General features: G+C 36.5%; 56 protein-coding genes (2 of these 56 running past the window's edge). 37 read left to right on the forward strand and 19 right to left on the reverse strand.

Going from position 1 to position 57,671, the window contains the following annotated elements; genetic code table 11:
• From HND50_06720 to trxB, 6 genes are all read left to right on the forward strand, one after another.
• On the forward strand, positions 1-1,402 hold the final stretch of the coding sequence (locus HND50_06720) for a TonB-dependent receptor (protein NOG44904.1). It extends 1,796 nt beyond the left edge of the window; only the last 1,402 of its 3,198 coding nucleotides appear in the window; its start codon lies off the left edge, out of view; it ends in the stop codon at positions 1,400-1,402.
• A gap of 139 nt (positions 1,403-1,541) precedes the next feature.
• Complete coding sequence (locus HND50_06725) at positions 1,542-2,954, forward strand: DASS family sodium-coupled anion symporter (protein ID NOG44905.1); 1,413 nt, start codon at positions 1,542-1,544, stop codon at positions 2,952-2,954.
• Complete coding sequence (locus HND50_06730) at positions 2,951-4,294, forward strand: cyclic nucleotide-binding domain-containing protein (protein NOG44906.1); 1,344 nt, start codon at positions 2,951-2,953, stop codon at positions 4,292-4,294. Before HND50_06725 ends, HND50_06730 begins: the two co-directional genes overlap by 4 nt.
• A 1-nt stretch (position 4,295) precedes the next feature.
• Positions 4,296-4,778, forward strand: coding sequence for a response regulator (locus HND50_06735; GenBank protein ID NOG44907.1), 483 nt, complete (start codon positions 4,296-4,298; stop codon positions 4,776-4,778).
• Positions 4,779-5,021: 243 nt separating this feature from the next.
• A complete protein-coding gene (locus HND50_06740; protein NOG44908.1) occupies positions 5,022-5,363 on the forward strand; it encodes a thioredoxin in 342 nt (113 codons plus the stop codon).
• Between the two features lie 62 nt (positions 5,364-5,425).
• Complete coding sequence (gene trxB / locus HND50_06745) at positions 5,426-6,346, forward strand: thioredoxin-disulfide reductase (GenBank protein NOG44909.1); 921 nt, start codon at positions 5,426-5,428, stop codon at positions 6,344-6,346.
• Positions 6,347-6,395: 49 nt separating this feature from the next.
• Here the strand turns inward: trxB and HND50_06750 are convergent, their stop codons facing one another.
• The 8 genes from HND50_06750 to queG all read right to left on the reverse strand — a co-directional run bounded on the left by HND50_06750 (position 6,396) and on the right by queG (position 14,652).
• The gene (locus HND50_06750) at positions 6,396-7,361 is read right to left on the reverse strand and encodes an aldo/keto reductase (GenBank protein NOG44910.1); all 966 of its coding nucleotides are present in this window, start codon (positions 7,359-7,361) and stop codon (positions 6,396-6,398) included.
• 8 nt (positions 7,362-7,369) lie between these two features.
• Positions 7,370-7,903, reverse strand: a complete 534-nt coding sequence (locus tag HND50_06755) for a hypothetical protein (GenBank protein NOG44911.1) — start codon at positions 7,901-7,903, stop codon at positions 7,370-7,372.
• A gap of 57 nt (positions 7,904-7,960) precedes the next feature.
• Complete coding sequence (gene thrC / locus HND50_06760) at positions 7,961-9,271, reverse strand: threonine synthase (GenBank protein ID NOG44912.1); 1,311 nt, start codon at positions 9,269-9,271, stop codon at positions 7,961-7,963.
• A gap of 215 nt (positions 9,272-9,486) precedes the next feature.
• Positions 9,487-9,951, reverse strand: coding sequence for an IS200/IS605 family transposase (tnpA, locus tag HND50_06765; protein NOG44913.1), 465 nt, complete (start codon positions 9,949-9,951; stop codon positions 9,487-9,489).
• Between the two features lie 57 nt (positions 9,952-10,008).
• The gene (locus tag HND50_06770; protein ID NOG44914.1) at positions 10,009-10,938 is read right to left on the reverse strand and encodes a homoserine kinase; all 930 of its coding nucleotides are present in this window, start codon (positions 10,936-10,938) and stop codon (positions 10,009-10,011) included.
• Positions 10,935-13,367: a bifunctional aspartate kinase/homoserine dehydrogenase I gene (thrA, locus tag HND50_06775; GenBank protein NOG44915.1), complete on the reverse strand. Its 2,433-nt coding sequence runs from the start codon at positions 13,365-13,367 to the stop codon at positions 10,935-10,937. Before thrA ends, HND50_06770 begins: the two co-directional genes overlap by 4 nt.
• 72 nt (positions 13,368-13,439) lie before the next feature.
• Complete coding sequence (locus HND50_06780) at positions 13,440-13,631, reverse strand: hypothetical protein (protein NOG44916.1); 192 nt, start codon at positions 13,629-13,631, stop codon at positions 13,440-13,442.
• Between the two features lie 88 nt (positions 13,632-13,719).
• Positions 13,720-14,652: a tRNA epoxyqueuosine(34) reductase QueG gene (gene queG, locus HND50_06785; GenBank protein ID NOG44917.1), complete on the reverse strand. Its 933-nt coding sequence runs from the start codon at positions 14,650-14,652 to the stop codon at positions 13,720-13,722.
• 218 nt (positions 14,653-14,870) lie between these two features.
• Between queG and napA the strand changes: the two genes are divergently transcribed.
• The 8 genes from napA (at position 14,871) to pepF (ending at position 23,893) form a co-directional block, all read left to right on the forward strand.
• Positions 14,871-17,645, forward strand: coding sequence for a nitrate reductase catalytic subunit NapA (gene napA, locus HND50_06790; protein NOG44918.1), 2,775 nt, complete (start codon positions 14,871-14,873; stop codon positions 17,643-17,645).
• Positions 17,646-17,743: 98 nt separating this feature from the next.
• Positions 17,744-18,550 (forward strand): ferredoxin-type protein NapG, encoded by an 807-nt coding sequence (gene napG / locus HND50_06795; protein NOG44919.1) that lies wholly within the window; start codon positions 17,744-17,746, stop codon positions 18,548-18,550.
• The gene (napH, locus tag HND50_06800) at positions 18,543-19,340 is read left to right on the forward strand and encodes a quinol dehydrogenase ferredoxin subunit NapH (protein NOG44920.1); all 798 of its coding nucleotides are present in this window, start codon (positions 18,543-18,545) and stop codon (positions 19,338-19,340) included. The genes napG and napH overlap by 8 nt, the downstream gene beginning before the upstream one ends.
• Positions 19,341-19,430: 90 nt before the next feature.
• The gene (locus HND50_06805) at positions 19,431-19,994 is read left to right on the forward strand and encodes a nitrate reductase (GenBank protein NOG44921.1); all 564 of its coding nucleotides are present in this window, start codon (positions 19,431-19,433) and stop codon (positions 19,992-19,994) included.
• 50 nt (positions 19,995-20,044) lie between these two features.
• Positions 20,045-20,542, forward strand: a complete 498-nt coding sequence (locus tag HND50_06810) for a 4Fe-4S binding protein (GenBank protein ID NOG44922.1) — start codon at positions 20,045-20,047, stop codon at positions 20,540-20,542.
• Positions 20,543-20,548: 6 nt separating this feature from the next.
• Complete coding sequence (locus tag HND50_06815; protein ID NOG44923.1) at positions 20,549-21,535, forward strand: hypothetical protein; 987 nt, start codon at positions 20,549-20,551, stop codon at positions 21,533-21,535.
• On the forward strand, positions 21,532-21,783 hold the full coding sequence (locus HND50_06820) for a chaperone NapD (GenBank protein ID NOG44924.1): 252 nt from the start codon (positions 21,532-21,534) through the stop codon (positions 21,781-21,783). The genes HND50_06815 and HND50_06820 overlap by 4 nt, the downstream gene beginning before the upstream one ends.
• A 316-nt stretch (positions 21,784-22,099) precedes the next feature.
• A complete protein-coding gene (gene pepF, locus HND50_06825) occupies positions 22,100-23,893 on the forward strand; it encodes an oligoendopeptidase F (GenBank protein NOG44925.1) in 1,794 nt (597 codons plus the stop codon).
• 84 nt (positions 23,894-23,977) lie between these two features.
• On the opposite strand, the gene HND50_06830 is transcribed toward pepF, so the two are convergent.
• Together HND50_06830 and HND50_06835 are read right to left on the reverse strand one after the other, a co-directional pair.
• Positions 23,978-25,084 carry a hypothetical protein gene (locus HND50_06830; protein NOG44926.1) on the reverse strand — a complete coding sequence of 369 codons (1,107 nt, stop codon included), beginning with the start codon at positions 25,082-25,084 and terminating at the stop codon, positions 23,978-23,980.
• Between the two features lie 133 nt (positions 25,085-25,217).
• Positions 25,218-26,225 carry a heme A synthase gene (locus tag HND50_06835; protein ID NOG44927.1) on the reverse strand — a complete coding sequence of 336 codons (1,008 nt, stop codon included), beginning with the start codon at positions 26,223-26,225 and terminating at the stop codon, positions 25,218-25,220.
• A 160-nt stretch (positions 26,226-26,385) separates the two neighbouring features.
• Here HND50_06835 and HND50_06840 point away from each other — a divergent pair, with 160 nt between their 5' ends.
• Both HND50_06840 and arsB read left to right on the forward strand, forming a co-directional pair.
• Complete coding sequence (locus HND50_06840; protein NOG44928.1) at positions 26,386-26,814, forward strand: arsenate reductase ArsC; 429 nt, start codon at positions 26,386-26,388, stop codon at positions 26,812-26,814.
• A gap of 135 nt (positions 26,815-26,949) precedes the next feature.
• A complete protein-coding gene (arsB, locus tag HND50_06845) occupies positions 26,950-28,035 on the forward strand; it encodes an ACR3 family arsenite efflux transporter (protein NOG44929.1) in 1,086 nt (361 codons plus the stop codon).
• A gap of 142 nt (positions 28,036-28,177) precedes the next feature.
• Here the strand turns inward: arsB and folE are convergent, their stop codons facing one another.
• The 3 genes from folE to HND50_06860 form a co-directional block, all read right to left on the reverse strand.
• On the reverse strand, positions 28,178-28,738 hold the full coding sequence (folE, locus tag HND50_06850; GenBank protein NOG44930.1) for a GTP cyclohydrolase I FolE: 561 nt from the start codon (positions 28,736-28,738) through the stop codon (positions 28,178-28,180).
• Between the two features lie 5 nt (positions 28,739-28,743).
• Positions 28,744-29,160 carry a 6-carboxytetrahydropterin synthase gene (locus tag HND50_06855; GenBank protein ID NOG44931.1) on the reverse strand — a complete coding sequence of 139 codons (417 nt, stop codon included), beginning with the start codon at positions 29,158-29,160 and terminating at the stop codon, positions 28,744-28,746.
• Positions 29,161-29,267: 107 nt separating this feature from the next.
• Entirely contained in the window at positions 29,268-29,681 is a 414-nt protein-coding gene (locus tag HND50_06860; protein NOG44932.1) for a 6-carboxytetrahydropterin synthase, read from the reverse strand.
• Between the two features lie 147 nt (positions 29,682-29,828).
• On the opposite strand from HND50_06860, the gene HND50_06865 reads away from it, so the two are divergent.
• The 8 genes from HND50_06865 to HND50_06900 all read left to right on the forward strand — a co-directional run bounded on the left by HND50_06865 (position 29,829) and on the right by HND50_06900 (position 35,722).
• Positions 29,829-30,374: an RNA polymerase sigma factor gene (locus tag HND50_06865; protein ID NOG44933.1), complete on the forward strand. Its 546-nt coding sequence runs from the start codon at positions 29,829-29,831 to the stop codon at positions 30,372-30,374.
• Between the two features lie 144 nt (positions 30,375-30,518).
• Positions 30,519-31,043 (forward strand): hypothetical protein, encoded by a 525-nt coding sequence (locus HND50_06870; protein NOG44934.1) that lies wholly within the window; start codon positions 30,519-30,521, stop codon positions 31,041-31,043.
• Positions 31,040-32,653 (forward strand): hypothetical protein, encoded by a 1,614-nt coding sequence (locus tag HND50_06875; GenBank protein NOG44935.1) that lies wholly within the window; start codon positions 31,040-31,042, stop codon positions 32,651-32,653. The genes HND50_06870 and HND50_06875 overlap by 4 nt, the downstream gene beginning before the upstream one ends.
• A 94-nt stretch (positions 32,654-32,747) precedes the next feature.
• Positions 32,748-33,137 carry a DUF2784 domain-containing protein gene (locus tag HND50_06880; GenBank protein NOG44936.1) on the forward strand — a complete coding sequence of 130 codons (390 nt, stop codon included), beginning with the start codon at positions 32,748-32,750 and terminating at the stop codon, positions 33,135-33,137.
• A gap of 84 nt (positions 33,138-33,221) precedes the next feature.
• Complete coding sequence (locus tag HND50_06885; GenBank protein ID NOG44937.1) at positions 33,222-33,959, forward strand: ROK family protein; 738 nt, start codon at positions 33,222-33,224, stop codon at positions 33,957-33,959.
• A 42-nt stretch (positions 33,960-34,001) separates the two neighbouring features.
• Positions 34,002-34,667, forward strand: coding sequence for a hypothetical protein (locus HND50_06890; protein ID NOG44938.1), 666 nt, complete (start codon positions 34,002-34,004; stop codon positions 34,665-34,667).
• On the forward strand, positions 34,668-35,288 hold the full coding sequence (locus HND50_06895) for a DNA-3-methyladenine glycosylase 2 family protein (protein NOG44939.1): 621 nt from the start codon (positions 34,668-34,670) through the stop codon (positions 35,286-35,288).
• 107 nt (positions 35,289-35,395) lie between these two features.
• A complete protein-coding gene (locus HND50_06900; protein NOG44940.1) occupies positions 35,396-35,722 on the forward strand; it encodes a hypothetical protein in 327 nt (108 codons plus the stop codon).
• Here the strand turns inward: HND50_06900 and HND50_06905 are convergent.
• Positions 35,712-36,347: a hypothetical protein gene (locus HND50_06905; protein ID NOG44941.1), complete on the reverse strand. Its 636-nt coding sequence runs from the start codon at positions 36,345-36,347 to the stop codon at positions 35,712-35,714. The genes HND50_06900 and HND50_06905 overlap by 11 nt on opposite strands.
• 16 nt (positions 36,348-36,363) lie before the next feature.
• The gene (locus tag HND50_06910) at positions 36,364-38,142 is read right to left on the reverse strand and encodes a pentapeptide repeat-containing protein (GenBank protein NOG44942.1); all 1,779 of its coding nucleotides are present in this window, start codon (positions 38,140-38,142) and stop codon (positions 36,364-36,366) included.
• Between the two features lie 358 nt (positions 38,143-38,500).
• On the opposite strand from HND50_06910, the gene HND50_06915 reads away from it, so the two are divergent.
• The gene (locus tag HND50_06915; GenBank protein ID NOG44943.1) at positions 38,501-39,928 is read left to right on the forward strand and encodes an aldehyde dehydrogenase family protein; all 1,428 of its coding nucleotides are present in this window, start codon (positions 38,501-38,503) and stop codon (positions 39,926-39,928) included.
• A gap of 44 nt (positions 39,929-39,972) precedes the next feature.
• Here the strand turns inward: HND50_06915 and HND50_06920 are convergent, their stop codons facing one another.
• Entirely contained in the window at positions 39,973-40,452 is a 480-nt protein-coding gene (locus HND50_06920) for a DNA starvation/stationary phase protection protein (GenBank protein ID NOG44944.1), read from the reverse strand.
• Between the two features lie 102 nt (positions 40,453-40,554).
• Here HND50_06920 and HND50_06925 point away from each other — a divergent pair, with 102 nt between their 5' ends.
• The 6 genes from HND50_06925 (at position 40,555) to HND50_06950 (ending at position 46,032) form a co-directional block, all read left to right on the forward strand.
• Positions 40,555-41,490, forward strand: coding sequence for a LysR family transcriptional regulator (locus tag HND50_06925; protein NOG44945.1), 936 nt, complete (start codon positions 40,555-40,557; stop codon positions 41,488-41,490).
• Between the two features lie 11 nt (positions 41,491-41,501).
• Positions 41,502-42,464 carry a peptidase gene (locus tag HND50_06930; GenBank protein NOG44946.1) on the forward strand — a complete coding sequence of 321 codons (963 nt, stop codon included), beginning with the start codon at positions 41,502-41,504 and terminating at the stop codon, positions 42,462-42,464.
• Between the two features lie 200 nt (positions 42,465-42,664).
• On the forward strand, positions 42,665-44,545 hold the full coding sequence (locus tag HND50_06935; protein NOG44947.1) for a metallophosphoesterase family protein: 1,881 nt from the start codon (positions 42,665-42,667) through the stop codon (positions 44,543-44,545).
• A complete protein-coding gene (locus HND50_06940) occupies positions 44,542-44,919 on the forward strand; it encodes a hypothetical protein (GenBank protein NOG44948.1) in 378 nt (125 codons plus the stop codon). Before HND50_06935 ends, HND50_06940 begins: the two co-directional genes overlap by 4 nt.
• Before the next feature lie 39 nt (positions 44,920-44,958).
• A complete protein-coding gene (locus HND50_06945) occupies positions 44,959-45,366 on the forward strand; it encodes a SufE family protein (GenBank protein NOG44949.1) in 408 nt (135 codons plus the stop codon).
• Positions 45,367-45,597: 231 nt separating this feature from the next.
• Positions 45,598-46,032, forward strand: coding sequence for an Hsp20/alpha crystallin family protein (locus tag HND50_06950; GenBank protein ID NOG44950.1), 435 nt, complete (start codon positions 45,598-45,600; stop codon positions 46,030-46,032).
• A 61-nt stretch (positions 46,033-46,093) separates the two neighbouring features.
• Here HND50_06950 and HND50_06955 read toward each other — a convergent pair whose 3' ends face one another.
• A complete protein-coding gene (locus HND50_06955) occupies positions 46,094-47,869 on the reverse strand; it encodes an ABC transporter ATP-binding protein (protein NOG44951.1) in 1,776 nt (591 codons plus the stop codon).
• 22 nt (positions 47,870-47,891) lie between these two features.
• Positions 47,892-49,016 carry a cysteine desulfurase gene (locus HND50_06960; protein ID NOG44952.1) on the reverse strand — a complete coding sequence of 375 codons (1,125 nt, stop codon included), beginning with the start codon at positions 49,014-49,016 and terminating at the stop codon, positions 47,892-47,894.
• A gap of 319 nt (positions 49,017-49,335) precedes the next feature.
• On the opposite strand from HND50_06960, the gene HND50_06965 reads away from it, so the two are divergent.
• Together HND50_06965 and HND50_06970 are read left to right on the forward strand one after the other, a co-directional pair.
• Positions 49,336-50,151 (forward strand): hypothetical protein, encoded by an 816-nt coding sequence (locus HND50_06965; GenBank protein ID NOG44953.1) that lies wholly within the window; start codon positions 49,336-49,338, stop codon positions 50,149-50,151.
• Entirely contained in the window at positions 50,141-51,328 is a 1,188-nt protein-coding gene (locus tag HND50_06970; GenBank protein ID NOG44954.1) for a peptidoglycan DD-metalloendopeptidase family protein, read from the forward strand. The genes HND50_06965 and HND50_06970 overlap by 11 nt, the downstream gene beginning before the upstream one ends.
• Positions 51,329-51,363: 35 nt before the next feature.
• Here HND50_06970 and HND50_06975 read toward each other — a convergent pair whose 3' ends face one another.
• Positions 51,364-53,523: a PBP1A family penicillin-binding protein gene (locus tag HND50_06975; protein NOG44955.1), complete on the reverse strand. Its 2,160-nt coding sequence runs from the start codon at positions 53,521-53,523 to the stop codon at positions 51,364-51,366.
• A 192-nt stretch (positions 53,524-53,715) separates the two neighbouring features.
• Between HND50_06975 and HND50_06980 the strand changes: the two genes are divergently transcribed.
• The 4 genes in view from HND50_06980 to HND50_06995 are tightly spaced (at most 45 nt apart) and all read left to right on the forward strand, a layout consistent with a single transcriptional unit that may run on beyond the window.
• Positions 53,716-55,395 (forward strand): tetratricopeptide repeat protein, encoded by a 1,680-nt coding sequence (locus HND50_06980; GenBank protein NOG44956.1) that lies wholly within the window; start codon positions 53,716-53,718, stop codon positions 55,393-55,395.
• 1 nt (position 55,396) lies between these two features.
• Entirely contained in the window at positions 55,397-56,173 is a 777-nt protein-coding gene (locus tag HND50_06985; GenBank protein ID NOG44957.1) for a DUF4292 domain-containing protein, read from the forward strand.
• 45 nt (positions 56,174-56,218) lie between these two features.
• On the forward strand, positions 56,219-57,145 hold the full coding sequence (locus tag HND50_06990; GenBank protein ID NOG44958.1) for a glycosyltransferase family 2 protein: 927 nt from the start codon (positions 56,219-56,221) through the stop codon (positions 57,143-57,145).
• A 27-nt stretch (positions 57,146-57,172) separates the two neighbouring features.
• Positions 57,173-57,671, forward strand: the 5' end (the start) of a protein-coding gene (locus HND50_06995; GenBank protein ID NOG44959.1) for a glycosyltransferase. It continues 545 nt past the right edge of the window; only the first 499 of its 1,044 coding nucleotides appear in the window; its start codon is at positions 57,173-57,175; its stop codon lies off the right edge, out of view.

Raw genomic sequence — 57,671 nt, forward strand, 5'->3', positions numbered from 1 at the left:
TTACTTTACTGAACCGGCAAACAATGCTGAGATTTTAGCAGAAACTTTTAATGATGAAAATGGCAACGATGTAAAATTTGACGTAAGCAAACTGCCTGATACTTCGCCATTATGGTCACCACGTCTTGGATTTAACTGGGATGTTAATAGCGACAGGACTTTTCAATTACGTGGCGGAACTGGTGTTTTTACAGGTCGCCTACGGTTTGTTTGGATAAGTAATCAAATTTCAAATGCAGCGATAGCCCCGTTTTACACGTTTCAAATAAACTCCACCGTTGATGATTTTAAGTGGCCTCAAACGTGGAGAACAAATCTTGCTATTGACAAGGAACTTCCTTTTGGGATTATTGGAACATTGGAAGGTATTTTCTCCAAAGATATAAATGCTGTAGTTCATCGTAATTATAATATGGCACCTCCAACCGGAAAAGCTGTTGGAGCAGATAACCGTGAAATTTTTGCGAGTACCGATTCGACTGCCGAGAATAAATTGAATGGATTTTTCACCGGTGGGCCACTTGGGGTAAGTTTCTTAGACGCTGGGGCTATTATTTTGGATAATACTGATGAAGGTTATCAGTACAGTATAACCGGCCAGCTTCAGAAAAAGTTCGGTATGGATTTAACCACAAGCATAGCTTATACTTTTTCTGAAGCAAAAGATATTACAAGTAGTCCTGGTGAAATCGCTGCTGACGCTTTTCAATTGAATCAAATTGTTGGCAACCCAAATAAACCTGAGTTAGCATTTTCGGATTTTGGATTACGTCATAGATTTGTTGGAACAGCTTCTTATAAGAAACAATGGAATGATTTCCTTGGAACATCAGTGTCATTATTTTTCGAAGCGGCCCAGGGTGATCGCTTTTCTTATGTTTATGCCGGCGACATGAACCTTGATGGAATACCTCAAAATAATGACTTAATGTACGTTCCACAAAATTCATCCGAAATTAATCTGGTTCCAGTTGATGCATCTGATACTCGCACCGAAGCTGAAATATGGAGTCAGTTAAATAACTATATTAAACAAGATGATTACTTGAGTGAGAGGCGCGGAAAATATGCAGAGCGTAATGGTGCTTTAGGGGAATGGTTCTCTGAAATTGATATTCGTTTATTGCAGGATTTTAATTTTGACATGGGTCAAGATAAACACACATTTCAGTTAAGCCTCGATATCTTAAATTTAGGAAATCTAATAAATCCTGATTGGGGTGTACGAAGATTTCCAATCAATAAAGCTCCGCTTACATTTGTTGGATACAATAGTGATGGTGAACCTGAATTTAGTTTTCCTCTAAAAGATGGGAAACCTCTTTCTGAGACCTTTACAGATAACACAAGTCTTATATCGCGTTGGCGAATTCAGGTTGGTGTAAGGTACCTATTTAATTAGTCTTTTCACTTCAGCCCTCCCGGAAAATTCGGGAGGGTTTTTTTCAAAATTTTCATATAAAAATTGTTTTCCTTATTTTTCTTTCTGTAAATTCCCTGATAAAATATTTCAGCAAAACTAAATTTATGCAGGCCCTAAAATGAAACACGGAAAACTTATTATTTCCATAGTAATTCCCATTCTAATATTACTAATCCCAACAGAGTTTATTCCAATAAAAGATTTAAGCATCGTTGAGCATCGAGTAATTGCAATTTTTGCTTTGGCTACATTATTCTGGGTGTTGGAACCAATCCCCATTTTTGCAACTTCAATGTTGATCATCACCCTGGAACTTTTAATGATTTCTACCAACAGCTTATCATTCTTACGATCTACACCAGATGCTGAAGGGTTTGGGATCCTGATTAATTATAAAGCTATTATGGGAACTCTGGCATCACCCATTATTGTACTTTTTTTGGGTGGTTTTTTCCTGGCAATGGCAGCCACAAAATATCGGTTGGATGTAAACCTGGCCCGGGTTCTCCTTAAGCCTTTTGGTACAAATCCCCGCTTCGTGCTTATGGGTTTGATGATAGTAACAGCACTTTTTTCCATGTTTATGAGTAATACTGCAACAACGGCAATGATGCTGGCAATTCTTGCTCCGGTACTGGCTCTCTTCTCAAAAGACGATCCTGCAAAAGTAGCATTTTTATTGGGAATTCCTTTTGCAGCAAACATTGGTGGTATTGGAACACCAATCGGGACGCCACCTAATGCAGTTGCCATGAAATACCTGGTTGGTGATGCCGCAATTTCATTTAGCTCATGGATGTCATTTGCTTTGCCTTATGCGATTGTAATGTTGGTTATTGTCTGGTTTTTGCTGCTGTTTCTTTTTAAGCCAAAAAGTGAACGAATTGAATTAAAAATAAAAAGCAAGTTCATGCGCAGCCCTAAAGCTATAACGGTGTATATTACTTTTGCCGGAACAATTCTACTGTGGATTTTAAGCGATTTGCATGGCCTCAAATCATATGTTGTGGCCATGATTCCTGTTTCTGTTTTTCTTGTTTCCGGAATTTTAAATGCCGAAGATATTAAACGTTTAAGCTGGGATGTGCTTTGGTTAATTGCCGGCGGTATTGCACTTGGTATGGCCATGGAAAAAACGGGTTTATCTGCTCACTTGATTGAATCAATTCCGTTTGCACAATTTGATCCATTATTTATTATATTTATCGCCACAACCATTGCAGCATTGATGGCAACATTTATGTCCAACACTGCAACGGCAAACCTTGTGCTTCCTGTTATGGCAGCACTTGGCGCCAACCTGGATTCATTAACAGCACTTGGCGGAAGTAAAATGTTAATAGTCGCTGTGACAATTTCCTGCTCAATTGCAATGTCTTTGCCGGTTAGTACGCCTCCAAATGCGATGGCCTATGCCAGTGGACAAATTAAAAGCAATCAAATGATGCGATCCGGAATAATAATTGGATTAATTGCTATGGCATTTCTTTATGTTTTATTAACTATTTTAAAAATGGTCAATTTTCTATGATCCCCAATGTTCAAAGTGAAGATGCAAAATGGGTTGTGGAAACGTACTTCTCCAATCCTGAGCGAAAAATTAGTATAAAAAAAGGGGAAGTTCTCCTAAAAGAAGATCAGATTAATAACCGGCTATTTCTTGTTCTTGATGGGAAATTTTCCGGCAGTGTAACTGATGACAAGGGCAATCAACAAGAGGCGTTTCGTACATTCCCCGGGAAATATATTGGACTTCATTCTTTTTTTTCAGGGTCATTTACAAGCATCGCAACCGTACGGGCAATGTCTGATTCTGAAGTAGTTTTTATGGAAAGACACGATCCGGTTGTACCATACAAAGGCCGCTTAACTTTAGAAGAACAGTTTATGCCAATCGTGGTTTTTGGATTGGTTAACCGTCAGCAAAGTGAATTAAACCTTTTTAAAGAAAAAGAAGCTACATATAAAAAACTGATTGAACATGAAAAACAGGCCTCTTTGGGTAAAATGGCTGCAGGAATTGCACATGAATTAAACAACGCGGTTGCAGTTTTATTCAGCAGCGCAAATTGGTTGATTGAAAAAATTGCCCATACATGGCAAGATCAAAAAGAGACCGCTATTTTTGAAGCAGGGCTTTTAAGCGGCCGACATTTAAGCAGCCGGGAAAAGCGTGAACTGCAAAAAATGTGGCAAAGTAAACATAGTTTATCATCAACCGCAGCAAAAGCCCTTGCACAGACTGGATTGCCGGAACAAACCCTGTTACGATTGAATAACAATCTTGAGAAAAGTTCTGAGCGACTGAATATGCTTTGGGAAATCGGGGCCTCATTAAATGATATGCGTACGGCCTCACAACACGCCAAACACGTTGTGAAATCTGTTAAACTATTGGGCGCCAAAAGCACCGATCGGGAAAGACTGAATATTAATGAAAGTATAGAGAATGCCCTGGCTCTTTTAAGTACAAAAGTGAAAACAGTTAATCTGGAAGCTGATCTTGGACAGCTACCAGTTTTTAGTGCCAACATGGGCGAAATGGTGCAGGTATGGTTAAATCTGACAAAGAATGCTATTGAAGCGTTAAATAGTGCAAAATCTGCAGACCCGAAAATTAATGTTAAAAGTTACGGTGACACAAAAAAAATATATGTTGAAATAAGTGATAACGGACCGGGTATTCCTTCAGAATTACAAAAAGCCATTTTCGAACCAGACGTAACTACCAAAAAAACCGGCATGTCATTTGGCCTGGGGTTGGGGTTAGCCATTGTTAAAAGAATTGTTTCTTCATATAATGGAAAAGTAAAGTTAACCAGTTCAGAATCCGGAAGCACATTTAAAATAAGTTTACCATTGGAGCATTAAAATGGAAAAAGTAAATATTATCTGTATCGATGATCAGCGTGAAGTTTTGGCTGCAGTTCAAAAGGATTTAGTAATGTTTGAGCCAATGGCAGAAATTATTGAATGCGAATCTTCGGAAGAAGCAGAAGAAGTTCTGGAAGATTTATACGCTGAAGAAAAACCCGTAGCAATGATCATCTCAGATCATATTATGCCGGATGAAAACGGCGTTGAGTTTCTTGCCCGCATGCAAAAAGACGATCGATTTAAAAAAGTCTCCTCAATTTTATTAACCGGCCTTGCCACACACCAGGATACAATTGAAGCCATCAATCGTGCACGAATAAGTCATTATATTGAAAAACCATGGAAAGCCGAAGATCTGCAAAATAAGATTAAAGCACTCCTGACACATTTTATTTTGGCCAGTGGACGTGATTATACAGATTACCAGGAATTTATGGATCAGGATGTAATTATTCAGGAAATGCGCAACAGAGTTTAAGAATCATAATTGATAATTTTAAAATCAATTAATTGCCAACCAAATTTTTGAAAAACCTGTGAAATTTATGGATCAAATCTCAATGAAATTATTTTGAATTTTGGCCTGAGTTAAATAATTCCTTTTAGCGTCAATTTATTTTTATTCCCTCCCTTTAATTAAAATTATTTGTAACCCCCTTTTAACGAGAATCATCTTAAACAGTATCTAAATTATTTATCACAATTTTAAAAGGAGTTACAAATGTTACAGACAGACTTAACGCACATTGAATCGGAAGAAGCTTTTAAAGCAACATTGGAAGAAAATGAAAATGTAATGATTTGCTGCGGACGGATGGGACCGATGTGTATTCCGGTTTACGAAGTTATGGAAGAAATTGAAGGCGACTATAAACATGTGAAATTTGCTGATATGGCTTTTGATTCACCCTACTCACATGTAATCCGCTCACTGCCGGAGTGCACAACTTTTAACGGTTTGCCTTTTACAGTCTATTTTAAAAATGGCAAAGTTGTAAAAGCAACAAGCAGCATACAAGATATGGATCAGGTTACGTCAATTTTAGATGAGAACTTTAAATAGCAATAAATATCGATGCCATCGCTAAAAGTGATGGTATCGTTTTTAAATAATATGGAAATAAAATGAAAACAGATTATGATGTAATTGTGATTGGAGCCGGACCTGCTGGACTGACAGCCGGAATGTATCTTTCCCGTGCAAAAATGAACACACTTATTTTAAACCAGGGTGCAGTAGGCGGACAAACGGTTTTGACCCACAAAGTGGCAAACTATCCCGGCATTGAAAGCATTAATGGTTTTCAGCTTGCCCGAACAATGAAAGCCCAGGCTAAGAGTTTTGGATGCACTATAAAATCGAACATTAAGATTACAAATTTGCGACTTGAAGGCCCAATAAAAAAAGTTGAAACCAATAATAAAAACAGCTATTCGGCAAAAGCCGTGATTTTAGCAACCGGTGGACGATCCCGATCTTTAGGTGTTGCAGGTGAGGAGGATTATAAAGGTCAGGGAATTTCCTATTGTGCCACCTGCGATGGCGACTTTTTTCAGGATAAAGAAATTATTGTTGTGGGTGGTGGAAACTCAGCGCTGGAAGAAGCTGTCTCGCTGACAAAATATGCCAGCAAAGTAACTGTGGTTCACCAGTTCGATCATTTTCAGGCTTTTGAACATGCAGTTAAGGAAGCCAAAAACAATCCTAAAATTGATTTTATTATGGAATCAACCATTGTTGAATTTTCCGGAGATGACCAGCTAACTGGTGTAAAAATAAAAAACCTTAAAACTGGTAAAATTTCTTACAAACAAATTGACGGGGTTTTTATTCTGATTGGATATGTTCCCAATACGGAGCTTTTTGAAAATATAATCTCAACAAATGAAAGAAATGAGATTATTGTAAATCAGGATCTTGAAACAAATATAGAAGGGGTTTATTCTGCGGGTGATGCCAATGCTAAAAAGTACAGGCAAATAACAACCGCTGTGGCAGATGGGACTATTGCTGCTTTAAATGTTATGGAATATTTACACGATTAGATTTTAAAACCGATGCCGTCACTTTGAGTGATGGCATCGATGAATCATTTTAATAAAAACTCCTCACCCAACGGTGTTCTTTAAGTTTCTCCATCAATCCAGCAGATAAAGAACCACTAGCAACACTTTTTACATTGGCCAATAAATTGCGTTCTTTACGCATTCCCGGAATAACAGTCGTCACAGCTTCAAAACCAATAATATAGCGTAATGCCGCTTCAGCAATATTATCACACTCTCCGGAAATATCTTCCTGAATTTTTTGAACCCGGTCCCAGACTTGTTGTTTGCGGTCTCCGCGGAAATAGTGGTTACGCCAATCCTTTTCGGGAAAAACAGTATCCGGTTTTATATTTCCCGTTAAGCTTCCTTCATCAAAAGGAACTCGCGCTAATATGCTGATATTATTCTCAAGGCAAAATGAAAAAAGTTCATCTGTGGGAGACTGATCGAAAATATTAAAAATAACCTGGAAAGAATCAATCATACCCGTTTGACCAGCTTTAATGCCATTGGCAGGCTGGTGGTCATTTATCGAAATTCCAAAATATCGCACCTTGCCCTGCTCTTTCAATTTAAAGATTGCCTCTTTCCATTCATCCTGATCAGCCCATGCATCATTCCAAACATGAAACTGTTGCAGATCGATATAATCACGATTAAAATGACGCAGGCTTTTTTCTGTCATTTCAATAATGTGATCTTTGGGGAATGCGTCTTTTAATTTGGTTTTATTTTTTGCCGGCCATTGCATGTTTTTTGGCGGTACTTTGGAGGTTAGAAACAGGTTACTTCCATGTTCTTTCTCAACCTCACCCAATAGTTTTTCACTATGGCCATCGCCATAAACATACGCCGAGTCAAAAAGATTTACACCGGATTCAATAGCTTTGTGCAGCGTCTTTTTTGATTCATTATCATCTTCGCCGCGCCACATTCCCCCGCCAATTCCCCAGGCGCCATAACCAAGCAGGGATACAGTTTCATCTGATTTTGAAAATTTTTTTAAAGTCATAATATCTCTTAGTATTGTGTACTTAATTCATTTTTTGTATTGTTTTTACTTGCTATACTTTCAAAAGGAACAAACGAAATATCTTCTACAGGTAAAGGCCGCCCATTTATTTTAAACCCTTTTGGCAGCAAAATTAGCTCCTCATCGCCTGGCATTTGCCTTGCTTCACGTAAAATGATAGGATTATATTTTGCCTCATATTCTATCCAAAAAGAGCGTTTACTTTTAGGCATTATCAAAATTGGTTTTTGTGTTTTGATTTTATAATCGAAAGTCCCCGAAATAATTAGCATTTTGCTACGGTCAGCTTCAATCTCATACTTACTGCCATTAACAATATGAACGTTAATCATTGTTTGAACTGTATCTTTTCCAACCCAATCATAATTGGCAAAAAAGGAAATATTCACACCTGGCGAGCGGGTATTTATTGTGTATTCGTGAGCGTTGTTTTCCTGGTTAATAATTTTATATGTTAAAACAGGTTGGCAGCTAAAAAACAGAGCCGCTATTAGTATGGAAAATAGAATATTCTTTTTCATAGTTAGTCCCTTTTAATTGAGAATGCTGAGGTAGATGCACTTTACATTCGCATAGTTCTAAACTACTTTAGATAGCAAATATTCCTTAAAATCACTATAGTTGCGGGAAATACTTATACTTGTTTTTTTTCGCTCCATAAAACTTTTTAGTCGATCCGGGATTTCAATTTCTGCTGAGATAACGTCATCCACCACATCTTTAAATTTTGCAGGATGAGCTGTTTCAAAAACTATTCCTGCAGGATTGGATTCCTGCTCGCTTAAGTATTTCTGCATTCCCAGGTAACCAACCGCCCCATGTGGATCGAGTAAATAATTTGTTGAATTGAATATTTCTCGTATAGCAACTTTGGTTTGACTATCTGAAAAAGAATAAGAAGAAATATGATTTCTTATTTGATCTATGTCATTATTAAACAGATCAAATATGCGACCAAGGTTACTGGGGTTACCAACATCCATTGCATTGGAGATTGTTTTTACCGAAGGCTTTGCTTCAAATTTTCCATCTGCCAAATATCTTGGGAAAGTATCATTTGCATTAACTGCCGCCACAAAATGATGAACCGGCAATCCCATTTTTTGTGCAAACAAACCAGCAGTCAGGTTTCCAAAATTTCCACTGGGAACAGAAAACACAACTGGTTTATCTGTTAGTTTTAGAACCTGAGCCATTGAATAAAAATAGTAAAATGATTGTGGGATAAAACGCGCCACATTTATCGAATTCGCCGAAGAAAGTAATATTTGTTTGTTTAGTTCCAGATCGAGAAATGCCGTTTTTACCAAATGCTGGCAATCATCAAAAGTACCATCAATTTCTAAAGTAGAAATGTTTTTATCGAGCGTGGCAATTTGCTGTTCCTGGATTTTGCTCACTTTACCGGATGGATACAAAATAGTAACATGAATGCCATCCACATCATAAAAACCCTGAGCCACGGCACTTCCTGTATCCCCGGATGTTGCCACAAGAATATGAACAGTTTTATCTTGTTTACTGATAATCTTGCTCATTAGGCGTGACATAAATCGTGCACCAAAATCCTTAAAAGCCATTGTTGGGCCATGGAAAAGTTCAAGAGCAAAAATGTCATTATGGATTGCCTTTAAAGGCGCATCAAAATTTATGGCATCTTCAACAACCCATTCTAAATCAGCGTTATTTAAATCATCTCCAAAAAATGCATTGGCTACTTCAAATGCCATTTCTTGCATCGACTTAGAACCAAGGCTATTAAAAAAAGTATTCGGTAGCTGCGGGATAGTTTGTGGCATGTAAAGGCCGTTATCCGGCGGCAAACCTTTTAACACAGCTTCTTTCAAAGACACCAGGTGGTTTTTATTTTTCGTACTGTAAAATTTCATGTTTTATTTTCACCCTTTCAGGGTTTCTTAAATAATAACTCTAATTTATTATAGTCCTACCACCTCTTCGAGGTTTGTTTAATGCGATAATCCATAGAGCATAGAATATACTTTTAAAGGAATAATTATTTATTAATCAAATTGCAAATCCTGAAAGGATGATAAGATTATAGCAGTAATATTAAACAAATTGAGAACCCTAAAAGGGTGTAATATTATTTTTCAATCCAATCAAATAGGTATCTTTCATCGAATGGTATCTCAAATTTTTTTAGAAAATCTAGATACTCTTCACGAAATGTTTTTTTATGATGATGTGTCTCTTGGTTTAAAATATAATTATAAACAGAATCAATTTGAGATTGGCCGTAAGAAAATGCTCCATAACCACTCTGCCATGAAAAATGTCCTTTAATCCAACCTTGCCCATTAATAAAGTTACTGGTATTATTTTTTACGTCACGTACTAAATCGGATATTGCCATCGCTGGTTTTAAACCAATAAACAGGTGGACATGATCTTCTACTCCATTAATTATAATTGGCTTTTGACCCTTATTTTTAATTATTCCTGCCATATATTTAAAGACCTCGTCTCTAAAAGATTTATGCAATAGGTTTGACCTATTTTGAACAGCAAAAACAACCTGAATATAAATCTGAGAAAAAGTGCCTGCCATTATACAACCTTAAAAGGAATTGGAACTACAATGTCTGCCACAAAATTCAGTAGTGAGCTAAATTATTTCTGCGCCTTTTCTTCTTATTTTTCCAAAATAAGAGGTGCAACCAATTTCATTTTCTTTATAAACCAATTCCATCACTGATGATACTTTTTGGGCTGCAGCTATCGAATCACAAAAAGCAAAAATGGATGGGCCGCTTCCGGAAATATTACAAGCAATAGCGCCAGATGACATTGCCTGATTTTTGGCTTTAGCATAAAACGGAATATTTTTAGATCGGACCGGTTCTGCGACAAAATCTTCCACAGAACGGCTTAATAAATCCAGATCACCGTTATTTAGTGCCTGAACTATTGACGCTGTATTTGCCCAATGTTTTACTGCGGTTTTTAGTGGAATATTTTGTGGCAAAGTTTGCCTGGATTCACCTGTATTAATTTCAACCTGTGGATGCACTACTGCGTAATGCAAGTCTTCCGGGATTGGCAAGTTAATAATATCAACCGGATCGAGTGAGCGCACCAGAACAAAGCCTCCAAGCAAACTTGGAGCAGCATTATCTGCATGTTCCGTTCCTCCGATGGATGTTTCAGACTTTATAATAAATGGAAGAAGCTCAATCTTTTTTAGTGGTTGGTCTAATAATTCATTTACAGCATGGACAGCCGCAGCAGCGCTAGCTGCACTTGAACCCAAACCGCTGGCAAAAGGCATCTTTTTCTCAATTTGCAAATCAATGCCACCATGATACTCTATTTTATCCAGTAAAGCTAGTACTGCTATACCTGCTGTATTTTTTGATACATCCAGTGGCAGGCGGCCTTCATCACCTGAGATTTTTGAGATCTTTAACCCTCTAAAACTTTCATCAATTGTGGCAGAAACAATATCTCCCGGACCTTCAATTGCAAATCCAAAAGTATCAAAACCACAGGCAATATTGGAAACCGTTGCCGGGGCAAATACCGATATTTTTTTCATTTTATTTCACCACATTTCAAAATATCAGCCAACACACCTGCTGCAGTAACTTCTGCTCCTGCACCTGGCCCTTTTATTACAAGAGGTGTTTTATTATATCGTTTTGTTGTAAACGCCACAATATTGTCAGTAACATCAAGATTGTAAAATGGATGGCTTTGATCTACTGCCTGCAAGCCGATCTGTAAGGAATTGTTTTTAAAAGAAGCAATATATCGTAATACCTTGTCCTGGCTATTTGCTTTTGATAACATATCAGAAAAATATGCATCATTCTTTTCCAGTTCAGCATAAAAGGCCTCTACTGTTTTTGCTTTTTCACAAACATCTGGCAAAAATGATTTTAATTTAATGTCAGAAAGCTCCAAAGAAACCCCGCACTCTCTGGCCAAAATCAGAATCTTTCTGGCCACATCAGTTCCACCAAGATCAACTCGCGGGTCTGGCTCAAGGTAACCCAAATCGCCTGCCTTTTTTACAAGATCACTAAAAGATACACCTTTTTTAAATGTGTTAAACAAGTAGCTTAATGAGCCGGAAAGAATACCTTCAATTTTGATAATTTCATCACCGCTGCGTAGAAGCATTTTTAAAGTTTCAATTACCGGAAGTCCTGCACCTACATTTGTCTCATAATTAAATTGAACCGGATTGTTTACGACCAACTCCTGTAAACGAACAAAGTTTTTATACGATTGAGTGTTGGCAATTTTATTAGCGGTTACAACAGAAATCCCATTTTCCAGCAAGGTTTCATATTCATTGGAAACTATCTCACTTGCTGAACAGTCCACAAAAATCTTTTTGTTATTTTTGCTCTTTTTTATCTCATCAAAAAATAAAGTCTTTCCCGATTTGATTGCCTTTTTGTCGAACTGGTTTTGCCAGCTTTTTAGATCAATTCTATCTTTTTCAATCAAGTATTTTTTACTGTTGGCAATGCCACAAACTTTTAGACTTTTATCACCTAATTCATTAATCTGTTTTAGCAGTTCTGCGCCAATTAATCCCGAACCCGCCAGAAAAATACTTAATCCAACGTTATTTGTCTCAGGATAAAACGCATCGTGTATTACATTAAGCGCTTTCTTCTGATCTTTATTGTGAACCACCACAGAGATATTCAACTCTGATGAACCCTGTGTCACAGCGACTGCATTAATATTTTCTCTGCCAAGTGCATTAAATAGTTTTCCTGCTATACCGGGAACACGTCGCATATTTCGGCCAACTACTGCAAGCACAGAAAGATCGGTTTCGGTTTTTATGGAATCCATTTCCCTGGCTTTTATTTCATGCCGGAATTCTGCTTCTATTGCCTTTCTAGCCGGACGAGAATCTTCAGGTTTTACCGCCACACAAATAGAATGCTCAGAAGATGCCTGCGTAATCAAAATTACATTTATTTCTTTTTGTGCTAATGCCTGAAATAATCGCGCGGCAACCCCAGGTACACCAACCATTCCACTACCCTGAATGGTTAGCAGTGCAATATGATCAATAGCTGTTAAACCTGTAATTCCAGTTTCAGTGTTAGCATCTGTTGATGAAATAACGGTTCCCGAAAAAGATGTGTCGAAGGTGTTTAGTATCCGAATTGGGATATCTTTTTCCAGAACGGGTTGTATCGTTGGTGGATGCAACACCTTTGCCCCAAAATGCGAAAGCTCCATTGCTTCTTCATAAGTTAGCTGATCCAGCGAAAAGGCATTGTTTACCACAGATGGGTTTGTAGTCATTACGCCATTTACATCCGTCCAGATTTGTAACTCGGTTGCATTAAGAGCAGCTGCAAAAACCGCCGCAGTATAATCAGATCCGCCACGCCCAAGTGTTGTTGTTACTTCATTTTTTGTTGATGCTATAAACCCGGTTACAACCTGTATTGATTTTAAGCCGGAACAATGTTGGCTGATTTTTTTATTGGTTTGTTCAAAATTTATTCGGGCGCCTCCAAATTGATCGTCGGTTAAAATTAATTTTCTGGCATCGCAAAAAAGTGCATCAGTTCCACTATTCTTAAAGAAGGAGCTGATAATTGTAGCAGATAATCGCTCACCAAAACTGAGAATTAAATCTTTTGAACGTACAGAACATTCACGCAATAAATAAGTGCCATGAATGATCTCCGCCAATTCAAGGATCAGAGGCATAATTTGCTCTTCAGTCTCGGGTGCTTTGTCGCCTAGCAAATCGGCAATCATTTGTTTATGGCGAGAGCGAATATTTTCCAGCTCATCCTGGTAAAGTGGATCACGCAACTGAGCAAGTTCACTCAGTTTTTGCAGTTGATTGGTTACCCCGGAAAAAGCTGAAACCACTACAACAATCTCTTTATCTTTTTGCTTTTGAGTTTTAATTACTTTTAGAACTTCTTTAATGCTATCTGCAGTTCCAACGGATGTACCGCCAAATTTTAAAACAAGCATTGTCCTCTTTCTTTAATTTTAGGTGTTTTGTTTTAGCAATGTTAAATTTAATATTACTGTGCTAAGCTAATTTCATTGACATTGAACGATATTATTGATAATTAAATATGGAATTAAAATGTAGAGAATTGAGTCGCGGATTAGATAAAACACAAAAATACCGGCAACTATTTTCCATCCTTTTTGTCTCAAAAATTCTTTTAACCCATCCTTCTTTATAAGCTGAATCCATTCACGCATAAAGCCTGGCGTCATAAATTTCATATTTTTCCTTCTTATTACTTTGCCTGTGTTTTGCAAGATAATCAATCTGCCAAATTGATGTCCATTTTTTAAACCAACACAGTCAAAATTATTTTTTATTTAAAACCGTTTTAACATTCCTGATAAAATTTTTATGCTTTGCACGAAAGACTGGGCTCTTTTTAAACCTCTTTCTAAATTCTTCTTCAGTGATATTTACCAACTGTTTTAAATCTGGCTTGATATTTTCTTTCACAGGTTGAAAATCAGCCTGATCCGTTTCTTGTTCAAAGCGGTTCCAGGGACATACATCCTGGCAAATATCGCAGCCGAAAATCCAGTTATTCAGTTTTCCCGATTGCTCTTCAGGAATCGGTTTATCCCACATTTCAATCGTGAGATAAGATATGCATTTTGTAGCATCAATTTTATATGGTTCAAGAGCCTGTGTTGGGCAGGCATCGATACATGCGGAACAACTGCCGCAAAAATCTTCAATCGGTACGTCATATTCCAAATCAACATCTAAAACCAGTTCACCCAAAAAAAGCCAGGAACCATAATCACGTGAAATAATATTTGTATGTTTTCCCTGCCAGCCAATTCCGGCTTGCTGTGCCCATAATTTGTCCTGGATTGGAGCAGTATCAACAAATAAGCGCCCCTCGATTCTTTCATCCAAAGTTTTTATTTCCTGCAACAACCCTTTCAATTTCTTTTTTAATATCTTGTGATAATCTTTTTCACCCCAGGCATAGCGGCTAATTTTTCCATGTTCCTCACGCGAACTATGTTTTGGATACGAATAATAATTAAGGCCCACAGAAACAATACTCTTTGCATCAGGATAGAGTTTTTTTACATCAAGGCGTTTATCAAGATAGCTTTCCATCCAATGCATCGAGCCATTCAAACCATTAGAAAGCCACTCCTTTAAATAAGAAGATTTTGGCAGACGGCCAGCTTTAGCAATACCAACTTTGTGGAAACCGGTTTCCCGGCTTTTGGTTTTAATAAAGTGCGATAATTCGTGTTTGTCCATAGCTGGAATATATAGTTTTTTGGAATAATTCTTAAGGAAAAATTTATACGTATCGAAAATGAAATGATTATTTATTTTTCATAAACCAGCGTAACTCATTTTATTAGATATTTAAGACTTTTAAGTCTTGTTTTAAAAAAAATAATTTGTAACTTTGTGCAAATAAATCTTTCCATGAAATATTATCTTAATTAAAAACTCAACAGAGGAGTATTCCTATGGCACTCTCGCGAAGAGAATTTATTAAAGCGGCTGCCGCCGCAAGTGCAGCAAGCGCCGCCGGAGTTACCCTTTCGCCATCAACCTTAAATGCCGCTCAACAGGCAGAAAAAGACTGGCGCTGGGATAAATCCGTATGCCGATTTTGTGGTACCGGTTGTGGAATTATGGTCGCAACCAAAAATGATAAGATAGTAGCTATAAAAGGTGACCCAAAAGCACCCGTTAACCGTGGCCTGAATTGTATTAAAGGATATTTTAATACAAAAATCATGTACGGGGCTGATCGATTAACCGACCCTATGTTGCGTGTAAATAGCAAAGGCGAGTTTGATAAAAAAGGAAAGTTCGAGAAAGTTTCCTGGAAAAAAGCTTTTGAGGTAATGGCTAAACAGTTTAAAAAATCTTATAACGAACTTGGCCCAACAGGTGTTGGTGTTTTTGGTTCTGGCCAATACACCGTTCAGGAAGGATATGCGGCTGTTAAACTTGTTAAAGCTGGATTTAGAAGTAATAACCTTGATCCGAATGCCAGGCATTGTATGGCCAGTGCCGTTGTTGGTTTTATACAAACATTTGGTATTGATGAACCCGCCGGTTGTTATGATGATATTGAGCTAACTGATACATTTGCGCTTTGGGGAGCAAATATGTCAGAAATGCACCCAATACTCTGGGCAAGAGTTACAGACCGCAAGCTGTCCAATCCTGATAAAGTTAAAATTTTTAACCTTACAACTTTTACAAACCGCAGCTCCGATCTGGCAGATACAGAAATTATTTTTAAACCACAAACTGACCTTGCAATCTGGAATTACATTGCAAGGGAAATTGTTTATAACAAACCGGATTCAATTGATTGGGATTATGTAAAAAATCATACTGTTTTTGCAACCGGCCATGTAGATGTTGGCTACGGTATGCGCAACAATCCTAATCATCCGAAGTTTAAAGATGCAGAAAAAGACACTGTTGCAAAAGAAGTTTCAAAGAAAGTAAGTAAAGCCGAAGCTGTTACTCTTGCCTATAAAGGATATAAAGAAGGCGATACAATTGAAATGAAACATGCCGGTGCTGCAATGGCGCACTGGATGATTGGTTTCGAAGAATTTAAAAAGGGTCTTGAACCTTATACTTTGGATTTTGTTGCTGAACTTTCTAAAGGCGATCCAAACGAATCCATGGAAGATTATAAAGCCAAACTGCAAGCTTTGGCTGATTCGTATATCGAAAATAAACGCAAAGTTGTCAGCTTTTGGACAATGGGTATGAACCAGCATACACGAGGCTCCTGGGTTAATGAACAAGCATATATGGTTCACATGCTTCTTGGAAAACAATCCAAACCCGGCAATGGTGCTTTTAGTTTAACCGGTCAACCCAGCGCATGTGGTACAGCACGCGAAGTTGGGACATTTGCACACCGCCTTCCCGCAGATATGCTTTGTAAAGTTCCTAAACACCGCAAAGCTTCAGAAAAAATCTGGAACTTGCCTGATGGTACATTAAATCCTAAAAATGGTTCGCACTATACAAAACTGTTACGCGATATCGAAGATGGAAAAATTAAATGGGCATGGGTTCAGGTATGTAACCCATGGCAAAACACAGCCAACGCCAACCATTGGATTAAAGCGGCACGGGAAATGGACAACTTTATTGTTGTATCTGACGGATATCCAAGCATCTCTGCAAAAGTAGCCGATTTAATTTTGCCAAGCGCCATGATTTTTGAAAAATGGGGTGCCTATGGCAACGCAGAACGGCGGACACAACACTGGAGGCAACAAGTTACTCCGGTTGGAAATGCTATGCCTGATGTATGGCAGATTACTGAGTTCTCTAAACATTTTACGGTAGATGAAGTTTGGAAAGAACACAAAATTGATGACAAACTAACGCTTCCTGATGTTCGCGATGAAGCGGTTGCAATGGGTTACAAAAAATCCACAACCCTGTTTGATGTATTGTTTGCAACAAAAGAAGCCAAAAAATATGCCTGGCCGGATCCAATAGGAACAGGTTTTTCTAACACTGAAGCTGATGGTGATAAACGCCAGGTTGAAGGTTTTAAAGGATATGGTTTCTTTATTCAGAAATCACTTTGGGAGGAGTACCGTAAGTTTGGACTTGGACATCAGCATGACCTGGCCGACTTTGATACTTACCATAAAGTGAAAGGTTTAAAATGGCCGGTTGTAGATGGCAAAGAAACTCAATGGCGCTTTAATGCAAAATACGATCCTTATGTTCGTAAAGCAGCGCCGGGTCAGGATTTTGCTTTCTATGGACCTGCATTAAAAGCTCTGCCAACCGGTGATCTTAACGGGCCAAAATCCAAAGACAAATCTCCATTAAAAAATAAAGCTAAAATTTTCTTCCGTCCTTACATGGATCCACCTGAAATGCCGGATACAGATTATCCATTATGGCTAAGTACAGGCCGTGTTTTGGAACATTGGCATACAGGTACAATGACCATGCGTGTTCCTGAACTTTATCGTGCCGTGCCGGATGCAGAATGTTATATGAATAAAAAAGATGCTGCAACAAAAGGATTCAAAGATGGTGATCTGATTTGGGTTGAAAGTCGCCGTGGACGTGTAAAATCACAACTTAATACACGTGGCAGAAACCGCATGCCTGAAGGAATGGTTTTTATTCCATTTTTTGATGAGCGCGTTTTAATTAACAAAGTTACTTTGGATGCTACTTGTCCGATGTCCAAAGAAACTGATTTTAAGAAATGTGCAGTAAAAGTGTATAAGGTATAATTAAAATAATCTGTCATTCTGAGCAAAACGAAGTGAAGCGAAGAATCCCGTCTTTATTCTTGGGATACTTCGCTATCGCTCTGTATGACATTTGATCTATGGATAACGAAAACAACATCAACCGCAAACAATTTCTGGCAAAGATTATAAAAGGTGCCGGCTTAACAACCATCGGCGGAATTACCTGGGGTAGTTTTGTACATGAGTTGAAAGCTGCTCCTTTTGTATTGCGACCTCCCGGTGCTTTACCTGAAGAGGATTTTCAGAAACAGTGTATAAAATGCGGAATGTGTGTAGAAGCTTGTCCTTATGATGCATTGGAACTGGCCACAGCCGGAAGCAACAAGCCCATGGGAATGCCCTACTTTACACCAAGGAAAATACCGTGTTATTTGTGTGAAGACATCCCCTGTGTTGAAGCATGTCCTTCTGATTCTCTTGAGGAAAAACTTGTTACAAAAGAGGAAGATGGCAAACTGGTTTGGGATATAAATAAATCCCGCATGGGAATTGCCGTTGTGGATCAGGAAAATTGTATCGCCTATTGGGGCATACAATGTGATGCCTGTTACCGGGCTTGCCCAATTTTAGACAAAGCAATTACCCTGGAATATAAGAGGAATGAGCGCACGGGAAAACATGCCATGCTGATGCCGGAAATCCATAATGATTTTTGCACCGGTTGTGGTTTATGTGAACATGCCTGCGTAACGGAAAAAGCCTCCGTTTATGTTTTACCAAGGGAAATTGCGCTTGGCAAAGTTGGTACAAATTATGTTAAAGGCTGGGAAGAACGTGATGAGGAAAGATTATTAGACTCCAAAAATGATGTTCAGACTGAAACCGAACGCAGCAAAGAGGATGTTGAGGATTATCTGAATAATGAGATTGAGTGGGATGATTAAACGACTGTACAACAACCGGTTCCTGTATTCGAGACGAATTGTTCAAATTAGTGTTTTGCTACTTCTGGTTTCAGGAAATGTTCTTGGTTGGACAATTTTGCGTGGAGATTTAAGTTTTTCCGAAATGTTCGAAATAGTTCCTATCGCTGATCCGTTTGCTGTTTTGCAAATGTTTTTTGCAGGCTCCGTAATTGCTGTAGATTTGATCATTGGAAGCATAATTGTTTTAGTTTTGTATGGTTTGGTTTTAGGACGCACATTTTGCTCCTGGATTTGTCCACTGAATATGATTACGGACCTGGCCGCAAAACTGCGTACCTGGATTGATAAAAATAAACCGGGCGGAAAAATTACGATTAGCCGCAATATTCGTTACTGGCTTATCGGTCTGACATTGATTTTATCTTTCGTTTTTAATGTGGCCGCTTTTGAAATGATTAGTCCTATCTCGATTTTGCACCGCGGGATTATTTATGGTTTTGGCTTGGGATGGACTTTGATCCTGGCCGTATTTTTATTTGATCTTGTGGCAATTAAAGATGGATTTTGCGGACATATTTGTCCCTTGGGAGGATTCTATTCGTTTATTTCAAAATATGCTCGTTTAAAAGTATTGCATAATCATGTGGCATGCACATCCTGTATGGATTGCAAAATTGTTTGCCCGGAAGTACCAATCTTGAAACAAATTGGAAAAGAAAGCGGCTTCATCTTATCAGGTGAATGCACCAACTGTGGAAGGTGTATCGAAGTTTGCCCGGATGATGCTTTAAGGTTTAAAATTAGATAATTATTAACCCTGCAATTTGAAGAAGCAATTTCAACAGGGTTTAAAATAAAATTCAACTACCTACCTAATAATAAACAGGAGGAAGAAAAAATGTTAAAAAAAATACTTCAATCAGCAATAGTTGTACTTTTATCTGCGGTTCTTTTTTCAGCTTGCTCCAGCACCACAACCCAGGTTAAAAAAGCTGAACAAACCCCGGTTGTAAAAGCTGTTGCTGATGACGAACTTAGTTACAGAAACCTGCCTCTCAACCAGGAAGATGCTGCACCGGCAAAGAAATATTCTGACATTGAACCGGGTGAAAGTAAAACATATCAGCGGTCATTCGAAAATGCACCACCAATGATTCCACATGATGTTGCTGATTTATTGCCTATTAAAAAAGACGACAACCAATGTCTGGATTGTCACCATCCAAGTGAAGCTGCCGATTCAGAAGCACCTTCGACTCCGGCTTCTCACTTTTATGATATTAGGCAGAATAAAAAACTGGATGATTTGGCCGGTGCCAATTTTAACTGTACACAATGCCATGCGCCGCAATCCGATGCGCCGCAAATTATCCGCAATGAATTTAAACCTGAATATAGAAACGCCGAATCAAAAAAATCATCTAATTTGCTGGATATTTTAAACGAAGGTATTGACGAATAATTTTCTATCTATTATCATGCAGAGATAATCTCTGCATGATTTTTTTATAAATGAAAACTTACAACCGCACAGAATTTATTAAATTCTTTACAAATCGCCTTAAAGCTGATAAGGTTGAATACATTCGACCTCCATACAATTCTGATCCCAATTTGTTTGATAAGCTCTGCCCGGAATGCCCTGAGTTATGTGCCAAAATATGTGAAGAACAAATTATTGATATCTCTGATGAAGGCACTCCATTTATAAACTTTGATAAAGGAAGCTGTACATTTTGTGCAGCCTGCTTAGATGTATGTGAGAAAGGTGTATTGGCTGTTAAAGAGCAAAATAGAATTGAAGCACAAATCCATCTTGACTTCACAACATGCCTTGCCTGGAGAAATACACTTTGCCAAAGCTGTAAAGACGCTTGTAACTACGATGCTATTTTCTTTGATGGTTTAAAAAACCCGAATATTCGCAAAGATGCATGTACGCATTGTGGATTTTGTGTTGAGCCCTGTCCATCAAAATCTATTGAAATAAAGCCGGTTTCAAAAAAATAATATGACATGAAAAATAGTTCAGTTAAAGCATTAATATATTTTCTAATCAGCAATTTGCTGATTTTACTTCCACTTTCCGGAACAGAAATCCATCCTGCCGGGCAGTTAAAAGCCAGTGGCAATGTAGTTGACATGGTTTACAAAAATGGGCTTATCGTTGCCGGAACAGATGCAGGAAAAATTGATATATTTCACTTAAATAACAGAAAAAAGGTTATTACACTTACTCTTAAACCTATTGAAGATTTTTATGGCGATCCTATGCCTCCGAAAGTTTTTTCTGTAGATTTTATTGATGAAAAGGCAAATGATATTCTTGTAGTAAGCGAAGCAAATGCAGGTAAAAGAAACCTATTTCTTATTAACAAAAAAAACATCATTGTGGAAATAATCCCTGCAGATGAATCTCTTTTTGTCCGTAAAGCACGTTTTATAAATAAAGAAAATCTTCTGATCGCTACCATGAGTTCTGAACTAATTCTGAAAAACATCTTAACCCAAAAAAATATTTATTCAACTCAAATCAGCCAATCTTTATTTTCTGATTTTGATTTAGACAACAGCTATTTAAAAGCTGCGGTAAGTTCTGAATCCGGCGAGATCGATATAATTGATGTTTATAATGGAAACATTTTAAAAACTTTGAAAAATGGTAATTTGGACAACGTTTATAAAACCGGTTTTTCTAAAACTAAAATAATCACTGCCGGACAAGATAGAAAAGCAGCAATTTATGATATCGCTTCCGGTAATTTTGATACTTATGATTCGCAGTTTTTGGTTTATGCTGCCAACCTTAGCCCAAAAGAAACTATTGCAGTTTTCTCGTCAAATGAAAACGGGGATATGGCCATTATTGACGTTAAAAGAAAAAAAATAACTCACACATTGGTTGGGCAGGAATCAATGTTAAATACAATTATCTTTGTTGATGAAAAAAACCTAGTTAGTTCAAGTGATGATCCAAATATTAAAATATGGAGTTTACCATGAATATATCCGGTGTTGTAGTCCGGGCTAAATCGGAAAACATAGAGCAGGTTGTTGAAAAGTTAAAATTGAGTGGTTTGTGCGAAGTACATCAAACAGAAAAAAGTGGTAAAATTATAATTACCATTGAAGGCAGCTCAATTAAAAATGAAACTGAAAAACTAAAACAAATCCAGGCAATTGATGGCGTTGTTTCTGCGGATATGGCCTACGCATATAGTGAACAGGACTTTAAGGAAATGGATTCCTAAGTTTGCACCCGTGTTAATATCTTCCAAATAAAAAAAAGGTAAAAAAAGATATTATTTTGTAATACAATTGCTTATATTAAGACTAATTAGTCTGAATAAGAATAATATCCAGTATAACAAAACTAAATAGTTTTACCTCCAATTGTGAATAGTTGGTTTTTGGTTAAACTATTTGAGGGACAGCATTTTTAATGCTGTCCTTTTTTTTGCCAGTCACCCATCTTTCTTCTTTTCTCAATCGTGAAAAAAACTTTCATTTATCCTATCAAAATAACTACATTTTCGCTTTTAACAAATGAACATAGTGGAGATATACATGTCCAAAGAGCAAATTACTCGTGACCAAATAAATCAAAAAGACAAATGGCGTCTGGAAGATATTTTCGTTTCAGATGAAAATTGGGAAATAGAATTCAAGCGCATCAAAAATGAGATCCCAACCTTGGCAAAGCTAAAGGGCAGCCTTACAAGCGGAAAAAATCTGTTATCAGCAATATCACAAATGCATAAGGTGGAAGAAGCAATCGGAAAGCTTTATTCCTATGCCCACATGCGTAACGATGAAGATAAATCGGTAGCAAAGCACCAGGAGCAATATGACCGTATGGGCGGTTTGCTTATCGAGTACAATCAGGCCGTTTCTTTCTTCGAACCTGAACTTCTTGAATTGGAAGACTCTAAACTTGAATCGTTCAAAAATGAAAACGGGATGGAAATTTACACACATTTCCTCAATAATATGACGCGGGTTAAACCACACATTTTATCGGAAAAAGAGGAAAACCTAATGGCACTTGCCGGGGAAGTCCGCCGGGCACCTGCGGATATTTTCAGCATGTTTGATAATGCCGATATCAAATTCCCAATCATAAAAGATAAAAATGAGAAAGACATTCGTTTGACAAATGCCTTATACGGAAAATACCAGCAATCTCCAAATCGCCGATTGCGCAAAGATTCATACATCGGTTTACATAAACCTTATTTGGATACACGAAACACCTTAGCAGCTTCCTATTCAGCAATCGTAAAAAGCCATATTTTTAATACCCGTGCACGTAATTACAAATCAACTTTAAATGCTGCCCTGGATGCAAATAATGTCCCGGTTGAAGTTTATCATACACTCATCGATACTGCAAAGAAAAACCTTGGACCATTGCAACGATTTTTAGCGCTGCGAAAAAAAGTACTAAAACTGGATGATGTATATGATTATGATTTACGGGCACCGTTGTTTAGTTCAACACAAAAAGAATATTCCTGGCAGCAGGCCTGCGATATGGTTGTTGAAGGCGCTAAAGAATTGGGCGGAGATTATGTCAAAAATTTAAAAAAGGGTTTTAATGAAGGCTGGATTGATGTTTATGAAAACAAAGGTAAACGCAGCGGCGCTTATTCTTCCGGCACTTATGGCGTGCACCCTTATGTTTTGATGAATTACAACGGCACACTTAATGATATTTATACTTTGACCCACGAAATGGGACATGCACTGCATACGTGGTACACAATAAATAATCAGCCTTTTGTTTACGGAGATTATCCTATCTTTTTAGCGGAAGTCGCATCCACAACCAACGAAGCACTTCTTGAAAAATATCTTATTGATAAGGCGCAAAGTAAAGAAGAGAAACTTGGTTTATTAAATGCTGCCCTGGAAAAATACAACGGTACTTTTTACCGCCAGGCAATTTTTGCAGAGTTTGAATTAAAAAGCCATGAAGCTGTTGAAAATGGAGAAGCTTTGACCGCCGATAAACTGGATGAAATGTTTGGTCAAATCTACAAAAGTTACTACGGAGACGATTTTACATTATTGCCGGAGACCAAAGCTCTTTGGAGCCGCATACCTCACTTCTATTACAACTATTATGTTTTTCAATACAGCACCAGTTTTGTTGCCTCCTCAGCGCTGGTTTCAAAAATATTGCAAGATGGGGAACCTGCCAGGGATCAATATCTCAACTTTCTAAAAAGCGGACGCAGCAAATACCCAATGCAGACTTTGCTTGATGCTGGTGTTGATATGTCCAGCGCTGATCCGGTTTTACGTACTATTGGATTGATGGATGAATTATTGAATCAGGTAGAAAACTTAGCGGGATAATTGAAAGTAAAAAAAGGAAAGCCAACCGAAATAATTTGTTCGCTTTCCTTTATTTTATTTAAAAGTTTATGTTAGACTATATTGTTAGTATGATATATTCTTGAATTTGATTTTTCCATCCGCCCCTTCATCTTTAACAGTTATTTCAACACTATGTGTATCATTTGGTGCTGATGTAAGAAATTCAATTTTATAACTGTTGGCCAAAGCTCCGGCAACCGGAATAGTCGTAAGGTCAAGACCAGAAGCATCTTCTGGAATAAACAATGATGTTCCGCCTGTACACAGAGACATTTCCCATGGCCTTTCACGTGTTTCGGACCAGCTGTAGTAAGAACTGTCTCTACTAAAAACAGTATGAACAGATGCTCTGCCAAGAATTTTATCACACATGTTTTGAGTATTCCAGGTTGGTTCTCCAAAAGTGGAGCTTTGAGTTGGCTCATCTGTAAAATTAATAAAAACCCGCTGTGCTCCCGGTCGCCAAGAATAAAGTGAATCTGCAAATAAAACAGCTACAGTACCATTTTCGCTAGAGTTGCTCCTCCAGTAACCTGTCTGTTGTTCTGCTGATAAAGCAGCACTATCTGCGCCATAAAACCCAAATGTTCTAGCTGTCCCGGTTACCGGAAAGCCCCAATAGAGTCTGCTTTCCAAAAAATGATTTAATTCTTCTTTGGTAGTTAAGTTTACTCCACCGTTTATACTGCTGCTATAACCAACACAGGCAAACTGTACATCTAACCCACTACTACTTAAAAAGTCTGCAAATTTAATTATTCCAAACGCAATGGAATCAGCTTCTTGTCCCATACTTCCGGAATTATCAACTGTAAAAACAACATCTGCTTTTAGAACATTATTTGAATTTACTTTTTCCAATTTAATCCCTTTCAGGGTTCCATCTTCTTCAAGAAAAATATTATATTCTCCCGATTCATAATCGGCAACTAAATCGATTGGTAATCCTTTTGATGGATTAATTAGCCCTAATAAATTTACAACAATGCGTTCCTTATTTCCTGATTTGGAGGCGAATGTTGCTGAAGGTTTAATGTTGTTATATTCTGTTTGTGGAACTACAATATTATCCGGGTCATTAGGTATATCATTATTTGTATCTGTTGAATCTGTTGGGCTACAGGAATAAGTAAGTGCAATTGCTAAAAATACCAATAATTTTTTGATCATAAGAAGCTCCTAAGTGTATATAAATGTGGTTCGTGAAGTGTTTTGAATTAGAAATTAAAATTAAGAATTCACATAATATGAAAGGTTTGATAGTCGGCACATTTTATAAAAAAAAGAATCAATTTTACTGAAATTATACACTTTTTATCTTGTGCAGAAAATATAGTATAACCGAAAAAATTATAATCGCACCACCCTGATGAATTAAAGCAATTAGTATGGGTACATGAAACCAGATTACTGTTAATCCCAGTATAATTTGGATCACAATAACGGCTGGGAGAAGCCAGAGGAATTTTAGGCCATCCTGATTTTTTAGTTTAAAGAAAAGAAAGACCGAATAACCCAAAACGAAAAAGGCAAACCAACGGTGAATAAAATGTACTGCAACAGACCCTGAAAAAATATCAAATACCCCAGTCTGAAATAAATTAGGCGGAATCAGATAACCAAACATCAGTGGAAATGTATCGGAAACGAAACCTGCTTTTAAACCTGCTACAAATGCGCCATAGGTTATCTGCAAATTTACCAGTAAAAACAAAATTGATAATCTTTTAATAGCCTGATTACCAAAACTCTCTACTCGCAAAACCACTTCTCCAAAACGGGTATCAAATATTTTCCAGAGTACAAGGCCAAGAATAAAAAAGGCCATCAACAAGTGGGCTGCCAATCTAAAATGACTAACATGTGGTTCATCAACCAATCCGCTTTTTACCATATACCAGCCTAAAACACCTTGTGCGGCAAACAGGATCCCAACGACAATATAAATCTTTGAATCACGCCATTTAAAAATGCCACTGAAAAGTAAAAATAAAGCAGGCAATGCATACAGCAAACCGGTTAACCGCCCAATAATACGATGGTTATATTCCCGGTAATAAATGAACTTATAATCCTCAAGGGACATGCCCACATTTATCTTTATATACTCTGGCGTTTTCTGGTAGTTTTCAAATGTTTCCATCCACTCTGCATCTGTGATTGGAGGAATAACACCTGTAACAACATTCCAATCGTACATGGAAAGGCCAGACTGAGTTAGGCGCACATAACCGCCCAGAAAAATTTGAAATATAACAGTAAAACTTACAAGGCTAAGCCAGATTAGAATTGTCTTTTTTGAAATGTTCACTAGCTGCTCATTGGTTAATAATTTTATACACCAAAATTAATCCTTTAGGCAAACTAATTCCACATGATTCTTTTATGTTTCTTTTTGTTTTAGTTGTTATTGATTATTGGTTGGCTCATTTCTAAATTCTTTGCTTATATAAAAGCAGACAGAGGAATTTATGCCAAGTATTTTAATTCTATGTACAGGAAATTCATGCCGAAGCCAGATGGCCGAAGGATTTTTAAAAAGCTTTGATCCTTCGCTCGAAGTTCACTCCGCAGGTACAAATCCATCAAGCATGGTACATCCAAAAGCTGTAAAAGCCATGCAGGAAATCGGAATTGACTTATCAGAAAATTATCCAAAGGATGTAGATCAATTCCTGAACCAAGCATTTGATTTTGTTATAACTGTTTGTGGAAATGCGAAAGAAACCTGTCCCGTTTTTAGTGGAAAGGTAGGGCAAAATCTGCATATTGGTTTTGATGACCCTGCTGATGCACAGGGGAGTGCAGAAGAAATAATGGCCGTTTTCCGCCGCGTTCGAGATGAAATAGAAAATGATTTTAAAGATTTTTATAAGCAACATATCGGTTCACACAAATAAGAATAGTATTGCGTTAACCATGCCAAGGCGCTCATACTCCTATTTTCAACCACGGATTCACAGATTTACACGAAAAAAAACTTAAAAATATTAGCGCTTTCTACTTGTAAAGAAAACAGAATTAAAGGAATTTTAATGAGCCAGCTTACAAAAAAACTTGGATTTCTCGATCGCTATTTAACTTTATGGATTTTCCTGGCCATGTTTATTGGGGTGTTCTCAGGATATTTTTTTCCTAAAATTGTCGATTTCTGGAATATCTTTCAGGTTGGAACAACAAATATCCCAATCGCCGTCGGGCTAATTTTGATGATGTATCCGCCTCTGGCAAAAGTACGCTATGAGGAATTGGGCGAGGTTTTTCGCAACTGGAAAATTCTAACCCTTTCTTTGGTGCAAAACTGGATCATTGGCCCTGTTTTGATGTTTGCACTGGCAATCATTTTCCTGCAAGATTATCCATCTTATATGTATGGTCTTATAATGATTGGGCTGGCGCGCTGTATTGCCATGGTTATTGTCTGGAATGAATTGGCTAAGGGCGATACAGAATATGCAGCAGGACTTGTCGCTTTCAATTCTATTTTTCAGGTTTTGTTTTTTTCAGTTTATGCCTATTTTTTTATAACCATCCTGCCAACCTGGTTTGGACTTGAAGGGACAGCTGTTGATATTACTATTGGTCAAATCGCCGAAAGTGTTTTTATTTACCTGGGCATTCCATTTATTGCAGGAATTCTAACCCGCTATTCCCTAATAAAAATCAAAGACAAGGATTGGTACCATAAAAAATTTATCCCAAAAATAAGTCCGATTACTTTAATCGCCCTCTTATTTACCATCCTGGTTATGTTTTCGTTAAAAGGCGAATTTATTGTAAAAATCCCGTTGGATGTAGTACGAATTGCAATTCCACTGCTTATCTATTTTGTGATTATGTTCCTGGTTTCTTTTTTTATGGGGCGCAAAGTAGGGGCTGATTATTCTAAGTCGGCGACGCTTTCTTTTACCGCGGCCAGTAATAATTTTGAGCTGGCAATTGCAGTTGCCGTTGCTGTATTTGGAATCAACTCAGGCGAAGCTTTTGCAGCCGTAATTGGCCCGCTGGTGGAAGTACCGGTTTTGATTGCTTTGGTGAATGTGGCCTTGTGGTTTCAAAAAAAATATTTTAGCGGTGAAGTGGAAAAAGGGGATGTTTCAGCTCCGGACGTTTGCCCTTAAAAAACACTTTTAACCACAGAGAAGCACGGAGAGCCGCGGAGAATATATTGTTAAAACTACGGGATTCGGTTTAAGGTTTAAATCATCTGTGTGTATCAGTGAAAATCCGTGGCATAAAAACTATTATCAGATAAATAATATTTTATAAATTATTTATGCGCGAGCTACGGATAAGAGTTAAAAACTCTTCACGGGTTTTAGGGTCATTCTTGAAATCACCTAGCAACGTAGAAGTCATCATTTTTGCCTGATCTTTTTGAACACCACGCATCATCATGCACATATGTTTCCCTTCAATCACAACACCAACACCCTGAGGATTTAATATTTCCTGAATTGTATCGGCAATTTCACGTGTCATGTTTTCCTGAACCTGAAGCCGGCGCGCAAACATATCTACAATTCTTGGAATTTTGCTGAGCCCAACCACTTTGCCTTTTGGCAAATAACCCACATGAACAACTCCATAAAATGGCAACATATGATGCTCGCACAAACTATAATATTCAATATTTGCCACAACAACCATCTCATCATATTCAACATCAAAAATAGCATCATTGATTATATCTTTGGCATTTTGTTCATAACCCTGGGTTACTTCTTTATACATTTTTGCAACCCGGTGCGGTGTTTTTATCAGGCCTTGTCTTTTACCATCTTCGCCAATTCCATTAATAATTGTTGCAACAGCTTGTTCCATTTTTTTCACGAAGCTTTTTCCTTCCCAAATTCAAAATAATTATTATTTGTTTCCCACAGTTTTAAATGATGCAGCAAATTTTCCGGTAGCGATTTGTTTAACTCATCCCACAAATATTGGATTATATATTCCGCTGTCGATATTCGATTTTGAAAATATTCAACTTCTTTGTTGATATGTTTATGCTCAATTTTATTAATTACATCTTTTACATTTTGATCAAATTCTGGCAACGGTAAAATCATCCCCGTCAGATTATTGGGCTTTCCGCAAATTGTAACTTCCAATGTATAATCATGGCCATGACCATTTATATTATTACATTTTTCGTAAATCTCAATATTATCCGCCTCATTTAAAAAGGGCGAATCCAGACGATGTGCCGCACTGAACATATATTTTCGTGTTAGGCTGACCTTCATTTTATAATCTTTCTTTTATCATAATCTTAATCGTTTTCATTATCCACAGCTTAGTTAACAGTAAATTTTGTTAAAAAAATTAAGATAAAGATCAGGATTAAGAATTTTTACTTCCAGACCTCTGCATATAAATCATGTCGCTCATACAGTCGAATCCGTACCAGCTCGTAACCATCTTTGGACAAATCTTCATCAATCAGTTTAAACAAAACCAAAGCAATATTTTCAGTTGTTGGAATTTTATCATTAAAATAATCCGTGTCCAGGTTTAAATATTTATGATCAAATTGGTTTAGAATATTTTTTACACGTGATTTAAGAACCGTCAAATTAACGATCATACCGGTTTCTGGGCTTATGTCCCCGGTTATGGTTACATGCAATTCATAATTATGGCCATGGCCATGTGGACTAATGCACAAGCCAAATGCTTCCTTGTTTTTTTCTTCGCTCCATTCTTCGCGCCAATAGCGGTGGCTGGCAGAAAACTCAAATTTTCGGCTGATTGTTACTTTTTGCATAGAAAGTCCATTTTACTTTTCTTTTTAGGGCGGCTAATTTAAGATTAAACCAACAAAAATTATAATTTATTTCAAATCCAACTAAACCTTTTACCGGCAACATCTGTCTAATAGGTTGAATTCAAAATTGGAAGACTCGACTAGTTGATGACAGATGTAGCTACAATCCAAAGGCCTGAGATTATAAACGACCTTTTTGAACAAGATTTAATTGCGCGGTGCCAGCAAGGCGAAATTAACGCTTTTCGTGAGTTGTATGATTTGCATGGAACGATGCTCTTTTCTATTGCAATGCGTGTTTTGGGCAAAAAAGAAGATGCCGAAGATGCCATGCAAAACGCTTTCACGCGATTGTTTAAAAATATTGGGCAGTTTCGTTTTCAGTCAAAATTTAGCAGTTACCTGGTGCGCATTTTAATAAACAGTTGTTACGATATTATTGAAAAACGAAAGCAGAGTTTTGATTCGATTGATTCAATTCAGCAAAGCACAGAAAGTTTTCCGGATTTAAAAATGGCGTTGGAAAAAGCAATAACTTTGCTGCCGTTAAAAATGCGCGAATGTTTTATTCTGTTTGCTGTACAGGGTTTTAAACAAAGCGAGGTTGCTGAAATGCTGGAAATTAAAGAAGGAACGGTGAAGGCACATATTTTCCAGGCAAAAGAAAAACTTAAACAAACGTTAAAAGATTAAAGGATTTTTAAATCGGTTGAAAGCAACTAATTAACCGCTGAGAACGCAGAGAACACAAAGACTTAATTACATTAAAATAAAACCAACCGTTTTTATCAACTGACTTTGCGACTTTGTGATAAAAATTAAAAAAGAAAGTTTATTATGGAAGACCAAATATTTGAAGAAGCCAGAAATTTAAAACCCATAAAGCCAGATAATGATTTATGGGATAAAATTGAAAACACTCTGATTGAAGAGACCCAACCAAAACCCAAAAATGTATTTCAGTTTATTAAAAATCATAAAATGTGGTTAAGCATTGCTGCCGCATTATTAATAAGCTTTTCAATGGCTACTCTCTATTTTAATGCTTCGCCTAATCCGGATGCTAAAATACTTTCAACCAATGCCATGATAAAAGTTGAGTTTACCGAAAAAAATTATATGAAAGCCATTGAGCAATTGGAAGTTGAGGCAAAAAACCAGTTGGCAAATTTTGATACAGAATTAATGCTTTTATACCGTGACAAATTAACCACCATCGAAACACAGATAAATCAATGCAAAGAAGCCATCGCCAACAATCCGGGTAATGCGCATATCCGCAAATACATGCTTGCAGCATTGCAGGATAAAAAAAACACACTTAATGAGATTATAAATTTTGATTTGGAGATTAAATCATGAGTACTTCTAAAATACTACTTTTACTTTTTTTATCTATATCCTTTTTAAACGCAAAAGGAAACCCAATAACCAGAACTGACCAAAAAACTTATAAAGAGTCCGTTGTATCAGAAGAGGGAAAAACTGTTTATCTTTTGGATTGTAATGCGGATATATTTATTACTTCTCACAAAAGTGATTCAATCTCTGCAAAGGCATATTTGGAAATAGAAGACATGTCCTCGAGACAAGAGAAACAATTCTATGAAAATGTGACTTTTGAAATTGTGCCTTTCCAGAAGGGTTACAGAATTGTTCTAGATGTACCAAATTCTGAAAAAGGATCAAGATTCTCATTTTTTGGGATTAATTTTGGAAACTCTGTTTCAATTCATAAGGCTCTGCACATTGTTGTACCGCATAACCAATCCATAATAATTGAAAACAAATATGGTGATATTGAAATAAGTGACATAAATGGAAAAATTGAAGTTGATAATACATCAGGTGAAATTATTTTAAAAAGAAGCTCCGGGAATACCATTTTAAACAATCGTTACGCTGATACGAAAGTTGGGAAATTAAAGGGTAACCTGAATCTCAAAACTACCAGTTCAGAAATTGACCTGCGCGATATTGAAGGAGATGTAAAAATTGAAGCAGCCTATAAGCCGATCCATTTTAAAAATATTTCCGGGATGCTTGAAATAAACAGCACAAGCTGTGACCTTATTGGAGAAAACATTGGCTCCGATTGCACAATTGATGGCGCTTACAAACCTATTAAAATTAAAAATATCGATGGTCGCTTAAAAATAAACAGCACCAGTTCGGATATTAATTTAAAAAATATTGCCCGTGACGTTTTTATAGAAAGCAATTATAAACCAACAGAAATTGATAGTGTACAAGGTAAGCTCACAATTACCGGAAGTTCAAATGAGGTTATCGCCAGCCGGATTAATGGCGATGTTGATATTCTTAACTCATATAAACCTGTTATTTTAACCAAAATTAGCGGCGCTGTTAAACTAAGAACAGAATCCTCTGATATTGAGATAAACAATTGCAAAAGTGATGTGGATATTACTTCTTCTTACAAACCTGTGTGGTTGCGGCATATTGGCGGCAATGTTACTATAGATGGAAACTCATCAGAAGTGAAGATGGAAAATGTTGAAGGCTCTGTTAATGCACACAGCTCTTATAAAGGGATTAGTGGAGAAAATATAAACGGCAATGCAACAATTAGCGGTACTTCCTGTTCTGTTTTGCTTACAAATGTTTCCGGAAATATTGATGTAGATAATGAGTATAAATATGTCATTTTAAAAGGCACAGGCGGATCGATAAAAGTACATGGTAATAGCAGCCCCATCGAAATCAGTGATATAAAAGATATTTCAGGAATTAACGAAATCAACCTGTTTACAACTTACAAACCTATCACACTGGAGTTACCGGGGAATATTGAAACCCAGATTTCAGCATCCTCAAAATATGGTAAAATAAAATCAGCCTTTCCGGTCTATTTTGTAGATGAAGATATTGCCCCTGTTGCCAAAAATGAAAATGCTGTAAAAATAAGCGTCGAGACAACTGCCGATATTACAATCCTAAAAAAGAAATAATTTTATCGATGCCATCGCCCAAGATGATGGCATCAGTTAACTTTGAATATAAAGAATATCTAAACTTTTTTCGGCGTTTCCCGTTACATCATCCATGCTAGAATTTTTAAATATTTTATTTCACTTCTTTCATATTTTGTTGATTGTTTTCAATCTCACAGGATGGATTTTTCCAAAAATTCGTAAAGCGCACCTCATTTCAGTTTTGCTTACATTTGTCTCCTGGTTTGGATTGGGCATTTTTTATGGCTGGGGTTATTGTCCTTCAACAGACTGGCATTGGCAGGTGCAACGAAACCTGGGAATTACCGACTTGCCTAATTCTTATATTAAATATTTGTATGATGCCGTTACTGGCTTTTCCTCAAATCCATTTTTAATCGATGTTTTTACATTGATGTTTTTTCTAATTGCTTTTTCACTTTCAATCTGGTTTAACTTTTTTTGTAAAGCCGAAAGGCAAAACAATCTCCTGCAAGACTAATTGTTCCATTAGCAGCAAATTGCACTAAACAAGTCCTTTGTCTAAATTGCAATGATATTTAATTCAATTATTCCAGGAGATTCTGTGCAAATTTTAGGAGTTGATATTGGCGGGTCGGGCATAAAAGGTGCTATTGTAGATACAAAGTCAGGACAGTTGCTTGCTGAGCGACACCGCATTCCCACACCAAAACCGGCTACCCCGGAAGCCGTTTCCAAAACCTTAAAAAAACTTGTAAAACACTTTGATTGGAAAGGCAAAATTGGCTGCGGATTTCCTGCTGTAATCCGGGATGACATTGTTAGGACCGCTTCAAATATTGATAAAAAATGGATTGGGACAAATGCAGCAAAACTTTTCCGGCAGACAACAGGTTGTAAAGTTACTGTTTTAAATGATGCTGACGCTGCGGGCCTGGCAGAAAAAACTTTTGGTGCAGGTAAAAATTGTAAAGGCGTTGTTTTAATAATCACCGTTGGCACCGGTTTGGGAAGTGCTCTTTTTATAAATGGAAAACTTGTTCCAAATACTGAGTTTGGTCACGTATATCTAAAAGGCAAAATTGCCGAACATTATACATCTGATGCTGTTCGAAAAAAAGAAGACCTTTCCTGGAATGAATGGGCTAAACGTTTTAATATTTATCTTAAACACATGGAAGGTTTAGTCTGGCCTGACAGAATTATTATTGGCGGTGGTGCCAGTAAAAAACGACATAAATTTTTTGATGAGTTAAATGTAAATGCTGAAGTTGTTGAAGCAACATTGCTAAATAATGCAGGAATAATTGGTGCAGCGTTGGCAGCCAAAAGTCTCAGATAATATATTTTGCCGCTTTCTTAAAAGTTGTTCAGGTTTCATGCTATGAAAAAACCACTATTTCTGATTTCACTTCTTATACTATGTTTTTGCAAGTCTGAAAAACCAGATACACTTAAACTTGATAGTTCTCCACCTATAAAAGTAGAGGTAGATTCTCTTTATCAGACAAAATATTTTTCTTTAAGTGATAGTAGCGATACTTATGTGATTGAGGTCTTTTTATCAGATCTCAATAAAGGAATTATGCGTTATAGATATGAAGGAGAACGCCAATTATCTCAACAAATAAAACCTATTAGAAATTTACTGGAACATGTTTTTGCGGACTCTTCAATATCTAATGAATTTACTACTTTGCAATGGGGCAGTTTAATCCGTTCAGAAAAAAATGATTTTATCATGGCCCAAAGATTAGCCATGGCTGCTGCCCAGTCTAACAAATGGAATAAAAGCTCAGGAAAACCGTTTCAAGGTCATGAAAATACATTTGTCCAAATCATCGCTAATGAACAAAATATATATCCAGAGCTGACCGATTTGTTTAACGAGCTTGGTTATAAGATTGAAATATCCGGTGTAGAAAAAGTTTTTATTCAGACAGCAGTAAAACTACCTTTTTGGGAAAACATTTCAGGACAAGTTAATGAGAATGCCAAACTACCATATGATTGCCAAACCTGGTTTAAGATTGTGAAAGATACCCAGTAAATGAATGAAAAAGTCATCCTGAAGGCTTCAAAAGAATTAGCAGAAAAAATCCCGGCTTTTAATAATATTTTTCAAAAACATGGCCCGCCACCACTCTGGGATCGAAAACCCGGTTTTGACACTTTAATTTATATTATTCTGGAACAACAGGTTTCATTAGCTTCTGCAAAAGCTACTTTTGATAAACTCTCAAATTCAATTAAAGTCACCCCGAAAAACTTCCTGACTCAGAATGATGTTCAACTAAAGGCATTTGGTTTCAGCCAGCAAAAAACAAGATATTGCCGCATTGTAGCTAATAAAATTATCAGCGGAGATTTGAACTTGTTAGCTTTGGAAAACCAATCTTCGCAGCAGGTTAAGGAAAAACTTATGTCGATAACCGGAATTGGTCATTGGACATCTGATATTTATTTACTGATGGTTTTATTACGACCTGATGTTTGGCCGCATGGCGACCGTGCCTTAGCAGTTGCAGCATACGAAGTTTTTAATATGGATGAGATTCCATCTTATGAGCAACTAAAACAAATGGCCAAAAAGTGGAAGCCGTGGAGGTCTGTTGCAGCACGCTTACTTTGGCATCACTATTTGAACACATCACGTCAAAAAAGAAAATAAATTCCTGAAATATTTGCCGGAAATTGAAAAGTTAAAGTATCAACCAGGTTCAACGAGGATTAAGTAGTCTTAAAAAAATCTAACATAAGGAATGGATTAATATGAACATGGAAACACTCATTGGTGAAAACTTAAGCACATCGATAAAAAAAGTTAGAATTAATAACGATAAATATGAAGAGCTTATTTTTTTAAATAAAGAGAGTACTAATCTGCATGATTTTTTATCACAAAAACTTGGATCCGCTATCAACGGAAACCCTAATGATGGGAATGTCATGAGGGATACGGCCATTGAAATTGCAAACTCAAATGGTGGGATTGACGACGATCAGTTTCTTTATGGCGGAGAAATCGAATCAACGAAAATTGTTCTTATGATTTGGCCCTGGCAAGACAATGAACATTTGACCATAAAGAAATTTATTGTTTAATGTTTTCGTCAGGAAGAAATACAGAAAAGCTAAACCCAAACGATGCAGCACTTTCCGTATTCTTATCATTATATGATGTTATTAGTGAGATATGCCCACCAAATACAACTTTTTCTTTTAAGATAACTCCTGTTTCCAAACCAATTCCCCAAAAAGGAGTTGCTGAAGAATTATCTTTTATAGATGATATTTGATATCCCGCATTTAAATTTGGAATAAAAACAAATTTCTCATTTCGAAATTCCCTGAGAAAACTTATAGATAGACCAAATGTAGTAAGTTCGTTTTTTTTTAATGAGCTGACATAAGTTGCACTTGGTATAATTATTATTTTAGTCTTACTTGTTTTGGAATCTGGATATTTGATAAATCCAATACTTGCCCCAATTGTCCTAAAAGATAACTCAGAATCATTATTGGGATTTATACTGGAATTTAAGATGCTGAAAATAAATCTTTCTTGAGTTTTTAATGATAAATCAAATGAAGAAATTTTATAATCAGGATTATCAGGAAATGATGCTGCAAGAGAAAGGCTGCTTCTACCTTTAGGCGCGAACAATCCTTGTGCAAAAATAAATTGGTTAATTAATAGCAAAAAAGCGATCGATAAGATTAGCTTCATAAAATAATTTCTAAATTTAAAAACGTTTAAAATGTCGTTTTAAACCAAGCCCGCTTAAAAGCAGCAAAGTTAATAAAACTCCCGTATTTAAAAATGACCACAACATACCTTCTGGCCCGCTGGGGAAAAAGATGTTTTTATCCAGAGGCAAGAGGTTAAAAGGGATTATATGATATAATGAGAAAACGATCGAATATAAAAAATCCTGCCAAAAGGGTGGATTAAAAATGGCCTCAATTTTTGAAAAATCGTAATTGATGTTTAATATTTTACCGCTTTCCAGTTTTACGCCCAAACCATTAAACCCATGAATTATTGGAAAAAACAAAACGGCAAAAAGCCAAAACCAAATAAAGCTACGTAAAGGTTTTTCGCCATAACCGGAAAACAATTTATACAATCCGTAAAACCTGTATTGCAACCTCTCAGGAATCGATTCGAAAAACGATTTATTGTGAATTGTATCAAGCAGCATTAACCGCTTCATTTCCAGTTCATTATAATAAAACCAACCTGCTTCAAAATAATCTTTGGTATTATCGAGCGAAGTTTTCATCCTTCTATATAATGCGGCAATAGAGTCATAACTTTCCAAATGCTCTAACTTATAGTCTTTTTCAAATTTCTTTCTTTGGATCGGAAGCATGTTTTTTAACCGATTATACAATACTTCATCCAATAAAATATTTCTTCTTTTATAAAATGGTGACCAACGTGATTTTTCATTTTGCCAATTATTTGAAATGAACCGTGCCTGGTCAAAAGTACTGTTAAAAAATGAAAACATCCCCAAATCGTTATGCGAGAAAAAGACATCTTTAAGCATACAATAGCGAAAAAGAACTATAACATTATTTTCGAAATTATCATCTGTCGAGCGTTTGCTAAAATCTTCAAAGAAAGTTTTATCCGGATTGAAAACTACATGAGAAAATTCGATTACGGTATTGTGACTATTAAAGTATGTAAACTTTGGAGAAATAATTTTAAAGATACAGGATGAAGTTAAATTCAAGCGTAAAAAATGAACACTGCTGAAAATGGTCAGTTTTTCAAAGGTGGTTTCACCGGAAAACAGTACGTTGGTGAAATTAGCCTCTTTGGTAAATTTCACCTCATTAAAAACAGCATCCGCTGAGAAACGGGATTGGTTAAAGGTTGCTTCATCATGAAAAGTGGTGTTTTTAAATTCAGCATCATGTAGAAACTTTACTTTGTGAAAAAGAGCCGGTTTTGAAAACTGTGATTCAATAAACTCTGCACTTTTATAAAATTGAGCTGAATCAAAATTAACACCTTCTAAAAAATCAGCTTGTTTAAATAATGCGCGGGATGAAAATTGTGAAAAAAGAAAATCTGCATCGCCTATAAATTTTGCTTTATTAAAGGCAACTATTCGGAAAAATTTCGCTTTGTTAAAAACGGCCATGCGGGAAAACTGTGTCGCCCTGAAGTCTGCATATCCTGAAAATTGTGCTTCTCTAAAATCCGCATAACCTGAAAATTGAACACCTGCAAACTTTACGTTCCCGGAAAAATAAGCACCACGGAATTTCGCATTACCAATAAATGGTGCTTCTTCCCCTCTGGGAAAAACAATTTCCCCTGGAAAAATATACCCTTTAAAGTTAAAATCTTTTCTTTTAATTTGGGCAAAAATCAGTTTATTAAATACTTCAACTGAAATGCCTTTTTTGTCTTTAGGGGAATGAAAGAGACAATGTTCCTCATCGTAAAGCGAATTTACTGATTTTTCACAGTTGGAATATGCGCATATTTTCAGTTTTTCCGGCATTCAATCTCCAGTCCTTGGAAGAATATTTAAATTATATAAAAATTGTATAAAAATCTTTTTTTTATGATTTGGCGGGTTATTTATTTTGCGGGATTAAGATAAAAATTGATTTCGCCCACCGTTTGGGAAATGTTGCAGCTTTTCTGCTACTTGCATTAACGACCCGGATAATATAAGAAATAAGTTTTTTGACAACTATGGCTTTTTCTTGAACAGTTAATGATCGACTAAAAATTGGGCTTAAAAGTAACTCTTTCAATACATTTTAAAAATTGTGATTTTTAATACGGAATAATCAATTGCTTTACACCAAAAAAATAGGTTAGCTTTAAAGCACCTCAAAAAAAAAGAGTTTAAAATGCTAAAAGAAAAATACCCGTTTTATCTTTGTGGCAAAGCAATCTATGCAAACAAAGATTTAGCTGTTTCAGATAAATTTACCGGCAAGATTGTTAGCCATGTTGCACTTGCAAATAAAAAGCATATTGAAACAGCGATAGAAAGTGCGGTTGTAGCCGAACAAGCTATGAAAGATTTGGCTGCTTATAAAAGGCAGGAGATTTTATATCATTGTGTAGAACGTTTTAAGCAGCGTTTTGATGAACTTGCTGAAGGATTATGTATTGAAGCAGGAAAACCCATAAAGGACAGCCGGGGTGAAGTAACCCGGTTGATTGACACGTTTCGGGTTGCAGCAGAAGAAGCAACGCGCATGTATGGTGAAGTACTTCCAATGGATATTTCGGAGAGAGCTACAAACTACAGCGCAATGTGGAAAAGAGTGCCGATCGGGGCATGCTCTTTTATTACTCCTTTTAATTTTCCTTTAAATCTCGTTGCCCACAAAGTAGCTCCTGCAATTGCTGCCGGATGTCCATTTGTATTAAAACCCTCTGAAATAACTCCAATTGGTGCTTTAATAATTGGAGAAATATTAGCTGAAACGGATTTGCCTGATGGCGCATTTTCAATATTACCTACATTGCGAGAAGATGCAGCGCCTTTTGCAGAAGATCCGCGCCTAAAGCTATTAAGTTTTACAGGTTCGCCAAAAGTAGGCTGGATGCTAAAAAGCAAAGCCGGTCGCAAAAAGGTTCAATTAGAGCTTGGTGGCAACGCTGCCTGCGTTTTAGATAATGACACGAATATTGATGACGCAATCCAAAGAATAATATTTGGAGCATTTTACCAATCCGGGCAAAGTTGTGTTAGCGTTCAGCGCATCTTAATTCATGAAAGTATTTATGATTCATTCAAGATTAATTTTGTTAGCCAGGTTAATAAGTTAAAAATGGGCAACCCTAAAAATGAAGATGTTTTAATCGGGCCGATTATTTCAGAAAATGAGGCTAAACGAATTGAAGAGTGGATAAAAAACTCAATAAATGACGCTGCAGATTTATTATGTGGCGGATCCAGAACAGGCAATATGGTTGAAGCAACTGTTCTAGAAAATGTAAAACCAACTGCTGATGTTTATTGCCGGGAAATATTTGGACCGGTAGCCATTTTGAAAAAATTCAATGACTTTGATGAGGCACTATCAGAAGTTAATAATAGTGAATTTGGATTACAGGCGGGGGTTTTTACACGCGACATATATAAAGCGCAAAAAGCGTGGGACAAGTTACAGGTCGGTAGTGTCATCATAAATGATGTTCCCTCCTGGAGGGTTGACCACATGCCTTATGGCGGAGTTAAAGGCAGCGGCCTTGGGCGTGAAGGTATCCGCTTTGCCATGCAGGAAATGACTGAGATAAAGCAGATGGTAATCCGTAAAATATAATCCCCTCGCTATCGATAGAGGGGATTAGTATTGAATACAATAAATTATACTTTTTTCCCCAACCATGCACGCATCATCCAATGATCTTTTTCCTGATCGTTAATTAAACGAGTCATCAAATCTGCTGTACCATCATCCATATTTTCATTTGCCAGCTCCAAAATTTTTCTTTCCGTTAACAATAATTTGGATAGGTTTTCAATAATAACTTTTACAGCACTTTGATCATCCGTGACGTTTTTTGAGCTTGAAATTTCAGAATTATTTATAAAATCTTCCAGTGTGTGCAGTGGTGTCGCTTCCAATATTAAAATTCTCTCGGCAATATCGTCTACTTCAACGGCCGCCCGTGTGTATAAAAGTTCAAACTTTTCATGTAATTGAAAAAAATGAGCTCCACTAATATTCCAGTGCAACGCCCGCAAATTTTGATAATACACTGTAAAACTTGCTAATAAAAGATTCATTTCCTGCTCTACATTTGTTGTATATTCTTTAGCTAAACCAATTGATGTTGTTTGCATTTTTTCTCCAGTTTTTATTTGTAATTTTGATAAAGAAATAATACATTTTTTTAAAATATAAATCCAATTGATAATTTTTATATAATCATAACTTTAAACTATATGACTCTCCAACAGCTTCAATACATCGTTACACTAAATGAAGAAAAAAACTTTGTTTCCGCTGCTGAAAAGTGTTTTGTAACTCAACCTGCATTGACAACACAAATCAAAAAACTTGAAAACCAGCTAGGGATAATTATTTTTGACCGATCAAAAAAACCATTAATTGCAACTGAAGTCGGTTTAAAGGTTATCGAACAAGCAAAGTATGTACTTTTACAAAGCCAAAAAATTCCAGACCTTATTAAAGAATACCAAACCGATTTAAGCGGAAACCTGAAAATAGGTATTCTTCCTACAATTGGACTTTACTTATTACCCCTGTTTATTAATCCTTTCTTATCCAGGTTTCCAGAAATAAATGTGCATGTTTCCGAAAACATTACAGAGACAATTATAAAACAATTACATAATGGGAGTATAGATGTTGGAATAATCGCAACACCAGTGAATTATAAAAATATCATCACCATACCGATTTACTATGAAGAAATGTATGCGTATATTTCCAAACAACATGCGTTTATTCAAAATGAACGGATTTCAACACAGAACCTGGTTGATGAAGATCTCTGGTTGTTGAGCTCAGGGCATTGTTTTCGCAACCAAATGATTCGTATTTGTAAAGGTGGTCAAAAAGGTTTGCAGCATAGTTTCACATATGAAAGTAATTCCATTGAAACTTTAAAACGAATTATTGCATCAAAACCCGGGATTACCATAATTCCTGAATTGGCTTTATTGGAAGTTGCAAAAAGTGAAGAAAAACAAATCAAAAAGTTTGATGATATTACACCAATACGGCAAATTAGCATTGTGGTTAACAGAGCCTTTTTAAAGGAAAGATTAATTGAAAAGCTTAAGAATGAAATAAAATCTGTACTTCCGAAACACATGTTAAATTCATCCGGACGTGATATCGTCGATCCATTTTAAAAAGGTAAAATATGAAAACCCCGATTATAGATTTACACTGTGATATGACTTATTATTTTGTTGAAAATAAAGCAGCCAATGCAATGAATGTTGATGATATTGGTTGTGCAATTCCTCATTTGCAAAAAGGAAATGTAGTGGCCCAGGTGATGGCATTTTTTACACCCAGTAAGCCCATCGAACATGGTGTTGCCATGCAGCAGGCAAAAATATTCAACTCCTTTTTAAAAGATTATCCCAATCAATTTAACCGCGGACCAATCGACCCAAAAAAAGGTACAACAATATTGGCGGCTATAGAAAATGCATCAGGATTTTGTCATGAAGATGAAAAACTTGATGACGGCTTAAGAGAATTGGATAAAATTATTGAACTTACAGGCGGTATTTTTTATATCGGATTTATGCATTGGGGCGATAGCCGTTTTGGAGGAGCTGCAGGAAGCAAGACCGGACTAAAGAACGATGGCAAAGTTCTTCTTGATTATATTAACAATAAAAATATTGCAGTAGATTTGTCCCATGCCGGCGATGCTCTTGCGTATGATATTTTTAACTATACAGACAGTAAAAATTTAAATATCCCAATTCTGGCAAGCCACTCAAACCATAGAATATTAAAAAATCATGACCGTAATTTAACGGATGAACTTTCCAGGGAATTGATTAAACGAGGCGGGTTAATTGGTCTCAATTTTATGAGCCCGTACATTGGCGATGACGACAAGCCTGACACAATTTATGATCACATAGAACACAGCCTAAAACTTGGGGCAGAAGAGGCTATTGCCATTGGGGCCGATTTCTTTTTTGATGATGAGCGTCAGGAGCAAATTTACTACCCAAAATTTAATTCTGCATCATGCTATCCAATTTTATTGGATGAAATAGAAAAAAGATTTTCAAAAACAATTGTGGAAAAAATTGCATATAAAAATGCGCAGCGCTTTATTCAAAAACAGATTAAACTATAATTTAAAGATTTTTCACTTGACGTTTGCTTTCAATGCCATTATTTTGAGAATATTATTCAAAAAAAATTCCTCACCCCCGATCCCCCATTCCAGGCTAGGCCTATTATGCCAAAATTAAAGGGGGTGAGTTTTTCCTTCCTTTTTCATAACTTACCCCTCTCAAAATAAAGAAATCTAAATTTTTCAAAACCGGAGAACTCATGAGTTTAAAATTATCTTCAATTGCAATTATTTTTGCTGCCCTAAGTATTTCTATTTTTGCTCAAGTACCAGAAGTACATTCTAATATTCATCAGGACAAAGATGGTAAGCTTTTTATTAAGATTGATACCACAATTTTCTATGAGAAAGACCGGGATTCCTCTCTAAACCTGCAGCGTTTTCAAAATGGAATAAGTGGCTCAGAAAACGGTTTAAATTTTAATTTTGGAGAAGGATTTAATGGCACACTTTATTTTGGATTTATTCATTTTGATGATTCTAAACATCCTATGCCTGTATTCTTCAAAAGCACGTCTGCAATAAAAAATGGGCTTACACATATTGATATTAAGAAAAAACTTTCGGGCTCATACGATATGGTAAACTGGCAAGAAACTGGCGAAGGTACATTGGGGTACCGTGTCGCAAACGCTAAGGGATTGATTGTTTATGACGGAATGGTTTCGTTTACAGGAAAAGGACCTTTTGAAGTTGATGATACAATTATTAGCGGGCCATTTGTTAACCTTGTTACAGATAGAAGTGCCGTTATTTCGTTTGAAACAAATAATAAAATTACATCAGAAGTTAATGTCGCAGAGCAAAAATTTGAATCTGCAAAGAAAACTAAGAAACATGAAATTAAAATTTCCGGTCTAAAGCCGGCCACCAAATATAGCTACACTGTAAATTATGGCAAAAACCACCAGACTTATTCCTTTAGTACGGCGCCTGAATCCGGAAGCAGGACAAAATTTACATTTTCTTATGCAAGTGATTCCAGGGCTGGCCAGGGTGGTGGAGAAAGAAACCTGTTTGGCACAAATTTTTATACTATGCGCAAAATCATGGCTTTAAATGCTTCCCGAAATGTTGCGTTTATGCAGTTTTCGGGAGATATGATTGACGGCTATAAATCAAGCCGCGGTGTAATGGATTTGCAGTATGCAAACTGGAAAAAATCAATCGAGCCATTTGCCCATTATTTTCCTGTTTATATAAGCATGGGAAACCACGAGGCCTTCACTCGTTATTTTGATAATGGAACAAGCTATGGAATTTCAGTCGATCGCTTCCCTTATGCAAGCGAGTCAGCCGAAAAAGTTTTTGCCGATAATTTTGTAAATCCTGTCAACGGCCCAGTTAGCGAAGATGGATCAAAGTATGATCCCAATCCTGAAAAAATGGATTTTCCTTCCTATGATGAAAATGTATTTTATTACACCTATGATAACGTAGCTGTCATTGTGATGAATTCTGACTATTGGTATTCCCCATCAAGCAGGTTAATTCCTCAAATCAGTGGCGGGTTGCATGGCTATATAATGGACAACCAATTGGAATGGTTTAAAAAAACTGTTAAGAAATTTGAGGATGATAATAATATCGATCATATTTTTATAACCGAACACACACCATTTTTTCCAAATGGCGGACATAAAAAAGATGATATGTGGTATAACGGGAATAATGAGAAGCGTCCATACGTCGCCGGGAAACCTGTTGATTTTGGGATAATTGAAAGACGCGACCACCTTTTGGATGTTATTGTGAATAACAGCAAAAAAACTGTGGCCATATTAACAGGTGATGAGCATAATTACTGCCGCCTTGAAGTAGGACCTCAAACAGAAATTTATCCAGAGGATTATCCGGAAGACAAAAAAATAAAACTTACACGGACCATTTGGCAAGTTAATAACGGAGCTGCGGGTGCGCCTTATTACGCCCAACAAAAATTGCCGTGGAGTCAATTTTTAAAAGGCTTTACTACACAAAACGCACTTGTCTTTTTTAATATTGAAGGAACAAAAATTGAAATGGAAGTTTACAACCCGGATACACTAGAGAAGTTTGACCATCTTGAATTAAGAAAATGAAAAAAATAGAATGGATTTTAAGGATTGGTATTTTTGGTACTTTCCTGGGCCATGGGATATTTGCTTATTTGGGCAAAGCTTCGTGGTTGGTGTACTTAACAACGGTCGGGATTTCTGCACAAGCCGCACCGGATATTTTAAAATTTATCGGGATGCTGGATATCCTGGTAGCTTTTATAATCCTGCTTCGTCCCGTTAAGATTGTTATAATATGGGCTTTGATTTGGACATTGGCCACAGCATTGATTCGCCCAATAGCAGGATTGCCAATTTGGGATTTTGTTGAACGGGCAGCAAACTGGGCAGCTCCTTTAGCACTTATTACATTAAAGGGTTGGCCAAGAAATTTTAGGGATTTATTTAAGAGCAAATAACACTCAAGTATTGTTTCTTGAGCGTTTAACGGAGTTAATATGACAATTGATGAAAAGATGGAAGAAATAAGTGAAACCTTTGATTTTCTTGAAGGGCTTGAAAAAATGGAATATGTCGTGGATATGGCCAAAAAATCACCCGGTTTACCTGAAGATAGAAAATCTGAGTCCAGCAAGATTTATGGCTGCATGTCCGAAACATGGGTAATTGTTGAAGGCTCTGCGGAATCTATTTCGATCCAATCAGATTCAGAAGCACAAATTGTAAAAGGCATGTTACATCTATTAGCCAATTCTATAAACGGCCATAGCAAAGAAGAAATCCTTGCACTGGATGAACAAACTGTTTTGAATAAATTGGGATTAGGAAGTTCAATTACAAACCGCCGCATGAATGGTTTTGCCAGTGCAGTTTTAAAAATAAAAGAAGAAATTAAAAAAATATAATTCGACCACATTTTCTCATTTCGGCCATATGTGCGTACTTTTACGCCATATGTGCAGACATCCTGCCACACATAATTTCCACCAAAGATTTATAGATCCCACAGTACAATCACCACAAACTATTGTTTTTATAGTGTTTATAACAGCAAGAAAATTTTTGGCACGGTGATTGATTAAATACCCCGCAGAATTGAAAACAAAACTAAACAAAAAACCATAAGGAGAATTATCATGTTAGTTAAATGGCAAAACCCAAGAAGTTTATTCAGCATAAACGACGTTGACCACTTTGTTAAAGATTTTTTCAACGATAGAGATTTTAGCATTAGAGAGCAGGAAATAAGCCCGCGGTTAAATGTTGAAGAAAATGACAACGAGTGGATTATTTCTGCGGAACTACCCGGAGTATCTAAAGAAGATGTGAAAGTTAATTTCCAGGAAGATGTTTTATCAATCAGCGGTGAGAAAAAAGTAGAAAAAGAAGTTGACGAAAAAAATTATCATTGCAATGAGAGAAGCTTTGGAAAGTTCAGCCGCTCTTTAAAAATCAATACTCCTGTTTTAGCAGATAAAATTAATGCCGGTTACAAGGATGGGATTTTAACAATCTCTCTTCCAAAAGCTGAAGAAGCAAAACCAAAACTGATTGACGTAAAAGTTAAATAACTTCTAATACCCCACGAATAAGGCAAGTCTGGAATTTAGGCTTGCCTTTCTTTATTTAAAACTATGCTTCAATTTTCTCTTGTTCTTTATACTGTAACTGATATAGCTGATGATATAAACCTTGTTCATTCATCAACTCATTATGGTTACCCATTTCTTTTAGGTGGCCTTTGTGGAAAACCATAATTTTATCAACATGCTTTATTGTAGATAGACGATGGGCAATTATTATTGAAGTGCGGCCTTTCATCATATAATCCAATGCTTGCTGAATTAAAATTTCAGTCTCTGTATCAATATTAGATGTGGCCTCATCCAGAATCAAAATTTGAGGATCTACCACCAAGGCTCTTGCAAAAGAGAGCAGTTGTCTTTGCCCCATAGACAAAATAGAACCACGTTCATTTAGGACTGTAGCATAGCCTTTTGGAAGTTTCTCGATAAAAAAGTGGGCATTTACTTTTTTACAGGCGTCAACCACATCATCCAAACTTATATCCGGGTTACCAAGCGAAACATTATCAAAAATGCTCCCGGAAAATAAAAACACATCTTGCAATACCATTGCCATCGTTTTGCGTAAATGCCTTAATTCAAAATCACGGATATTCTTATTATCAATTGAGATGGTGCCTTTCTGGATCTCATATTGACGACCCAGCAAATTTATTAAACTGGTTTTTCCAGCTCCCGTATGCCCAACAATGGCAACACTTGATCCGGTTGCAATTTTAAAGTTAACATTCTCTAGAACCCAGTTATCTTCATTATAAGCAAAACAAACATCGTTGAACTCGATTTCCCCATTCACATCCTGGTGGCAAATATGCTGGTTTATAGATTTGATTTTAGGTGGCGTGTCGAGCAATCCAAAAACACGTTCGGCTGCTGCAATTGCCCCCTGCAATACATTAAATTTATCAGAGAGTTCGCTAATGGGACGAAAAAACATCTGAGCGTATTGAATAAAAGCAACAAGGGCACCATATGTTGTAATCTGATCCATTTTTAAAATACCGCCACGAACCAAAACAATTGCCAATGCTAATGCGCTCACCAATTCAATTGCAGGATAAAAAATGGCATAATAGGACACTGTTTTCACATGGGCCTTTGTGTGTTGAAAATTTATGTCAGTAAAAGCATCATAGTTTTTTTGCTGACGGTTAAAAATCTGAACAACGTTCATCCCGGTGATATTTTCTTGTAGATAGGAGTTGATTTGAGCCAGCCATTTACGAATCTCCCGAAATGCAATCCGAACTTTGCGTTTGAATATCCAGGTAATTACAAAAAGTATAGGAATCACAGCAAACGTCCATAAAGCCAGTTCCAGATTTATTGAAATCATAACCGATATAATGCCGACTAATAAAAAAACATTTCCAAAAATGCTGACAACACCTTGCGTAAACATCTGGTTTAAAGATTCCACATCTGAGGTAACGCGAGTCATTAACCGGCCGACCGGGTTCTTATCAAAAAAGCTAAGAGATAGCTTTTGCATATGGCCAAATATTTCCGAGCGTAAATCGTACATCAGTTTTTGACCAAGGAGCTGGGTTAAATATGTCTGGATATATTGGACAAAAAACACCAGAACCATTACACCTAAATAAAGCGCAACTATTGTATATAGCCCATCCAGGTTTTCACCGTTTATATAAATGTCGATTGCTTCTTTGGTGAGATATGGAGCGATTAGCTGTAATAAAGAAGCAAAAATAATCATGAAAACAGCCGAGCCAACCAATTTTTTAAACGGCCGCGTATACATAAACATACGTTTTAATAATTCGCTGTCGTATACCTTTCCGGCCAGATCATCCTTTTGCATAAATTCCTTTAATCCTGGATAGTTATTTTTCTAAAACTTGTAAAATAATTTCAACAGCTTGTTCTATTTCCTGTTTTGTTGTGAAACGGCCAAAACTAAAGCGAATGGCTGAGTTGATTATTGCATCAGGTAAGTTCATTCCCCTTAATACCTGTGATTGCTTTATGCTGCCGGAACTGCATGCAGAACCTACCGAAGCCGATATTCCGGCCATATCTAGTTTTAATAAAGTGCTCTGATTGTCAAAATCAACGAAAGAGAGATTGGAAATATAGGGACTACGATTAGCGCTATCTCCATTTACTTTTAAACCCGGAATTTTTGAAAGTAATTCCGATTCAAAATACTTCTGAATTAACTTAACCTCCCGCCATTCTGTGATATGGTTTTCCATTAATTCTACAGCTTTCCCAAAACCAATTATCCCTGTCAGATTTTCAGTTCCGGGTCTTTTATTTGCTTCCTGGCCGCCACCAAAACTAAGTGCCTCCAATAAAACCCCATCGCGGATAAATAAACCACCAACACCTTTTGGTCCATAGATTTTATGAGCAGAAAATGACATCAAATCGACATTCAATTCTTGTACATTCAAATACATTTTAGCAAAGGCCTGAACCGCATCGCAATGAAATAGAATGTCTTTCTGCTTGCAAACTTCACCTATTTCTTTGATTGGAAAAATGGACCCTGTTTCATTATTTATATGCATCATTGAAGCAAGAATTGTATTTGGCCGGATTGAATCTTCAAATTTTTGAAGATCTATTTCTCCATTTTTTTCTGGTTTAAAATAAGAAACTTCAAATCCTTGACCTTCCAAAAACTTTATCGAATCCAAAACAGACGGATGCTCAATAGCTGAAACCAGAACATGATTACCTTTATCTTTATTGGCCAGGCATGCTCCAATCAAAGCATTGTTATTGCTTTCTGTTCCGCCACTTGTAAAAACCACTTCTTTTGATTGACAATTAATTTTGGACGCGAGTAAATCCCGCACTTCTTCTAATTTAATCTTGGAACTTTGCCCATGGCGGTGCGGGCTTGAAGGGTTTCCAAAAAAACTCTTCTGCCAATCATACATTGCTTCTGAAACTCGTATATCAACAGGTGTTGTGGCAGCATAATCGAGATAAATTTGCATACAGTATTCTTCTTTAAAACAAGGTGGCTAATTTAATGGACATGGAATAAAATCAAAAAGAAAAGTTTTTTCGATTAATGGAAATTAACCGCAATATCACTTAGGAACCGTGACCCACTTAGCTAATAGATAAAAATGTAAAAGCCTGGAATGCTATCAATAAAAAAAGCCCCGAAAAAAATCCCGGGGCTTTAAGGCATACATTAGGAGGTCCTAGCCTTTGGTTTTTTATTAGACGGAACATTATCTTTTTTGTTCCTTTCATTATATGATAATTTTTTACTAACTTATTATAAGTTATCTACTTATCCGGCTATTAATGAAAACAACCCATTGTTTAAGTTTCTGCGTAGTAATTTTTTTGATGGTTTCTGACTTACTTGCTTCTTTTGAACCAAAAGCAGCAGGCGTTTCACAAACAAGTTTATCATTAGCTGGTGTTGCGTCTTTATATAATAATTTCCAATCTTTTATAAACCCCTCTTTGTTAGATTCAACAAACCAATCTGTTAGTTTTTTTTATAAGAATCACTATGGCATAAAAGATCTAAATCAGATTAGTTTACATGGAGAATTCTTAGCAAATTCATGGCCTGTAGGATTTGGAATTTCACGCTATGGCAATAAACTCTATTCCGAAACCCAACTAACATTCGCAACATCATACAGTCTAAGTGATGATATAAAAATCGGCTCCAGTTCATCGTTTTATTTTTTAAATATTAAAAATTACAATTCTGATTGGACCTATGGATTTTCTCTGTCATTTTTGTATACTCTCAGTTCTCAAATAAACATTGCTGCGGTTATTCAAAATTTTAATGAACCCAAAATCGGTTCAACAAACGAAGGATTACCTGTATCCGCAACAATTGGTTTAATGTATTCACCTATTCCTGAAGTGGAGCTTTTAGCTGATGCTTACAAGGAAGATTATTTCGATTTTGAATATAGAATTGGTGCCAGAATAAATATAATTAAAGAGGTCGGTTTGCTAATTGGTTTCCGTGAAAATATCAACAGTTTTTCTACAGGACTTGAATATTCAGCCTCTGTTTATTCTATTAAATATGGGATTGATATACACCCTGTTTTAAATTTAAGTCACGCATTGGGGTTAAATTATGCTTTTTAAGATGATCAGCTTATTTTTTATTGTGTGCTCATTTCTTTTTGCACAGGATAACACCGACAAAGAATTAAAAACCAACCGCTCGCAATTGAGCAAAATAAAATCGGAAATTTCGAGTTTGCAAAAGCAGCTTACAAAATCTCAAAAAGATGCTTTATCAGTTAACAAGCAAATTGATCTTATTGATAAAGAGATAGCCCTAATTTCGAGAGCCAAAGGTTTAATGGTTCGTGAGCAACGTATCCTAGAGAAGCGGTCAAAAAATAACCGCCGTGTATTAGATGAGACAAAAGATAAACTTAAAAAACTAAAAAATCTGTATGCCGAACGGCTTGTTTATATGTACAAATATGGCAAGATAAAAAACCTTGCTCTCCTGCTAACTTCCAATTCTTTTAACCAGGCGTTTACCCGTTTTCGTTATCTGAAAATGATTGCCGAATACGATGAGAAAACAATTAAATCAATTGATGAAAAACAAAAAAGTATTGAGGTAATTCAAACCCAACTGGCAGATGATATTGATGCCAAAAGCTCAAGCATCCGTGACAAACAAAAAGAAGAACAAAACTATAAAACAAACCTTGATAAAAAAAACAGGCTACTTTCTAATATTAAAAAAGACCAGTCTTTTTATAATTCACAAATTAAAATAAAAAAACAAGAGCAGGAAAAATTAACCTCAATAATTGTTGTGCTGGAAAAAGCGCGACAGGCAAAGCTAGCGCAGTCCGGATCAAAATCTACAGAAGAATTTGTAACTATTGACTTTGAGAATTTCAAAAAAGGTAAGGGCAAACTTCCCTGGCCTGTTAAAGGCAAAGTTGTCAGCAAGTTTGGCAAGCAATACGATCCTGTTTCAAAAACGTCAGTAAATAATTCCGGGATTGAAATCCAGGGCAAGATCGGCACTCCGGTTAAAAGTGTGTTTACCGGCGTTGTAAGAATGATAACCTATCTAGGCGGATATGGAAATACAATTATTGTCGATCATGGAAATGGCTATTATACAGTTTATTCACATCTTGGTGAGATTTACGTTCGTAAAAATAATATTATTGAAACCAACCAGATTATTGCACAGGTTGGAGATTCGGGTTCTCTTGCAGGCTCAAAACTGCACTTTGAGATTTATGGCGGGAATCAATCCTTCGATCCTCAGAAATGGCTGAAAAGGTAATATTTCAAAAGGGTGAAAAAAACAAGTTGTAATTATCAAAACCTGCGTCGTTTTTTTCTGGATGTATCAAAACCAGTATGCACATCGCAAGCTTCATTTGGTTTGTTTTTTGAAGTAAACAAAGCTGACATCGTATTTGGACAATATGCTGTTGCTGATTTTTGGGTTTCGAGACAAACTTCATGCTCAAAAACACCTGGCGAATTTACAAATGTTCCCCTGTTAAAACTTACACTGTCATACACAGACTTCATAAAATCTGCCCAAAAAGGCAAGGCCACTACACCACCGGCCATTCCAGGGCCAAGAGTTTGCTTTTGATCATCCATCCCAACCCAAACACCTGCAGCAATATCCGGAGTATATCCAACAAACCAAGCGTCTGTAAAACTGTTTGTAGTTCCTGTTTTCCCTGCTGCAGAGCCATAAAATTTATGTTTCCAACGGATTGGCCCACCCGTGCCATGATTGACTATACCTTCCATCATATCTCTTACAATGTGCGTCGTTTCTGGAGAAAGCACTTCTTTAGGCTCGGGGATATTTTGGTAAATCACCGAACCATTTTTGTCTTCAATTTTTACAATTGAGATTGGCTTTACATGTAATCCGTTATTAGCAAAAATCCCATAAGCAGAAACAAGTTCCAAAGGAATTACTTCTGAAGTGCCCAAAGCCAAAGATGAAAATGGACGAATTTGGGTCGATATGCCCATGGCATTTGCATACTGTTTTACAATTCTTGGATGAACTTCATTTATCAAGCGAACAGCAACCAGGTTTAGTGATTTTCGAATAGCGGTTGTAAGTGGTGTTAAACCTCCGCGAGATTTGTCATAATTTTCTGGTGTCCAACGTGTCCCGTCTGCATTTATTTCCACTGTTGGTTGATTGTGAAATTGTGAAGCTGGAGAATAACCATTATCTATAGCAGCTGTATATAAAAAGGGTTTAAATGAAGACCCCGGTTGTCTTTTTGCCTGCGTTACCCGGTTGAATTTTGATTTTTCGAAATCACGTCCGCCTACCATTGCCAAAATCTGCCCATTGTGTGGGTTTAAAGCCACAAAAGCAAGCTGAACCTCTGTCTGCTCATTAAAAGCTGTATCGCTCAAAGTTTCTTTAAGCTCTGCAAAATCTCTTTGGTTTCGCACTCTTTCCTGGATTGTGTCAATATTTTTAGTAATGGATTTCTCCATATATTCCTGAAACTGAGTATTAAGTGATGTATAAACTTTTAAGCCATCTTCATAAATATTGACATCCAAAGAATCTTGTAACCGGTTTAACTGCCGCCGAATATATTCAACAAAATAGGGTGCGGATTGTATTTTATTGGGATCATTTAATTCAAGATTTAAATCTTTCTGTTTTAAACTATCAAACTGAGCCCGTGAAATTTTATTATTATCCAGCATCATGCTGAGCACAATATTGCGCCTTTTTTTGGCTCTTTCCGGGTGGCGAATTGGCGAATACCATGATGGACCTTTTAAAATTCCTATCAGAAGGGCTGCTTCACTATTATTAAGCTGATCAAGCTCTTTATCAAAATATCTCTTTGCAGCAGATTGAATCCCAACTGCATGGTTTCCAAAATCACAAATATTGAGATACATTTCGAGAATTTCGTTTTTACTGTACGTTTTTTCCAATTGAATGGAAGTAATCATTTCCTTTATTTTTCTGGTTGGGGTTTGTTCATATCCAAAATAAAGATTTCTTGAAAGCTGCATTGTAACAGTACTTCCACCACCGTGAATTCCTCCATAGCGAAACAGGTTAACAAAGGCCCTGGCAATTCCTTTTGAATCTATTCCCCAATGTTTATAAAAACCCCTGTCTTCAGTAGAAAGAAGTGCATCAATTACATTTTTGGGGATTCGTTCGTAAGGTGTATATGCCCGGTTTGATGTGAAAAATGAATGGAGAAGCTCTCCATCTGAGGAGTAAACCTGTGTAGCAATTGCCGGGTCAATCCGTTCCAGTTCTTCAAATGATTGCAAATCATCTTTGATAGAAAAGAAAAATATGATTATAAACAGAACAAATAAAAATGCAACCGAAGAGAGAATCCAGGTTGATTTTTTAAATTCTCTGGCTGGCTTTTGATTAAACTGGGCACTTTTTGTTGATTTGCTTGTTACCGGTCTAATTGTTGTTGATGTCGGATGTCCGCGTTTTTTTCTTTTCATAGCCTCTGGAACTTTTTTTAATTATTTGATTTAAACGACAACTGTTGTCTTGTATGCGATGCTGTGATTTTATTTATTACTAACACGCAGCAAAAGCTAACTAAAAGCTAAAGTTAAAGCAACCAGAGCCTGATATAGCTTATTTAATGTTTAGTTGTTAAAAACCATAGAATCTACTAACTTTGCGCCCTTATGAAAAAACAATATTTTAAAATATTTATTATTGCCCTTCTACTCTTTTCATGCTCTGCAAACCGCACTTTGGTTTCTGAAAATAAATCTCCCCGTGAAAAGGTTTCTCTAAAAGCAAGGGAGTATTTCTTAAAAGGTATCTTTTTACAATCAAAAGAACGCTATAGCGACGCACTTGTTCAATTCCATAAAGCTCAGATTTTTGATACAACATCGGCAACAATACATAATAGCCTGGCTGAAAATTATTTAAAATTAACAGAACTTGAACCGGCTATTTATCATCTAAAAAAAGCAAAGCGTTTGCAGCCGGATAATATTGAGAGTTATCGTTTGCTTGGAGAAATACATTTAAGACAAAGAAAATATTTTCAAGCAATTGAAGCATATGAATCTGCATTAAAGCTCGACCCATTTGATGATACAGCCCGTAATTTTTTATTTTTTTTATATGAAAAAACAAATCAGCCGGTTGCAAAAGCAAAGTTGTATGAAGGCATGCTTGATTTGTACGGAAAGAATAAAACGATTTTAACATATATTGCCAAGGTATACGAAAAGCAAAAAGATTTCCCTAAAGCACTACAATATTTAAACATGATTTTGGAACTTGATTCAACGGATGCCGAGAGCCATTATTTTAAAGGACGATTGCTTGAAGGATTAGAGAAAAAACACGATGCGATTTTGAGCTATGAAAGCGCAATAAAAAATTCTGCAGATGACACAGATATTGTTGGCAGACTGGCTTATTTATATCGAACAACAAATCAATATCAAAAAGTTATTGATCTTTATGAGCCGATGTTTTTAAAGAATGATAAAAATATTGTAGCCCGTATTTCTATGGCTGAGTCATATTATTTGTTGAACAAACCGGATAAAACCAAAGAACTTTTAGTTCCCATAGAGAATGAAGAAAATATTCCAGTTGGAGTTTTTGATTTACTTGGCCGCATTGAACTGGAGCAAAAAAACTATCCGGCTGCACTTGGCTATTTCAACAAAATTATTACAAAAAATAAAAGAAATCGATTTGGTTGGCTTTTCATGGGATTCACATATTCGGATATGAATGATTTGGATAAAGCGGCCGAAACGTTTCGGGAAGCTGTGACATATATTGAAGATGATGCAGCCATATGGTCCTGGCTTGGCGTTACACTGCAACGTCAAAAAAAGTTTGCCGAGGCGATTGAACCATTTCAAAAAGCAATTGCGATTGATCCAAAAAACACAAATGCACTAAGCTCTTTGCCGGTGGTTTTGGAAGAACTCGATTTATTTGCACAAAGTGACAGTGTTTATGAAGCCGGTTTAAAAACCCTTCCGGATAATGCACTATTATTAAATAATTTTGCTTACAGTTTATCGGAGCGTGACCAAAGATTGCAGGAAGCTTTTGAAATGTCACAAAAAGCAATTTCCATAGAACCGGATAACGGGGCATACCTCGATACAATCGGTTGGATTTTATATAAATTGGGCAAATATGACGAAGCGAAGGACTATATTCTAAAATCAATTAGTTTGCGTCCAAAGTCTGCTGTTGTATTAGATCATCTCGGGGATGTATATTACAAACTCGATGATATTGCAAATGCAAAAAAATACTGGAAAATGTCAATAGAAGTTAAGCCGGATAACCCTGCCGTACTGGATAAAATAGCTAACAATTAATATGTCAAAATATATCTTCCTTTTTTTATTTCTTTTAATAATCAGCCAAAGTTGTGGTGCCTTAAAAAAAGTAGTAAAACCCGATCTTGAAAACACAAGTTACAAAGCCCTTCTTCAGCATCACTCAAAATGGCAAAGTTCACTACATTCGCTTAATGGTGATCTCAGGATAACACTGGATACGCCACAATACGCCGGCAATTTTAATGCTTCAATTTTGGTCAACGAACCGGATAGCATGCTGGTAACTGTGACAGGCCCTTTTGGAATGCACCTGGGAAAAGTTTTTGTTTCAAAAAACCGCTTTATTTTTTACAACCAGGTTAATGATCAGTTTATGAAAGGTGCACTGGATGATTTTGAAGGCCGGAATTTTTTACAGTTTCCATTGGAAATAGGTCAATTAAAAGATGTGTTTGTAGCTCGCGATCCGTTTGATGTCCTTGAAAAAAAGCTCTTTGAAATTCGTGATGAAAAATACTATCTGGAAGCAGCCAACGGAAATTATAATTATAATATCTGGTTTGATCCGCAATACTTGATGATAAGCCGTATTGAATATCTGAATGAAGGCAAAATTGAATTTGTAAAAGAATACAGCAATTGGCGCGAAGTTAATGGCATTCTATTCCCGCATCTCGTAAATTTTGTACGGCCTGATGAGAAGCAGGGATTTTCCATAATCAGTACGGATTTGAAAATTAATAATTCTATTGATCCGACAGCCTATAAAATCAAAGTTTCCGATTCTGCTACTCAAATTGACTTGAGTTTGTAATTAACCAATTCGAATAATACCACTGAAAAAAACAAAATATTTAACATGAATGTCTCAATCGTTGTACCGCTTTTAAATGAAGCGGAATCATTAAAAGAATTAACAGAACGCATCAAAGAGCAACTTCAATCAATAAATAAAACATTTGAAATTGTCTTTATTGATGACGGGAGTACAGATGATTCTTTTGAAGTATTAAAAGCTTTAAAAAAAGATCATCCTGAAATTCATATTATTCAGTTTAACCGAAATTTTGGCAAAAGCGCTGCTCTGTCCGAAGGATTTAAGACAGCATCGGGAGAGATAGTTATCACGATGGATGCTGACCTACAGGATGACCCGGCTGAAATCCCCAAACTAATTGCTCAAATTGAAAGTGGTTATGATCTGGTTTCCGGCTGGAAACAAAAACGCAACGACCCTATAGGAAAAACCATACCATCAAAGTTTTTTAACTTTTTTACACGTCAGTTAACCGGCATAAAAATCCATGATTTTAACTGTGGCCTTAAAGCCTACCGACAGCAGGTAATAAAAGCTATTCCCGTTTATGGAGAGTTGCACCGGTATCTTCCTGTTTTAGCGCATTGGCTTGGTTTTAAGGTTGGTGAGCTCGTTGTAACACATCACGCCCGTAAACATGGATATTCAAAGTTTGGTGTTAAACGTTTTTTTAACGGCTTTTTTGATTTACTTACTGTTTTATTTATAACCCGCTTTCGCCAAAAGCCACTTCATTTATTCGGATTTATGGGTCTGGGATCTTCGCTTTTAGGTTTATTTATTTTAGCCTATTTATCAATATTGTGGTTCCAGGGATACGGCATTGGTCAGCGACCGCTTTTTTTCCTGGGTGTACTTTTAATTATTGTCGGCGTACAGTTTTTCTCAATTGGGTTGATTGGTGAAATGTTAATAAACACACAGGATAGCAAATCAATCAATTATACAATTAAGAATAAGCTCGATTAATACATTTATATTGGCCCAGTTAACCGAATGAACAGCCAAACTAATCCAAAATTTTCAATAATAGTCCCAACCTTTAACAGGGTTGAAGAACTAAAAGAACTACTTGCTTCCTTTGGCCAATTAAACTTCCCTGCAAATCAATTTGAGATAGTTGTTTCCGATGACGGTTCCACGGATGAAACAGAAGAGCTGCTGCAATCATATATTAAAAAAAATGAATTCAATTTAGTCTATCTCCGGCAGGAAAATAAAGGCCCCGGTGCTGCACGCAATCATGGCATGGAAAAAGCAAATGGGGAATTTTTTATTTTTGTAGATTCTGATGTAACCATGCCTGCTGATTGGCTCGAAAATATTTCAATTACTTTGGATGCCGAAAAAGCAGATGCCTTTGGCGGACCTGATACCTTCCGTGATGATTTTCCTCCATTATTAAAAGCCATTAATTATTCGATGACCTCGTTTATTACAACCGGTGGGCTGCGTGGTAAAAAAGGAAAAAAACTTGCAAAGTTTTATCCACGCT

The sequence above is a fragment of the Calditrichota bacterium genome (assembly GCA_013112635.1).
In the GTDB taxonomy this organism is placed as follows: Bacteria; Calditrichota; Calditrichia; order Calditrichales; family J004; genus JABFGF01.

What these genes read in the sequence shown, in the direction of transcription:
- HND50_06955 (NOG44951.1), bottom strand. Translation starts at nt 47,869, where the DNA reads ATGCAAAAGGATGATCTGGCCGGAAAGGTATACGACAGCGAATTATTA.
- HND50_06860 (NOG44932.1), bottom strand. Translation starts at nt 29,681, where the DNA reads ATGCAAAAAGTAACAATCAGCCGAAAATTTGAGTTTTCTGCCAGCCAC.
- pepF (NOG44925.1), top strand. Translation starts at nt 22,100, where the DNA reads ATGTCCAAAGAGCAAATTACTCGTGACCAAATAAATCAAAAAGACAAA.
- HND50_06920 (NOG44944.1), bottom strand. Translation starts at nt 40,452, where the DNA reads ATGCAAACAACATCAATTGGTTTAGCTAAAGAATATACAACAAATGTA.
- HND50_06915 (NOG44943.1), top strand. Translation starts at nt 38,501, where the DNA reads ATGCTAAAAGAAAAATACCCGTTTTATCTTTGTGGCAAAGCAATCTAT.
- HND50_06965 (NOG44953.1), top strand. Translation starts at nt 49,336, where the DNA reads ATGAAAACAACCCATTGTTTAAGTTTCTGCGTAGTAATTTTTTTGATG.
- thrA (NOG44915.1), bottom strand. Translation starts at nt 13,367, where the DNA reads ATGCTTGTTTTAAAATTTGGCGGTACATCCGTTGGAACTGCAGATAGC.
- HND50_06730 (NOG44906.1), top strand. Translation starts at nt 2,951, where the DNA reads ATGATCCCCAATGTTCAAAGTGAAGATGCAAAATGGGTTGTGGAAACG.
- trxB (NOG44909.1), top strand. Translation starts at nt 5,426, where the DNA reads ATGAAAACAGATTATGATGTAATTGTGATTGGAGCCGGACCTGCTGGA.
- HND50_06925 (NOG44945.1), top strand. Translation starts at nt 40,555, where the DNA reads ATGACTCTCCAACAGCTTCAATACATCGTTACACTAAATGAAGAAAAA.
- napH (NOG44920.1), top strand. Translation starts at nt 18,543, where the DNA reads ATGATTAAACGACTGTACAACAACCGGTTCCTGTATTCGAGACGAATT.
- folE (NOG44930.1), bottom strand. Translation starts at nt 28,738, where the DNA reads ATGGAACAAGCTGTTGCAACAATTATTAATGGAATTGGCGAAGATGGT.
- HND50_06750 (NOG44910.1), bottom strand. Translation starts at nt 7,361, where the DNA reads ATGACTTTAAAAAAATTTTCAAAATCAGATGAAACTGTATCCCTGCTT.
- HND50_06905 (NOG44941.1), bottom strand. Translation starts at nt 36,347, where the DNA reads ATGAAGCTAATCTTATCGATCGCTTTTTTGCTATTAATTAACCAATTT.
- HND50_06875 (NOG44935.1), top strand. Translation starts at nt 31,040, where the DNA reads ATGAGTACTTCTAAAATACTACTTTTACTTTTTTTATCTATATCCTTT.
- napG (NOG44919.1), top strand. Translation starts at nt 17,744, where the DNA reads ATGGATAACGAAAACAACATCAACCGCAAACAATTTCTGGCAAAGATT.
- HND50_06820 (NOG44924.1), top strand. Translation starts at nt 21,532, where the DNA reads ATGAATATATCCGGTGTTGTAGTCCGGGCTAAATCGGAAAACATAGAG.
- HND50_06810 (NOG44922.1), top strand. Translation starts at nt 20,045, where the DNA reads ATGAAAACTTACAACCGCACAGAATTTATTAAATTCTTTACAAATCGC.
- HND50_06910 (NOG44942.1), bottom strand. Translation starts at nt 38,142, where the DNA reads ATGCCGGAAAAACTGAAAATATGCGCATATTCCAACTGTGAAAAATCA.
- HND50_06880 (NOG44936.1), top strand. Translation starts at nt 32,748, where the DNA reads ATGCTAGAATTTTTAAATATTTTATTTCACTTCTTTCATATTTTGTTG.
- HND50_06865 (NOG44933.1), top strand. Translation starts at nt 29,829, where the DNA reads ATGACAGATGTAGCTACAATCCAAAGGCCTGAGATTATAAACGACCTT.
- HND50_06900 (NOG44940.1), top strand. Translation starts at nt 35,396, where the DNA reads ATGGAAACACTCATTGGTGAAAACTTAAGCACATCGATAAAAAAAGTT.
- HND50_06950 (NOG44950.1), top strand. Translation starts at nt 45,598, where the DNA reads ATGTTAGTTAAATGGCAAAACCCAAGAAGTTTATTCAGCATAAACGAC.
- HND50_06980 (NOG44956.1), top strand. Translation starts at nt 53,716, where the DNA reads ATGAAAAAACAATATTTTAAAATATTTATTATTGCCCTTCTACTCTTT.
- HND50_06735 (NOG44907.1), top strand. Translation starts at nt 4,296, where the DNA reads ATGGAAAAAGTAAATATTATCTGTATCGATGATCAGCGTGAAGTTTTG.
- HND50_06970 (NOG44954.1), top strand. Translation starts at nt 50,141, where the DNA reads ATGCTTTTTAAGATGATCAGCTTATTTTTTATTGTGTGCTCATTTCTT.
- HND50_06725 (NOG44905.1), top strand. Translation starts at nt 1,542, where the DNA reads ATGAAACACGGAAAACTTATTATTTCCATAGTAATTCCCATTCTAATA.
- HND50_06985 (NOG44957.1), top strand. Translation starts at nt 55,397, where the DNA reads ATGTCAAAATATATCTTCCTTTTTTTATTTCTTTTAATAATCAGCCAA.
- HND50_06805 (NOG44921.1), top strand. Translation starts at nt 19,431, where the DNA reads ATGTTAAAAAAAATACTTCAATCAGCAATAGTTGTACTTTTATCTGCG.
- HND50_06740 (NOG44908.1), top strand. Translation starts at nt 5,022, where the DNA reads ATGTTACAGACAGACTTAACGCACATTGAATCGGAAGAAGCTTTTAAA.
- napA (NOG44918.1), top strand. Translation starts at nt 14,871, where the DNA reads ATGGCACTCTCGCGAAGAGAATTTATTAAAGCGGCTGCCGCCGCAAGT.
- HND50_06870 (NOG44934.1), top strand. Translation starts at nt 30,519, where the DNA reads ATGGAAGACCAAATATTTGAAGAAGCCAGAAATTTAAAACCCATAAAG.
- HND50_06770 (NOG44914.1), bottom strand. Translation starts at nt 10,938, where the DNA reads ATGAAAAAAATATCGGTATTTGCCCCGGCAACGGTTTCCAATATTGCC.
- HND50_06975 (NOG44955.1), bottom strand. Translation starts at nt 53,523, where the DNA reads ATGAAAAGAAAAAAACGCGGACATCCGACATCAACAACAATTAGACCG.
- queG (NOG44917.1), bottom strand. Translation starts at nt 14,652, where the DNA reads ATGGACAAACACGAATTATCGCACTTTATTAAAACCAAAAGCCGGGAA.
- HND50_06830 (NOG44926.1), bottom strand. Translation starts at nt 25,084, where the DNA reads ATGATCAAAAAATTATTGGTATTTTTAGCAATTGCACTTACTTATTCC.
- HND50_06815 (NOG44923.1), top strand. Translation starts at nt 20,549, where the DNA reads ATGAAAAATAGTTCAGTTAAAGCATTAATATATTTTCTAATCAGCAAT.
- arsB (NOG44929.1), top strand. Translation starts at nt 26,950, where the DNA reads ATGAGCCAGCTTACAAAAAAACTTGGATTTCTCGATCGCTATTTAACT.
- HND50_06935 (NOG44947.1), top strand. Translation starts at nt 42,665, where the DNA reads ATGAGTTTAAAATTATCTTCAATTGCAATTATTTTTGCTGCCCTAAGT.
- HND50_06990 (NOG44958.1), top strand. Translation starts at nt 56,219, where the DNA reads ATGAATGTCTCAATCGTTGTACCGCTTTTAAATGAAGCGGAATCATTA.
- HND50_06930 (NOG44946.1), top strand. Translation starts at nt 41,502, where the DNA reads ATGAAAACCCCGATTATAGATTTACACTGTGATATGACTTATTATTTT.
- HND50_06945 (NOG44949.1), top strand. Translation starts at nt 44,959, where the DNA reads ATGACAATTGATGAAAAGATGGAAGAAATAAGTGAAACCTTTGATTTT.
- thrC (NOG44912.1), bottom strand. Translation starts at nt 9,271, where the DNA reads ATGAAATTTTACAGTACGAAAAATAAAAACCACCTGGTGTCTTTGAAA.
- HND50_06890 (NOG44938.1), top strand. Translation starts at nt 34,002, where the DNA reads ATGAAAAAACCACTATTTCTGATTTCACTTCTTATACTATGTTTTTGC.
- HND50_06840 (NOG44928.1), top strand. Translation starts at nt 26,386, where the DNA reads ATGCCAAGTATTTTAATTCTATGTACAGGAAATTCATGCCGAAGCCAG.
- HND50_06940 (NOG44948.1), top strand. Translation starts at nt 44,542, where the DNA reads ATGAAAAAAATAGAATGGATTTTAAGGATTGGTATTTTTGGTACTTTC.
- HND50_06780 (NOG44916.1), bottom strand. Translation starts at nt 13,631, where the DNA reads ATGAAATTTATGACGCCAGGCTTTATGCGTGAATGGATTCAGCTTATA.
- tnpA (NOG44913.1), bottom strand. Translation starts at nt 9,951, where the DNA reads ATGGCAGGCACTTTTTCTCAGATTTATATTCAGGTTGTTTTTGCTGTT.
- HND50_06755 (NOG44911.1), bottom strand. Translation starts at nt 7,903, where the DNA reads ATGAAAAAGAATATTCTATTTTCCATACTAATAGCGGCTCTGTTTTTT.
- HND50_06960 (NOG44952.1), bottom strand. Translation starts at nt 49,016, where the DNA reads ATGCAAATTTATCTCGATTATGCTGCCACAACACCTGTTGATATACGA.
- HND50_06895 (NOG44939.1), top strand. Translation starts at nt 34,668, where the DNA reads ATGAATGAAAAAGTCATCCTGAAGGCTTCAAAAGAATTAGCAGAAAAA.
- HND50_06855 (NOG44931.1), bottom strand. Translation starts at nt 29,160, where the DNA reads ATGAAGGTCAGCCTAACACGAAAATATATGTTCAGTGCGGCACATCGT.